Source organism: Streptomyces sp. NPDC046866, assembly GCF_040704625.1.
Taxonomy (GTDB): Bacteria; Actinomycetota; Actinomycetes; order Streptomycetales; family Streptomycetaceae; genus Streptomyces.
The window spans coordinates 1-57,671 of record NZ_JBEYXN010000013.1 but is presented as its reverse complement, the minus strand read 5'-3'; the positions used below and the strand labels follow the sequence as shown (position 1 = coordinate 57,671).

41 protein-coding genes, 1 tRNA gene and 4 pseudogenes (1 of these 46 running past the window's edge) are annotated in these 57,671 nt (G+C 74.0%); 18 read left to right on the top strand and 28 right to left on the bottom strand.

Going from position 1 to position 57,671, the window contains the following annotated elements:
• Both AB0953_RS20090 and AB0953_RS20085 read left to right on the top strand, forming a co-directional pair.
• Positions 1 to 842, top strand: the 3' portion of a protein-coding gene (locus AB0953_RS20090) for an arginase family protein (RefSeq protein ID WP_366860847.1). Its footprint begins 58 nt before the window's first position; only the last 842 of its 900 coding nucleotides appear in the window; its start codon lies beyond the left edge, outside the window; it ends in the stop codon at positions 840 to 842.
• A gap of 113 nt (positions 843 to 955) precedes the next feature.
• On the top strand, positions 956 to 2,935 hold the full coding sequence (locus tag AB0953_RS20085) for a DUF5107 domain-containing protein (RefSeq protein WP_366860846.1): 1,980 nt from the start codon (positions 956 to 958) through the stop codon (positions 2,933 to 2,935).
• Between the two features lie 324 nt (positions 2,936 to 3,259).
• On the opposite strand, the gene AB0953_RS20080 is transcribed toward AB0953_RS20085, so the two are convergent.
• From AB0953_RS20080 to AB0953_RS20065, 4 genes are all read right to left on the bottom strand, one after another.
• Positions 3,260 to 4,090 (bottom strand): alpha/beta hydrolase, encoded by an 831-nt coding sequence (locus AB0953_RS20080; RefSeq protein WP_366860845.1) that lies wholly within the window; start codon positions 4,088 to 4,090, stop codon positions 3,260 to 3,262.
• A 385-nt stretch (positions 4,091 to 4,475) separates the two neighbouring features.
• Positions 4,476 to 4,952 carry a hypothetical protein gene (locus AB0953_RS20075; protein WP_366860844.1) on the bottom strand — a complete coding sequence of 159 codons (477 nt, stop codon included), beginning with the start codon at positions 4,950 to 4,952 and terminating at the stop codon, positions 4,476 to 4,478.
• Between the two features lie 444 nt (positions 4,953 to 5,396).
• Positions 5,397 to 6,014: a VOC family protein gene (locus AB0953_RS20070; RefSeq protein ID WP_366860843.1), complete on the bottom strand. Its 618-nt coding sequence runs from the start codon at positions 6,012 to 6,014 to the stop codon at positions 5,397 to 5,399.
• 305 nt (positions 6,015 to 6,319) lie between these two features.
• Positions 6,320 to 6,868, bottom strand: coding sequence for a hypothetical protein (locus AB0953_RS20065; RefSeq protein ID WP_366860842.1), 549 nt, complete (start codon positions 6,866 to 6,868; stop codon positions 6,320 to 6,322).
• A gap of 470 nt (positions 6,869 to 7,338) precedes the next feature.
• On the opposite strand from AB0953_RS20065, the gene AB0953_RS20060 reads away from it, so the two are divergent.
• Positions 7,339 to 8,145, top strand: coding sequence for a hypothetical protein (locus AB0953_RS20060; protein WP_366860841.1), 807 nt, complete (start codon positions 7,339 to 7,341; stop codon positions 8,143 to 8,145).
• Between the two features lie 105 nt (positions 8,146 to 8,250).
• Here AB0953_RS20060 and AB0953_RS20055 read toward each other — a convergent pair whose 3' ends face one another.
• Positions 8,251 to 9,273 carry an alcohol dehydrogenase gene (locus AB0953_RS20055; RefSeq protein WP_366860954.1) on the bottom strand — a complete coding sequence of 341 codons (1,023 nt, stop codon included), beginning with the start codon at positions 9,271 to 9,273 and terminating at the stop codon, positions 8,251 to 8,253.
• A 637-nt stretch (positions 9,274 to 9,910) separates the two neighbouring features.
• Entirely contained in the window at positions 9,911 to 10,729 is an 819-nt protein-coding gene (locus AB0953_RS20050; RefSeq protein WP_366860840.1) for a methyltransferase domain-containing protein, read from the bottom strand.
• Between the two features lie 197 nt (positions 10,730 to 10,926).
• On the opposite strand from AB0953_RS20050, the gene AB0953_RS20045 reads away from it, so the two are divergent.
• The 3 genes from AB0953_RS20045 (at position 10,927) to AB0953_RS20035 (ending at position 14,271) form a co-directional block, all read left to right on the top strand.
• Complete coding sequence (locus AB0953_RS20045) at positions 10,927 to 11,499, top strand: TIGR03086 family metal-binding protein (protein WP_366860839.1); 573 nt, start codon at positions 10,927 to 10,929, stop codon at positions 11,497 to 11,499.
• 166 nt (positions 11,500 to 11,665) lie between these two features.
• Positions 11,666 to 12,883, top strand: coding sequence for an aminotransferase class I/II-fold pyridoxal phosphate-dependent enzyme (locus tag AB0953_RS20040; protein ID WP_366860838.1), 1,218 nt, complete (start codon positions 11,666 to 11,668; stop codon positions 12,881 to 12,883).
• A gap of 47 nt (positions 12,884 to 12,930) precedes the next feature.
• Positions 12,931 to 14,271 carry an MBL fold metallo-hydrolase gene (locus AB0953_RS20035; RefSeq protein ID WP_366860837.1) on the top strand — a complete coding sequence of 447 codons (1,341 nt, stop codon included), beginning with the start codon at positions 12,931 to 12,933 and terminating at the stop codon, positions 14,269 to 14,271.
• A 28-nt stretch (positions 14,272 to 14,299) separates the two neighbouring features.
• On the opposite strand, the gene AB0953_RS20030 is transcribed toward AB0953_RS20035, so the two are convergent.
• Positions 14,300 to 14,977: a VTT domain-containing protein gene (locus AB0953_RS20030; protein ID WP_366860836.1), complete on the bottom strand. Its 678-nt coding sequence runs from the start codon at positions 14,975 to 14,977 to the stop codon at positions 14,300 to 14,302.
• Positions 14,977 to 15,747 carry an MBL fold metallo-hydrolase gene (locus AB0953_RS20025; protein WP_366860835.1) on the bottom strand — a complete coding sequence of 257 codons (771 nt, stop codon included), beginning with the start codon at positions 15,745 to 15,747 and terminating at the stop codon, positions 14,977 to 14,979. The genes AB0953_RS20030 and AB0953_RS20025 overlap by 1 nt, the downstream gene beginning before the upstream one ends.
• Positions 15,748 to 15,923: 176 nt before the next feature.
• Between AB0953_RS20025 and AB0953_RS20020 the strand changes: the two genes are divergently transcribed.
• The 3 genes from AB0953_RS20020 (at position 15,924) to AB0953_RS20010 (ending at position 20,217) form a co-directional block, all read left to right on the top strand.
• Positions 15,924 to 16,328 carry a hypothetical protein gene (locus AB0953_RS20020; protein ID WP_366860834.1) on the top strand — a complete coding sequence of 135 codons (405 nt, stop codon included), beginning with the start codon at positions 15,924 to 15,926 and terminating at the stop codon, positions 16,326 to 16,328.
• 216 nt (positions 16,329 to 16,544) lie between these two features.
• The gene (locus AB0953_RS20015) at positions 16,545 to 18,713 is read left to right on the top strand and encodes a phage holin family protein (protein WP_366860833.1); all 2,169 of its coding nucleotides are present in this window, start codon (positions 16,545 to 16,547) and stop codon (positions 18,711 to 18,713) included.
• A gap of 211 nt (positions 18,714 to 18,924) precedes the next feature.
• Complete coding sequence (locus tag AB0953_RS20010; protein WP_366860953.1) at positions 18,925 to 20,217, top strand: amino acid permease; 1,293 nt, start codon at positions 18,925 to 18,927, stop codon at positions 20,215 to 20,217.
• Between the two features lie 121 nt (positions 20,218 to 20,338).
• Here the strand turns inward: AB0953_RS20010 and AB0953_RS20005 are convergent, their stop codons facing one another.
• On the bottom strand, positions 20,339 to 21,955 hold the full coding sequence (locus AB0953_RS20005) for an RNA polymerase sigma factor (RefSeq protein WP_366860832.1): 1,617 nt from the start codon (positions 21,953 to 21,955) through the stop codon (positions 20,339 to 20,341).
• A gap of 220 nt (positions 21,956 to 22,175) precedes the next feature.
• A pseudogene (locus AB0953_RS20000) lies at positions 22,176 to 22,343 on the bottom strand (SAM-dependent methyltransferase); the annotation flags it as partial.
• A 216-nt stretch (positions 22,344 to 22,559) separates the two neighbouring features.
• On the opposite strand from AB0953_RS20000, the gene AB0953_RS19995 reads away from it, so the two are divergent.
• Together AB0953_RS19995 and AB0953_RS19990 are read left to right on the top strand one after the other, a co-directional pair.
• Complete coding sequence (locus tag AB0953_RS19995) at positions 22,560 to 23,456, top strand: bifunctional 5,10-methylenetetrahydrofolate dehydrogenase/5,10-methenyltetrahydrofolate cyclohydrolase (protein ID WP_366860831.1); 897 nt, start codon at positions 22,560 to 22,562, stop codon at positions 23,454 to 23,456.
• A gap of 227 nt (positions 23,457 to 23,683) precedes the next feature.
• Positions 23,684 to 24,937, top strand: a complete 1,254-nt coding sequence (locus AB0953_RS19990) for an NADH:flavin oxidoreductase/NADH oxidase family protein (RefSeq protein WP_366860830.1) — start codon at positions 23,684 to 23,686, stop codon at positions 24,935 to 24,937.
• 36 nt (positions 24,938 to 24,973) lie between these two features.
• Here the strand turns inward: AB0953_RS19990 and AB0953_RS19985 are convergent, their stop codons facing one another.
• The 3 genes from AB0953_RS19985 to AB0953_RS19975 all read right to left on the bottom strand — a co-directional run bounded on the left by AB0953_RS19985 (position 24,974) and on the right by AB0953_RS19975 (position 28,328).
• The gene (locus AB0953_RS19985) at positions 24,974 to 26,167 is read right to left on the bottom strand and encodes an MAB_1171c family putative transporter (protein WP_366860829.1); all 1,194 of its coding nucleotides are present in this window, start codon (positions 26,165 to 26,167) and stop codon (positions 24,974 to 24,976) included.
• Entirely contained in the window at positions 26,164 to 27,633 is a 1,470-nt protein-coding gene (locus tag AB0953_RS19980) for a pyridine nucleotide-disulfide oxidoreductase (protein WP_366860828.1), read from the bottom strand. Before AB0953_RS19980 ends, AB0953_RS19985 begins: the two co-directional genes overlap by 4 nt.
• Positions 27,634 to 27,764: 131 nt before the next feature.
• A complete protein-coding gene (locus tag AB0953_RS19975; RefSeq protein ID WP_366860827.1) occupies positions 27,765 to 28,328 on the bottom strand; it encodes a toxin-antitoxin system, toxin component in 564 nt (187 codons plus the stop codon).
• A 423-nt stretch (positions 28,329 to 28,751) separates the two neighbouring features.
• On the opposite strand from AB0953_RS19975, the gene AB0953_RS19970 reads away from it, so the two are divergent.
• Positions 28,752 to 29,174: a hypothetical protein gene (locus AB0953_RS19970; RefSeq protein ID WP_366860826.1), complete on the top strand. Its 423-nt coding sequence runs from the start codon at positions 28,752 to 28,754 to the stop codon at positions 29,172 to 29,174.
• Here AB0953_RS19970 and AB0953_RS19965 read toward each other — a convergent pair.
• Positions 29,160 to 29,972, bottom strand: coding sequence for a helix-turn-helix transcriptional regulator (locus AB0953_RS19965; RefSeq protein WP_366860825.1), 813 nt, complete (start codon positions 29,970 to 29,972; stop codon positions 29,160 to 29,162). The two genes, AB0953_RS19970 and AB0953_RS19965, sit on opposite strands and share 15 nt — an antisense overlap.
• A 169-nt stretch (positions 29,973 to 30,141) precedes the next feature.
• On the opposite strand from AB0953_RS19965, the gene AB0953_RS19960 reads away from it, so the two are divergent.
• Positions 30,142 to 30,447, top strand: a complete 306-nt coding sequence (locus AB0953_RS19960; protein ID WP_366860824.1) for a 4a-hydroxytetrahydrobiopterin dehydratase — start codon at positions 30,142 to 30,144, stop codon at positions 30,445 to 30,447.
• A gap of 85 nt (positions 30,448 to 30,532) precedes the next feature.
• Here the strand turns inward: AB0953_RS19960 and AB0953_RS19955 are convergent.
• The 9 genes and pseudogenes from AB0953_RS19955 to AB0953_RS19915 all read right to left on the bottom strand — a co-directional run bounded on the left by AB0953_RS19955 (position 30,533) and on the right by AB0953_RS19915 (position 44,362).
• A pseudogene (locus tag AB0953_RS19955) lies at positions 30,533 to 31,380 on the bottom strand (aldo/keto reductase).
• Positions 31,381 to 31,532: 152 nt separating this feature from the next.
• The gene (locus AB0953_RS19950) at positions 31,533 to 33,353 is read right to left on the bottom strand and encodes an AMP-dependent synthetase/ligase (RefSeq protein WP_366860823.1); all 1,821 of its coding nucleotides are present in this window, start codon (positions 33,351 to 33,353) and stop codon (positions 31,533 to 31,535) included.
• A 162-nt stretch (positions 33,354 to 33,515) separates the two neighbouring features.
• Positions 33,516 to 34,523, bottom strand: a complete 1,008-nt coding sequence (gene sbnA, locus AB0953_RS19945; protein ID WP_366860822.1) for a 2,3-diaminopropionate biosynthesis protein SbnA — start codon at positions 34,521 to 34,523, stop codon at positions 33,516 to 33,518.
• Positions 34,524 to 34,637: 114 nt separating this feature from the next.
• Complete coding sequence (sbnB, locus tag AB0953_RS19940) at positions 34,638 to 35,711, bottom strand: 2,3-diaminopropionate biosynthesis protein SbnB (protein ID WP_366860821.1); 1,074 nt, start codon at positions 35,709 to 35,711, stop codon at positions 34,638 to 34,640.
• Positions 35,708 to 36,712 carry a TauD/TfdA family dioxygenase gene (locus AB0953_RS19935; RefSeq protein WP_366860820.1) on the bottom strand — a complete coding sequence of 335 codons (1,005 nt, stop codon included), beginning with the start codon at positions 36,710 to 36,712 and terminating at the stop codon, positions 35,708 to 35,710. Before AB0953_RS19935 ends, sbnB begins: the two co-directional genes overlap by 4 nt.
• 44 nt (positions 36,713 to 36,756) lie before the next feature.
• Positions 36,757 to 40,125 carry an amino acid adenylation domain-containing protein gene (locus AB0953_RS19930; RefSeq protein WP_366860819.1) on the bottom strand — a complete coding sequence of 1,123 codons (3,369 nt, stop codon included), beginning with the start codon at positions 40,123 to 40,125 and terminating at the stop codon, positions 36,757 to 36,759.
• Positions 40,126 to 40,136: 11 nt separating this feature from the next.
• Positions 40,137 to 42,677, bottom strand: a complete 2,541-nt coding sequence (locus AB0953_RS19925) for a Pls/PosA family non-ribosomal peptide synthetase (protein WP_366860818.1) — start codon at positions 42,675 to 42,677, stop codon at positions 40,137 to 40,139.
• Between the two features lie 484 nt (positions 42,678 to 43,161).
• Positions 43,162 to 43,246, bottom strand: a tRNA-Leu gene (locus tag AB0953_RS19920).
• Between the two features lie 171 nt (positions 43,247 to 43,417).
• The gene (locus tag AB0953_RS19915) at positions 43,418 to 44,362 is read right to left on the bottom strand and encodes a beta-ketoacyl-ACP synthase III (protein WP_366860817.1); all 945 of its coding nucleotides are present in this window, start codon (positions 44,360 to 44,362) and stop codon (positions 43,418 to 43,420) included.
• 205 nt (positions 44,363 to 44,567) lie between these two features.
• Between AB0953_RS19915 and fdhD the strand changes: the two genes are divergently transcribed.
• On the top strand, positions 44,568 to 45,410 hold the full coding sequence (fdhD, locus tag AB0953_RS19910) for a formate dehydrogenase accessory sulfurtransferase FdhD (protein WP_366860816.1): 843 nt from the start codon (positions 44,568 to 44,570) through the stop codon (positions 45,408 to 45,410).
• A gap of 62 nt (positions 45,411 to 45,472) precedes the next feature.
• Here fdhD and AB0953_RS19905 read toward each other — a convergent pair whose 3' ends face one another.
• Together AB0953_RS19905 and AB0953_RS19900 are read right to left on the bottom strand one after the other, a co-directional pair.
• Positions 45,473 to 45,937: a (2Fe-2S) ferredoxin domain-containing protein gene (locus tag AB0953_RS19905; protein ID WP_366860815.1), complete on the bottom strand. Its 465-nt coding sequence runs from the start codon at positions 45,935 to 45,937 to the stop codon at positions 45,473 to 45,475.
• A 10-nt stretch (positions 45,938 to 45,947) separates the two neighbouring features.
• A complete protein-coding gene (locus AB0953_RS19900) occupies positions 45,948 to 47,000 on the bottom strand; it encodes a bile acid:sodium symporter family protein (protein ID WP_366860952.1) in 1,053 nt (350 codons plus the stop codon).
• Between the two features lie 235 nt (positions 47,001 to 47,235).
• Here AB0953_RS19900 and AB0953_RS19895 point away from each other — a divergent pair, with 235 nt between their 5' ends.
• Positions 47,236 to 48,087, top strand: coding sequence for a LysR substrate-binding domain-containing protein (locus AB0953_RS19895; protein ID WP_366860814.1), 852 nt, complete (start codon positions 47,236 to 47,238; stop codon positions 48,085 to 48,087).
• A gap of 450 nt (positions 48,088 to 48,537) precedes the next feature.
• On the opposite strand, the pseudogene AB0953_RS19890 reads toward AB0953_RS19895, so the two are convergent.
• Together AB0953_RS19890 and AB0953_RS19885 are read right to left on the bottom strand one after the other, a co-directional pair.
• Positions 48,538 to 49,257: pseudogene (locus AB0953_RS19890) on the bottom strand (IclR family transcriptional regulator C-terminal domain-containing protein); the annotation flags it as partial.
• A gap of 881 nt (positions 49,258 to 50,138) precedes the next feature.
• Entirely contained in the window at positions 50,139 to 50,660 is a 522-nt protein-coding gene (locus tag AB0953_RS19885; RefSeq protein WP_366860813.1) for a sigma-70 family RNA polymerase sigma factor, read from the bottom strand.
• 585 nt (positions 50,661 to 51,245) lie between these two features.
• On the opposite strand from AB0953_RS19885, the gene metG reads away from it, so the two are divergent.
• Positions 51,246 to 52,961 carry a methionine--tRNA ligase gene (gene metG, locus AB0953_RS19880; protein ID WP_366860812.1) on the top strand — a complete coding sequence of 572 codons (1,716 nt, stop codon included), beginning with the start codon at positions 51,246 to 51,248 and terminating at the stop codon, positions 52,959 to 52,961.
• 238 nt (positions 52,962 to 53,199) lie between these two features.
• Here the strand turns inward: metG and AB0953_RS19875 are convergent.
• A pseudogene (locus tag AB0953_RS19875) lies at positions 53,200 to 54,570 on the bottom strand (M20/M25/M40 family metallo-hydrolase); the annotation flags it as partial.
• A gap of 532 nt (positions 54,571 to 55,102) precedes the next feature.
• On the opposite strand from AB0953_RS19875, the gene AB0953_RS19870 reads away from it, so the two are divergent.
• Together AB0953_RS19870 and AB0953_RS19865 are read left to right on the top strand one after the other, a co-directional pair.
• Positions 55,103 to 55,759: a hypothetical protein gene (locus AB0953_RS19870; protein WP_366860811.1), complete on the top strand. Its 657-nt coding sequence runs from the start codon at positions 55,103 to 55,105 to the stop codon at positions 55,757 to 55,759.
• 44 nt (positions 55,760 to 55,803) lie between these two features.
• Positions 55,804 to 56,580 (top strand): hypothetical protein, encoded by a 777-nt coding sequence (locus AB0953_RS19865; protein ID WP_366860810.1) that lies wholly within the window; start codon positions 55,804 to 55,806, stop codon positions 56,578 to 56,580.
• Positions 56,581 to 57,671: the final 1,091 nt, after the last annotated feature.

Genomic DNA, 57,671 nt, shown 5'->3' with positions numbered 1-57,671 from the left:
CCGGCACCGTGCCCGGCGTGTACAAACTGGCGGGCGCCCTGCGCGAACAGGGCCTGCTGAGCCGGCTCGGCGCCCGTGAGGGCGGGGTCGTCGTACCGCCGCGCTACGACCGCGGCGACTGGAAGGAGGGCGACGGCGTCTTCCACGCCGGGCCGCTCGCCGCGTACACCGTGGCCCTCGCCGACCGGATCGAGAAACACCTGCGGGCCGGGGAGTTCCCCGTGGTGCTCGGCGGGGACTGCTCCATCCAGCTCGGCGCCTCCCTGGCCCTGCGCCGCCTCGGCCGCTACGGACTCGCCGCGATCGACGGCTCCGCCGATTTCCGCCACCCCGGCAACGAGGCCGTCAACGGGCCCGTCGGCGCTGCCGGTGGCGAGGAGCTCGCCCTCGCCACCGGCCGCGGCCAGGCCGACCTCGCCGACCTGGAGGGGCTCGGCCCGTACCTGCGCGACGAGGACGTCCGCCTCTTCGGCCTGCGCGACGACAGCCCCGAGCTGGCCGAACTGCGCGCCGTGGGGATCGCGGCCGCCACCGTCGGCGCCATCCGCGAACGCGGCGCCGAGGCGGTCGCGCGGGCGGCCCTCGACGGGCTGCACCCGCCGGTCACCGCCGGGTTCTGGGTGCACCTGGACGCCGACGTGCTCGATCCGTCCGTGATGCCGGCCGTGGACAGCCCCGACCCCGGCGGCCTCTTCCCCGCCGAACTGGCCGGCCTGCTCGCCGTGCTGGTGGGCTCCCCGCGGTGCGTCGGCCTCAACGTCACGATCTACGACCCGGACCTCGACCCCGACGCACGGGCCGGCGCCCTCCTCGCCGACCTCGTGGCGGGTGCCTTCGCCTGACGCCGCCGCCACGGCACCCGTAACGGCCAAGGCCACGGCTTTGCGTAATCCTGACCGGTGGTGATCCGCGGAACCCCTGTGCACCGGCCGCCGTGGCGTGTTCCATTTCCTGCATGGCCGCCACCACCGTCCACCGTGCCGTACTGACCCTGCCCGCCGCCCCGTTGGGGCCCGAGAACCCGCTGCCCGCACTGCGCCCGCCCGGCGACCTCCACGTACTGGACGAGCGGGCGCGCGACGGCCTGCCCCGCGACATGGCCCGGCAGATCGGCTACGGGCCGCTGCGCTCCCTGCTGCCCGTCCGGATCCTCGACGGCTACGAACGCCGGCGGCAGGAGCGGCGGTTCGACGCCGTCGTCCTGGAGAACGGGCACCTGCGGGCCACCGTCCTGCCCGGTCTCGGCGGCCGCGTCCACTCCCTCGTCCACGTGCCCACCGGCCGGGAACTCCTCTACCGCAACCCCGTGTTCCAGCCCGCCAACTTCGCGCTCAACGGCGCCTGGTTCTCCGGCGGCATCGAATGGAACATCGGCGCCACCGGCCACACCACCCTCTCCTGCGCCCCCCTGCACGCCGGGCTCGTACCGGCGCCGGACGGCGGGGTGATGCTGCGGCTCTGGGAGTGGGAACGGCTGCGCGACCTGCCCTTCCAGGTCGACCTGTGGCTGCCGCAGGACTCGGAGTTCCTGTACGTCGGCGTCCGCGTCCGCAACCCGCACGAGCGGCCCGTCCCCCTGTACTGGTGGTCCAACACCGCCGTCCCCGAGGACCGCGGCACCCGGATCCTCGCCCCCGCCGACGAGGCCTGGCACTTCGGCTACGAGCGCACGCTGCGCCGCGTCCCGGTCCCGCACTGGCAGGGGGCGGACCGCACGTACCCGCTGCACCACGAGTACCCGGCGGACTACTTCTACGAGCTCGCCCCCGACGCCGGACCCCGGCCGTGGATCGCCGCCCTCGACGCGGAGGGCCGGGGCCTGGTGCAGACCTCCACGGCCCGGCTGCGCGGCCGCAAGCTCTTCGTGTGGGGCGCCGGCGAGGGCGGCCGGCGCTGGCAGGACTGGCTGACCGAGCCCGGCACCGGCGGCTACGCCGAGATCCAGGCCGGCCTCGCCCGCACCCAGCTGGAGCACGTACGCCTCGAGGGCGGGACCGAGCTGAGCTGGCTGGAGGCGTACGGGCCGCTGGCCGCCGACCCCGCGGCGGTGCACGGCCCCGACTGGGCGGCGGCCCGGGCGGCGGCCGGACGGGCCCTCGACACCGCCCTGCCGGCAGGCCGAGTCGACGCGGCGTACGCCGCCTGGCGCAGCGCCGCGGCCGATGCCGAACCGGCGGAGCGGCTCGCCTCCGGCTCCGGCTGGGGCGCCCTCGAAGTCCTGTGCGGCGGCCACAAGCTCCCCGGGACCCCGTTCGCCGAATCCGACCTGGGCGAGCCCCAGCAGCCCTGGCTGGAGCTGTGGCGCACCGGCGTCTTTCCCGCCCCGCGCCGGGTGGCGCCGCCCGGCCCCAGCCTGGTGGCCCCGCACTGGCGGGACATGCTGGAGACGGCCCCCGCGGACCCGCTGACCGAGTACCACCTGGGCGTGGCCCAGTGGCATGCGGGCGATGTGGCCCAGGCGGTGCGCAGCTGGGAGCGCGGCCTGCCGCTGGCCCCCTCGCGCTGGCCGCTGCTGCGCTGCCTGGCGGCGGCCGACGCCCTGATCGGCGACCCGGACCGGGCGGCCCGGCGCTACGCCGAGGCCTTCGAGGACCTGGCCGCCGAGAGCCGCGGCGGCGACGCCTGGACGGCCGCCGAGTCCGCCCTCGGCCGCGAGGCGATGACCGCCCTGCTGGAGGCCGGCCGCCCCGCCGAGGCCCGGGCCGTGTGGAACCGGCTGCGCCCTGCCCTGCGCGAGCAGCCCCGCTTCCGCCTGCTGGCGGCGATGCTCCTGGCGGCGGAGGGCCACGCCGCCGCGGCCCGCCGCGTCTTCGAGGACGGCTTCGAACTCCCCGACCTCCGCGAGGGCGACGACATCCTGTCCCAGGTCTGGTCCCGCATCACGGACCGCCCCCTCCCCGCGGCCTACAACTTCCGCATGCGGCCCCCGGGGTGAGGCGGCTGCCGGCGCCACCGGGCCCGCGCCACGGCCCCTCCAGGACGCGCCCCTCGCCGCGGGGCGCTCCTGCCGTGTGGGGGACGGCCACGCCCACCCGGCCACCGTCCCGCCGTGCGCCAGCACCCGGGCCACCGAGCGGGGAAGTTCCGCCGGGGCGGGGCCGGTCGTCGTCACCGGGGATCACTCACAAGTGGAGGGTTGGTTGCACTTGCGCAGGTACTGCCACAGCTTCGGCGCAGAACTGCGGCCTCCCCGGAATGAGTCGAGCCCCAGGGGTCGATGACATAGGCAGGCTTTCGCTGTGAGGCCAGCCCGCCGGGGTCAGGAACGGATGAACGCGAGGATGTCCGGGTTGAGGACCTCCGGGTGCGTCGACAGCATCCCGTGCGGATAGCCCTCGTAGGACTTGAGGGTCCCGTTCTTCAGAAGCTTGACCGTCAGGGGTGCCGAGTCGTCGTACGGGACGACCTGGTCGTCGGTTCCGTGCGCGACGAGGACGGGCACCTCGATCTGCTGCAAGTCCTCGGTGAAGTCCGTCTCGGAGAACGCCGCAACGCACTCATAGTGCGCGATCGCCGCGCCCATCATGCCCTGGCGCCACCAGTTGTCGATCAAGCCTTGCGACACCTGCGCTCCGGGACGGTTGAAGCCGTAGAACGGCCCCGAGGGAATGTCAATGAACGACTGAGCCCGGTTGCCGGCAACGCCCTCACGGAAGCCGTCGAAGACCTCCATCGGCAAGCCGCCCGGGTTGGCCTCCGTCTTCAGCATCAGCGGTGGCACCGCGCCCACCAGGACCGCCTTTGAGACACGGCCGGGCTTGGCGCGGGCGACGTAGCGGGCGACCTCGCCGCCGCCGGTGGAGTGACCGATATGCACGGCGCCCCTCAGGTCGAGTGCGTCGGTCAGGGCGGTCACGTCCGCGGCGTAGGTGTCCATGTCGTGGCCGGTCGCGGTCTGGGTGGAGCGTCCGTGGCCACGGCGGTCGTGGGCGATGACCCGGTAGCCCTGCGCCAGGAAGAACAACATCTGATTGTCCCAGTCGTCGGCGCTCAGCGGCCAGCCGTGGTGGAAGACGATCGGCTCCCCATCCCGAGGACCCCAGTCCTTGTAGAAGATCGTGGTGCCGTCGTCGGTCGTGACTGTACCCATCGCAGATCCTCCGCTCGTCCAGGCGCACCCCAGCCACGGACCATGAGTGCGGGGCACCTGTGACTTCACGCCCAGCGGGCGCGGTCCGGATATATGGCCCACGTTACGCCGTGCCCCTGCGGGCCACATCCGCAGCTTGTCGACGTCCGCCAAGTCTCAGAGATCGTCTCAAGGACGGCCCCGTGCGACACGCATCTCAAGGTCGGCAGGTGTGGCCAACTGTGACGCTCCGAATGGCCATGTAGGACAGGGTGAGACTCGATGTCGACGAGGACGGTGCCGCAGGTCCGACCCTTGCGGAAGGCGAACCCGTCGATGCCGAGTATCCGTGGGGCCCGTGCCGGCACATGGGACCAGGGTGCCTGCGTCTTCAGCGACCACGCGACTACGTCGTGTGCAGAGGTTTCCTGAAGGACCTTCGGAACACAGGCCCGGCGAAGGGGATGATCGCGGACATCACCTTGGCCTTCAACGAGGTGGGGTGCCGCTCGAGTCTGACGTCGACGCGGGTGCCGTTGTCCGTGGGAGTCATCTGAAACTGCCAGCCCCCCGAGCCGAAGGGCACCGAATCGCGAGTGGTGACGGTGACCCTGTTCGTCGAGGGGTCCCATTCGTAGCGTGCACGCTCCCATGACTTGTCGTTCCCCTCGGTCACCTCCGCCCAGGTGTCACCCCGCTCATGAACCTGGAAGTGCTCGGCATCGATGGAAGACCACTCCTCGACCCGGGATGGGCTGAAGTTCGTCAGCACCCCCATCACCTCGTCCGGGCTCATCGAGGAGTTCACGTGGAAGTGGACGGATGGCATGATCTGCTCCCTGGTTCGAGATGACCATTGCCTGCCGGCGTCGTCGGCGTTCATCTCTCGCGTGCCTGGCTCACTTCGCCACCGCCGGTCCGCAATGACCGGAATGACCGACTTCCAGAATGCACCTCTGCCCAGTACGGTGCACCAGCTGGTTCCTGGCCCGCGCCCGTGTGATCGCGTCCGGGGCCGGCATGGTCTCGCGGAGTGAGCAAGGTGGGCATTGCCGCAGGCGGACTGATCACCGCGACTGGCCGCGGAGCCCGCAGCGCGGCGTTGCGATGAAGCCGCACTCCGAACGTCGTTGTTGGATCGCCCCTCGGGCGCCAGTTCGGCGCCGGGCAGACTGGCCGGGAATCCTTCCTACAGGTTCAGCCGCTGGACGGCCGTCCTGCTGAGCGAGAACGCATGCAACAGGACTCCACATCGTTCGTCGTAGCGGGAGCCGATGAGCGTGATACCTGCACCCCTTCTCAACAGGTCTCCTGCAGGGTGATGCGGTCACGACGGCAGTTCGGTCCCTGCCTGCTCGCGCACCATGTACTGGGCATACCAGTCCGGCCAGTTCTCGTCCTCCGCACCGATGCGGCTCTCGTGCTCGCCGTGCGCGGCCGCGGCACGGCGCAGCGCGCTCGCCAGGTCCCCGGCCGAGCCGAACGTCGTGGTCGCGGGATCGAGGCGTCCCGGAAGCCGGCTGGTGACCTCCTGCAGAATCCAGCCGTTGCCGTCCGGGTCGCTGAAGGACAGAAACGAGCTGTAGCTGGTGCGCCGTGGATCCGGCCCTGGCACCCGGGCCTCCGTCCCGGCGTGGTGGAAAACGCCGCCGGCGTCGTGGAACACCGCGCTCGGCTCGGCTCCGAGCCGTTTCAGCTCAGCGTGTGCAGCATTGATGTCGTCCACGATCAGGTGCAAGCCCTGAGCTGAGCCCGGCGTCTGGGATGTGACCGAGGCGCCGAAGATGACCGATGCCGGTGAGCCCGGCGGCGTCACCTGCACGACCCGGAAGTTCTCGTCCGGGGCGACGTCCGCGTCCAGTCTCCAGCCCAATCGCGTGTAGAAGCTCTTGGCCCGGTCGATGTCGGACACCGGCACCACCACGACTTCAAGTTTCATGTCCATTCACTGACACCTCCGACTGAGACCTTCTGGGTGCGTACAAGATGCCGCCACGACGGGACTCGCACCGCCGGACGCGGGCGAGGCCGGGGCTCCGGGCGGCGGCGACGGGCGGCCCGGGCGGCGATGCGTGCCACGGCTCGGCTCCGGCCGGCATGTCCGACGCCTCCTGGGGCCTCCGCGGCCACCAGTCGTGAGCGTGGGCTGTTGATGTCCGGGCAGCGGAACCGAAGCGAACCGTGTCCTCATCAGCAGAAACCCGTGGTGGCACGGGCACGGGCACGGGCATGGCCGTGGCCGGCAGGCGGCTACGGTCTGTCTCTGACGGCGCCGGTGCCGAGTCGGGTGAGCAGCCAGAAGGTGATCGCGGTGCCGGTGCCGTATGCGACGTGCGCGCCGAAATCCCAGGCCAGGACCTTTGTGTCGTACTGCCAGATCGGCTTGTACAGCCCTGTGATCGGCAAGGTGACGTAGTCACCGGCGAACACGGCGGCACCCCATGGGACGCCGTAGACAGGGCAAGGCCTGGGTAGTGATCCGGCCACGATGCCATAGGCGGCGCCCGCCGCTGAGCCGTAGGCCCAGTGAGCGATGGTGCTGATGAGCCAGGCGGAACCACCGGGAAGCCGGCGCTGCGTGAAGCCCTCGATGACCCGCTTCGCCACCTGCCCCGGGGCGGGGGCCTTCTCCCAGCTTTCGACCGGCGCGAATTCCCAGGCGAGCGGGCTGTCCGTCCCGCCTGAGCGACGGTACTTCAGGTAATGGACGGCATCCAGACACGCCGTTCCCACCGCCCCGGCCAGCAGGCCGGCTGTGACCGCCGCGAGGGGAGTCAGCGGGTTTACTCGGGAGCGCATGACGCAATCTCCATATCGGTCAGGGCCGAAAGGATGACGCCCTTCCTCACTGGCCGCGGCGCGGAGGCATGCGGCCCGCATCGAGTATCCGGCGGCCGGCGAAGGTCCGCGAGCGCAGGCGGCAAAGGACCGTGGGTGCATGCGGGGCGAAGGACCGGGGCCCGCCGCTGCCCGGACAGCAACAGGCCCTGGGCGCGCAGGTGAGCCGGTCGGCACTGGTCGACGTCCTACGCCAGGGCGCCGCCTCCTTCCGCATGCGCCGCGCCATGCTCCAGGCGCATGCTGGAAAGGCAGCGACGAACCTACCTGCGGCGTACCCATCCGTGACACCGCCTGGGTACATCCGCTGCCTGTCGGAAGCTACTTGGTGGCCCAAGGGCGCCGGCGCCGAGCGCGCCCGCACGACCTCGCGCCCGAGTATTCCCCGAAGCCCAGGCTCGCCTTGATCGTGACTACGAGGAGGGCGTGTGATGTCGGATCAGTTGAACGCTGCACTTTCGGGACAGGCCCCCACAGCGCTTGCCGAAGACGTCTCTCTCGCGACTCCACTGGCTGCGCCCCGCATCACCGGTCGTGACGCTGCTTCGGCAGCTCTCGGTACGTACCAGCAGGCGCTCGGCGCGCCCGAAGCTACTGTCCGACTCAGGGGAGATGACGTGGAGGGGGTCGTCTACAGCGCGAGCACCGGCGGACGAGAGACAGAGATCGTCGCGCTGGCCCGTCGCAACGCTGCGGGCCTGATCGACACGATCGACGTCTACGGTCGGCCGTGGCCGTTCATGGCCGTTCTGCGCGAGGTGATCGCGCAGACAGACCCCGCTCTCGCAGACCCGACCCTGGGATCTGGACCGTATGCCCCGGAAGGGCCGACACCGGTTTGGGTAGACCATCCAGCCGTTCCGCCGCTGGCGCAGGACGTCACCCTGTACTCCCCTATCCTGCGCGAAGAGCCGACAGGGAAAGCTGTCGTCGGGTCCATCCTCCAAGCGGCGGCGCAAAGTTTCAGCGACCTCAAGGTACGTGCCGTTCTCGACATTGAGGGCCAGACGGGATTCGCGGTGGTGATCGACGAAAACGTGGACGGCGGTCACGTTCAGCAACTGGTCGAGATCTTCACGTTCAACGATGCGGGCGAGGTCGCAGGGATCCGAATCTTCACCCGGCCGTGGCTTGTGACCGCCCAGTTCCGTAAGAGCATGTACGCCCTGCTGAAAGACACTCTCGGCCCCGAATTCTGGGAGGGGCCCGACGCGGAAGAACCCTTGCGCACTCCCTGACACGAAACCCCGGCCGTGACTCATGGACCGTCTCTTGGCGCATCCCAAGACCACTGCGCCGGCGCACGCGGAAGGCCGGGCAGGGCGGATGCCTTCGCCGTGGCTTCAGCCGGTGGTGAGCACCATCCGGAAGCGGGCGGCGCCGGACAGCATCCTCTTGTACGCCTCATCCGCTTGGTCCAGCGGCACGGTCTCGATCATCGGGCGGATCCCGTGCAGGGCGCTGAACGCCATGGTGTCCTGCACGTCCTGAGCGGTGCCGGACGGGTGGCCGCGGATGACTTTGCCGCTCAGTATGAGCTGGTTCGGGCTGATTCCCAGCGGCTCGGGGTCGGCGCCGATGACCACAAGCTCGCCGCGGGGGCTGAGCCCTTCCACAGTCGCCGTGATGGCCGCGGAGTTGGCGGCAGTGGCGAGAACCACTCTGGCGCCACCGAGTGACCGCAGCGCGTCCGCGACCGTGGTGTCCGCCGTGCTGTCGACGTAATGGTGGGCACCGAGCTGCTTGGCGAAGTCGGCCTTGTCCGGCCCGCGGGCGATGGCAACGGTCTCGAACCCCATCGCGGCCGCATACCTCGTTCCCAGGTGGCCAAGGCCGCCGATGCCGAGTACGGCGACCAGATCGCCAGGCCGTGCGGAGCTGCGGCGCAGTCCGTTGTACACGGTCACCCCAGCACAGGCCAGGGGCGCCGCGTCGGTCGCCCCCAGGGCGTCGGGGATCCGTGCCAGGGCGTCGGCCGGTGCGATCACCGTGTCGGCGAACCCCCCGTCGTATGCCCATCCGGGTACCTTCAGGTTCTCGCACACGATGAAGTCGCCTTGTCTGCACGGCGTGCAGTGCCGGCAGCTGCCGCCGAACCAGCCCACCGCCACACGGTCGCCCACCCGCCAGCCGCCGTATGTTCCCTCGCCGACCTCTTCGATTCGCCCGGCGATCTCGTGCCCGGGGACCAGGGGGAACCGGACGCCAGGCAGGAGGGCATTCACGAATGCGGCGTCGCTGTGGCAGATACCGCACGCCTCGACAGCGATCCTCACGTGTCCGGGGCCGGGCTGCGGGACCTCACGCTCGACGATCTCCAAGGGGCCGCCGACCGCGGCGACCTGCGCCACTCGATGGACACTCATCTGGATCTCTCCGTGGTAGGCGCGTATGGGCACCCCTACGTCCAGCAGACCAGCTCTGAGCCCATCACGCACACTGGACCCATGCAGGTGAACATCCGGACAGCTGACTTGCTCGCCCGGCCGGCAGTGAGGGGCTGCCGCAGCGGGCCAATCGGCACCCGTCACGCAAGGCGATGCGCTCACGCCACTTCTGGAGCGGATCGACGCACGTGAACGCGAGCTCGCCGGCGAGACACAGCGCAGATCCGCGCGCAGATGGACGAGTTCGCCGCGCGTCTGCGTGAACTCGACGAGGAGATCGAGAGCCTGGCGGTGACCCGTAACCTCCGTTCCAGGCCACCTGTCCGTCACGGCTGCCACAACGCAATCGCCAGTGACCCGTCATGCGGAGCCACTGCATCGTTGCGACGAGTTCTTCGCCGAAGTCCTCGCAGAGCGCGAGCAACTCGCGGACGTGGACGAGTCGAGCAGCCCTGCGGAATCGGGGAGAACCCCGAGAGCGCCGTGGCAGGCGGTCTCGACAGCGACGTGGCGCGACGCGAAAGAGCCCTCGCTCGCCCGATCCGCCAGGTCGGCGAGGTACTGGCGGTGGGCTTCCTCCGCGGGTGGGCCGTTCGGTGAACGGCCGTGCCGCGGGTCAGGCGCGGCAGAGGATCTCGCCGTTCAGGACCGCGAACCAGGCGTCGGGGGAGGCGGCCCAGCGGTGCCAGGCCCCGGCGATCGCCGACAGGTCCCGCTCGCCGGCGTGGCCGCCGGCGGTGGCGCGGGCCGCGTAGGACGAGGCCGTCGTACGGTCCGCCCACAGGGACGACCACCAGGCCGTCTCCTCGGCGGAGGCGTAGCACCAGGCCGTCGCCGAGGCGCGGACGTCGGTGAAGCCGGCGGCCCTCGCCCACGCCGACAGGCGGCGTCCGGCGTCCGGTTCGCCGCCGTTGGCGCGGGCCACCCGCCGGTACAGGTCCAGCCATGCGTCCAGGCCGGGCTCGGCCGGGTACCAGGTCATCGCCGCGTAGTCGGCGTCCCGGGCGGCCACGATGCCGCCCGGCCGGCACACCCGGCGCATCTCGCGCAGCGCCCGCACCGGGTCGCCGACGTGCTGGAGGACCTGGTGGGCGTGGACCACGTCGAAGGAGTCGTCCGGGAAGTCCAGCGCCTCGACGTCCGCCGCCGCGAAGGTGATCGCCTGCTCCAGGCCGCGTTCCTCCGCGTACGCCGCCGCCTGCTCCAGTACGTCCGGCGCCGCGTCCACGGCCGTGACCCGGCCGCCGGGGGCGACGAGCTCCGCCAGGTCCGCGGTGATGGTGCCCGGGCCGCAGCCCACGTCCAGGACGGACAGGCCCGGGCGCAGTTCGCCGAGCAGGTACGCCGCCGAGTTCGCGGCGGTCCGCCAGCGGTGCGAGCGCAGTACGGACTCGTGGTGCCCGTGCGTGTAGACGGACGGCTCCCTGGTGCCCATGTCCCGACTTCCTCTCGTCGCCGAAGTGGTGTGATCACCGTAGGGGATCGGACCGGGATATGAGATATGCGTTTTGCCATGTGGACAGCACCCTTGCCGTGCAGGGGCCTGCGGCCGGTGGGTGGCAGGGTGTTGCCGGGGCGAGGACAGTGGGCAGCAAGGCAGGCGCCCAGCCCGCCCGGGAGGCGGTGAGACCCATGCCGGAGACGCTGCTCGAACAGCACGCCGCGGCGCTGCGGCTCTTCGGTGAGCGCGTGCGCGCCGTCGCGGCCGACCAGTGGGGCGCCCCGACCCCGTGCACCGAGTGGAGCGTGCGCGACCTGGTCAACCACGTCACCGGCGAGCAGCTGTGGGTCCCGCCGCTGGTCAGCGACGGCAGCACCGTCGAGGAGGTCGGCGCCCGGTTCGCCGGCGACGTGCTCGGCGCGGACCCGCTCGCCGCATGGGAGCGGGCCGCGCAGGCCGCACACGACGCCTTCGCCGCGCCCGGCGCCCTGGAGCGCACCGTGCAGCTGTCGTACGGGCCCACGAAGGCGGCGGCGTACTGCTCGGAGCTGACCGCCGACTGCGTGGTGCACGCCTGGGACCTCTCCCGCGGCATCGGCGCCGACGACCGGCTGCCGGACGGGCTGGTGGAGTTCTCCATCAAGGAGGTCATGCCGTACGCCGACGGGCTCGCGACCAGCGGGATGTACGCCGAGCCCCTGGAGGTCCCGCCCGGTGCGGACGCCCAGACCCGGCTGCTGGCCCTGCTGGGGCGCAAGGGCTGAGCCGGCTGCGCGGCGGCCGGCCCCGGGGGCGCACACAACAGGCGCAGGGCGGCGAACAACCGTATAAAGGGCATCGTCATCAAGGGCACCGCCCCTCGCGGAAAGGGAGCAGGGCAGCGGACGGGGCGGGCGGACGCAACGGGGAAGGCGGAGCGAGGTGGAGGGGATGCAGCGCACGGCGCAGGGCCGCGGCCCGGTCCGGTACGGGCCGCCCGCGCCGCCGCCGGGCCTGCCCGTGCTGCCCGAGCTCACCGCCGTGATCGCCGCGGCCGCCGAGCGGTCCGCCCCCGAACCGCCGGGCGGCTCGGCACCCGTACGCGAGGCCGCCTGCCGGCACTGGGAGCGGCGCGGGCTCGCCACCGGGCCGGAGGACGTCGCCGCCGGGCCCGGCGCACCCCCGCTGCTGCTCGCGCTGCTCGGCGCGTACGGGGGCGACGTGCTGCTGCCCCGGCCCTGTCCCGCCTGGTGGACCCCCGGGATCCGGCTGCTGGGACGGCGGGCGTACCACGTGCCGACCCCGGCCGAGTGCGGCGGCGTACCGGATCCGTACGCCCTGCTGGAGACCGTACGGCGGGTACGGGCCGAGGGCGGCGACCCGCGCGTGCTGCTGCTGTCGGTCGCCGACGACCCGACCGCGACCGTCCCGCCGCCCGAACTGCTGCTGGAGGCCTGCGAGGCCGCCGCCACCGCCGGCCTCTTCGTCGTCAGCGACGAGAGCTGGCGCGACACCGTGCACCGGCCGCACGACACCCTCGTCCTGAGCCCCGCCGAGATGCTCCCGGACCGGACCGCCGTGCTCCTGGACCTGTCCGGGGCGCTGCTGCCCGCCGGGTGGCCCGCGGCCGTGGTCCGCTTCCCCGGCACCCCGCACGGCGCGGGGCTGCGGGCCGGCACGCTCGACATCCTCGCCGCCACCGGCTCCCTCGTCGCCGGTCCCGTCGCGGGGGCCGCCGCGCACGTCCTCGGCGAGCCGGGCACCGTCGCCGAGCGGGTCCGGGCGGCCGCCGCCCTGCACGGCGCGGTCGCCTCCGCCGTGCACGCCCGGCTGCTGGCCGCGGGCGCGCTCGCCCTGCCCCCGCAGGCCGGGCGCCACGTGTACGCGGACCTCGCCCCGCTGCGGCCGGGGCTGGCCCGCCAGGGCGTCCGCGACGCGATGGAGCTGGAGGACTGGCTGGGCGCCCGGCTGGGCACCCCGGCCCCCGGCGGCCAGCGGTTCGCCGACGAACTGGGCGCCCTGCGGGTGCGGCTGTCCACCGGCCCGCTGCTCGGCGCCACCGCGGAGGAGCAGCTCGCCGCGCTCACCGCCCGCGACCCCCTCGGCCTTCCGCACCTGCGGGACTCCCTGGACCTCCTCGGCTCGGTCCTCGCCGGGCTGACCCCCTGACCGCACCACGCGCCGACCGCCACCACCCGGTGAACGGAGACTCCCAGATGAGGGACCACCCGACCTGCGACAACGCCACCCCCGAACCCACGCCGCCGCCCGCCGCGGGCGCGTACCGGGCGTCCGGCAGCGAGGAAGGCGGGGGCGGCGGGGGCGGCGGCGCCCCCGCCGGTGCAGCGGCCGCGGGCGGACCCGGGGCGGCCGCGGCGCCGCAGGCCGGTGCGGCATCTTCCACGGCGGCTTCCGCGGCGCCGGCCCGGCCGGCCGGCCCGGGGAGCGGGGCGCGGGCTGCGGCTCCCGGGACCGCGACCGCGTCGGCCACGGCAGCCGCGGCCGACGCCGCGGCCCGGAAGGCGGGATCCCCGGCGGCCGCGCCCGAGCCGGCCGGGGGCCCGGCCGCCGGGTCCGCCGCAGCGGCGGGCGGCGGGCTGCGACGGCTCGGGGAGCACCGGAGCTGGCCGCGGTCGTTCGCCGACCGGCTGACCACGCCGCTGCCCGGACTGCGCGCCTACGCCAAGCTGGCCCGCGGAGGCGCCTTCCGGCCCGGGCCCGACGGGCTGCGCGGGATCCCCGACCTGCCGTACGAGCCGGCCCCGCTGCCGGACGTCGCCCCCGGCACGGCCTGTGTCACCTGGGCCGGCCACGCCAGCTGGGTCGTGCGCACCGGCGGGCTGACCGTGCTCACCGACCCCGTCTGGTCGCGCCGCATCATCGCAACCCCGGCCCGGATGACCCCCGTCGGGGTCCGCTGGGAGGAACTCCCGCCGGTGGACGCGGTGGTGATCAGCCACAACCACTACGACCACCTCGACGCCCCCACCCTGCGCCGGCTGCCCCGCCACACCCCGCTCTTCGTCCCGGCCGGCCTCGCCCGCTGGTGCCGCCGCCGCGGCTTCACCCGCGTCACCGAGCTCGACTGGTGGGAGTCCGCGGAACTGGGCGGGGTGCGCTTCGACTTCGTCCCGGCCCACCACTGGTCCAAGCGGACGCTGATCGACACCTGCCGCAGCCTGTGGGGCGGTTGGATCCTCACCGACACGCAGTCCGCCGAGCCGCGCAGGACGTACTTCGCCGGGGACACCGGCTACGGCCACTGGTTCGCCGAGATCGGCCGCCGCCACCCCGGGATCGACCTCGCCCTGATGCCCATCGGGGCCTACGCGCCCCGCTGGTGGCTCGGCGACGTCCACACCGACCCCGAGGAGGCCGTGCAGGCCTGCCTCGACGTCGGCGCCCGCCGGATGGCCCCCATGCACTGGGCCACCTTCGTGCTGTCCGCCGAGCCGGTGACCGAGCCGCTCCACCGGGTCCGCGCCGCCTGGGCCCGCGCCGGCCTCGCCCGCGCGGACCTGTGGGACCTGCCGATCGGCGCCTCCCGCAGCTGGTGAGCCCCCCGCCGCCGCGGCCCCCGCGGCGTCAGCCCGCCGGGCGCCGCCGCAGCCGCGGCCGCAGCCGCCGCCACACCGCCGGACCGGCACTGATCAGCAGCGTCACGGCCACCGCCGCCACCACGCCCTTCCACGGCTCCGAGAACAGCGATCCGCCCAGGATCCCGATCAGCCCGTACGTCGCCGCCCACGCCGCGCACGCCGGGGCGTCGCCCCGCGCGAAGCGGTGCAGCGGCACCTGCCCCAGCAGGCAGGCCAGCATCACCGGGATCCGGCCCGCCGGGACCAGCCGGGACAGCACGAGCACCAGCACCCCGTGCTCGTCCAGCTGCGCCCGCGCCTGCGCCAGCCGCTCCGGCGCGGCCCGAGCCCGCAGCCGCTCCAGCCGGCGCGAACCGCCCGGCGAGCGCACCCCCCGCTGCCCCAGCCAGTACAGCGCGAGGTCCCCGGCGAACGCCGCCGCCGCAGCCACCGCGCACACCGCCACCACCCCCAACGGCAGGGGCAGCGAGCGCTGGTGGAACGCCACCACCGCCGCCGAACTCACCAGCGCCCCCGTCGGCACCACCGGCACCAGCGCACCCAGCGCCACCAGCACGAACAGCGCCGGGTACCCGACCGCCTGCTGCGCCGTCTCCGGCGGCACCCGCCCCGCCGCCACGGCGAGCGCATGGCCGAGCCCGGACCCGGGCCCCGCCCCCCGCATCACGGCAGCCTCACCCGCTCCCCGTGCCCCGGCACCCGCACCGCCGCCTTCGGCGCCAGCCGCCCCGCGAGCCGCGCGAACTCCTCGCCCGGGGCATGGAATTCGTGCGGCCGCACCGCATCCATCCCGACGGGCCAGTACGTCCCGTAGTGCACCGGCACCGCCGCGGCCGCCGCCAGCGCCGCCAGCGCCTGCGCCGCCCGCCCCGCGTCCAGGTGCCCCGGCCCCAGGTACGGCCCCCAGCCGCCCACCGGCAGCAGCGCCACGTCCACGGGCCCCACCTCCTCGGCCATCGCCGCGAACAGCCCGGTGTCACCGGCGAAGTACGTCCGCCCCGCGCCCTGCACCACGTACCCCAGCGCCGGGGACAGGTGCGGCCCGAACGGCAGCCGCCGGCCGTCGTGCCGCGCACGGACCGCCCGTACGCTCACCCCGTCCCGTACGCCGACCTCGTCACCCGCACCCACCTCCGCCACCGCCAGCGACCGCAGCCGGGCCAGCCGCGCCAGCCCCGGCACCGCCCGGCGCGCCCCGCGCGGCACGACCAGCCGCGTCCCCGGCGCGAGCCGGGCCAGCGACGGCAGGTGCAGGTGGTCGGCGTGCAGGTGCGAGACCAGCACCACGTCCGCCACGGCCGCCTCGGCCGGGGGCAGCGCCCCGCGCCGCCGCCGCAGGTGCGCCAGCCGCGCGGCGAACAGCGGATCCGTCAGCACCCGCACCCCGGAGTCCACGACGGTGCAGGTGGCGTGCCCCCACCAGGTGATGTCCACCGGTCCCGGCCTCCCCGTCCTCGCGCGGCCCCGCACCGTCCGAGCCTAGGCTGCCCCCTCCCGGCGCCCGCAACCGGAACCGGCCCGGCGCCGCAACCGGAACCGTCCCGGCGCCCGCAACCGAAACCGGCCGCCCCCCTCCTCGCGGGCCGCGGATCGGAGTAGGGTCGGGCGGCATGGATGAGCTGCGCGTGGCCGCGATTGCCAGCCTGGCCCCGCTCGAGGATCTGGACACCGACCCGTTCGCCGTGGACACCCGGAGCCAGCACGCCATGTGCGACCGCTGGGCCGCCGACCAGGGCTACGTCGTCACCAAGGAGCTGCTCGTCTACGGGCTGCGCGCCGACCACCGCGGGCTGTGGTGCGACGTGGACGCCGGGCAGGTCGACCTGTTCGTCGCCCCCAACCACCGCGTCCTGGCCCGCGCCCTGCGCTCCGTCGAGGAGTTCGCCGCCGAATGCCGGCGGCGCGGCGTACGGCTGGAGACCGCCGGGCTCGACGAGCCGCAGTACACCTCCGCGATGAAAGCCGAGGTGCACCGCCGCCTGTCGATGCCGACCGCGGGCTACGACGGCACGTAGGCCGCGGCGCCCGGCGGACGCGTGCGCCCCGCCGCCGCGCGGGCCGGGTCGGCCGGGTCGCGCCCGCACGCCGCCGGCCGGACGTGCGTACGCCCGTGCGCCGTCCGCGTGACCCGCCGTCCCCGCTCCCGCTGTGCGACGCTGGACGGGGCGGCGGGGTCCGCGGGCGGGGCGAACTCCCGGGGTCTGCCGGGGGAGACGCGAGGCGGGTGCGGCGTGCAGCGAGGACGGTGGCGGAGTGCGGGCGGCGCCCTGATGCGGATCGCCGTCGTCTGGGCGGTGTCCACGCTGACGATGCTCGCCCTGGCCGGCCTCCTGCCCGACTTCCGGCTCCAGTCCGAGGACGGCGACAGCGTCACCCGGGTCGGGCTGACCGCGGCCTGGGGCGCCGGCGCGTTCGGCCTGCTGAGCGCGCTGGTGTGGCCGGTGGTCGTCCGGGCCCTGCTCCTCGTCCCGGCCCTGGTGCTGGGCCTGCTCGTCTTCTTCCTCAACGGCTCGCTCCTGCTGATGGCGCTCAGCCTCATCCCGTCCGACCGGGCCGAAGCGGCCCCCGAGACCGCGGTGGTGGTGGCCGCGGTGATGTCCGCCGTCGCCTCCGCGACCTCCACCGCGCTCGCGGTCCGCGACGACGAGGCCTACCGCCGCCGCCTCTACCGGCTCGCCGACCGGCGCCGCCGGCGCCGGCGCGGCCCGGGCGCCCCGGGCTCCGCCGAGCCCCCGCCCGGGCTGCTCTTCCTCCAGCTCGACGGCGTCGGCCACGCGGTGCTGCGCGACGTCGTCGCGCGCGGCCTGATGCCGACGGTGGCCGACTGGCTGGAGCGCAGCCACCGCATCACCCCCTGGCGCACCGACTGGTCCAGCCAGACCGGCGCCAGCCAGCTCGGCATCCTGCACGGCTCCACCTTCGACGTGCCCGCCTTCCGCTGGTACGAGAAGGACACCGGCGAGGTGGTGGTCTGCAACCGGCCCACCAGCGCCGCCGAGCTCCAGCGGCGCGCCGTCGCACGGACCGGCGACGGCGGACTGCTCACCCTGGACGGGGCCAGCCGCGGCAACCTGTTCAGCGGCGGCGCCGACCAACTGGCCCTGGTGCTCTCGGTCTCGGCCCGGCGCGGGCGGGCGAACCGCTCCCGGGCCGGCTACTTCGCGTACTTCTCCGACCCCGCGAACGCGGTGCGCACCGCGCTCTCCTTCACCGCCGAGGCCGGCCGCGAGATCGGGCAGGCGGTGCGGGCCAGGCTGCGCGGCGCGGCGCCGCGCGTCTCCCGCGGCGGCCTGTACCCGCTGATCCGGGCCTTCGCCACGGTCGTCGAGCGGGACGTCGTCGTCGCGGCGGTCATCGGCGACCTCCTCGCGGGGCGCGCCGCGATCTACGCCGACCTGGTCGCGTACGACGAGGTCGCCCACCACTCGGGCCCGCGCGGCCGGGACACCGACCAGGTGCTGGCCCGGCTCGACCGGAGCCTGGCGCTGCTCGCCCGCGTCGCCGAGCACGCGCCGCGCACGTACCGGATCGTGCTGCTGTCGGACCACGGCCAGAGCCCGGGGGAGAGCTTCCTCGGCCGGTACGGGCTGACGCTGAAGGACCTGGTCCGGGCGGGCTGCGGGCTGCCGGTCTCCCGTCGGGCCGGCCGCACCCGCAGCGGCGCGGAGGCCCGCGCGGCGGTGCTCGCGGCCCTGCACCGGCCGGTGGAGGCGGGGGAGGAGGCGCGTCCGCGGCCGGGCCCGGACCCGGTGGTGCTCGCGTCGGGCAACCTCGCGGTGATCTCCTTCCCGGACCTCCCCGGCCGGGCGACGCGGGAGCGGATCGAGCGGGCGCACCCGGCGCTGCTGCCGACGCTGGCCGACCATCCCGGCGTCGGCTTCCTGCTGGTGGACGGGGAGGTGCTGGGCCGGGGCGGGGCGGCGGCCCGGCTGTCCGAACCGGGGGCGGCCGAGGCGCTGCTGGCCCCCTTCGGTCCGGGCGCGGCCGAGGCCGTCCGGCGCACCGACTCCTTCCCGCACGTCCCGGACATCATGGTGAACTCGGCGTACGACCCGGGGACCGGGGCCGTGCACGCCTTCGAGGAGCAGATCGGCTCGCACGGCGGCCTGGGCGGCGAGCAGGGGCGCCCGTTCCTGATGTGGCCGACGGAGCTGTCGGAGCCCGACCCGGAGCTGGTGGGCGCGGAGGCGGTGCACCGCGTGCTGCGGCGCTGGCTCCGCGAGGCGGACGGGCCGCAGGTGCCGCTGGGGACGGCCGGAGTACAGGGGACGAAGGGGGCAGACAGTGCCGAGGGTGCGGAGGGGACATCCCGGACGCCGGTGAAGGATCACCGGCCACAGCCCCCGCCAGGCGGAACCTTTCCTTCCGCAGGGGTGTCCGTGCAGGACGAAACCCGCTGATTTGGCGGCGCCCGCACCGTACCGGAGCATGTGTCGACCTGTCCGGCATGTGAAACACCCGAGGCGCGACCCCTTGAGCACCACCCCTGCCCTGGCCCCGGCCCACGAGGCCCCCGCCGCTCCCGGAGCCCCGGCCCACCAGGCCCCCGAAGGCTCCGCCCCCCACGGCCCCGCCCCCGAGGGCTCCGGCCCGCACGCCCGCCGCTTCGGCCTGCCCATCGCGACCTGCCTGGTCATGGGCAACATCATCGGCGGCGGCATCTTCCTGCTGCCGGCCTCCGTGGCGCCCTTCGGCACGATCAGCCTGCTCGCCTTCGGCGTGCTCACGCTCGGCGCGATCGCCCTCGCCCTGGTCTTCGGCCGGCTCGCCGAGCGCCTGCCGCAGACCGGCGGCCCCTACGTCTACGCCCGCGCCGCCTTCGGCGACTTCGCCGGCTTCCTCGCGGCCTGGACCTACTGGATCACCTCCTGGGTGTCGAACGCCGCCCTCGCCGTCGCGGCCGTCGGCTACCTCACGGTCCTCTTCCCGGCCGTCGGCGCGCACCGGTGGTCCATGTGCCTGGCCGCCCTCACCGTGCAGTGGCTGCCGGCGCTCGCCAACCTGGCCGGCACCCGCTGGGTGGGCGCCGTCCAACTGGTCGCCACCGTTCTGAAGTTCGCCCCGCTGATGCTCGTCGCGATCGGCGGCCTGTTCTTCTTCGACCCCGCCAACCTCGGCCCGTTCCAGGCGACCGGCCAGAGCCCGGCCGGCGCCCTGTCCGCCTCCGCCGCGATGCTGCTGTTCAGCTACCTCGGCGTGGAGTCGGCCGCGGTCAGCGCCGGCGAGGTCCGCGATCCCGCCCGCAACGTCGGCCGGGCCACCGTCCTGGGCACCCTCGGCGCCGCCGCCGTCTACCTCCTGGGCACCCTCTCCGTCTTCGGCCTCGTCGCCCACGACAAGCTGGTCGCCTCCCAGGCCCCCTTCACCGACGCCGTCAACGCCATGTTCGGCGGCACCTGGGGCGGCACCGTGGTCGCCTGCGCGGCCGTCGTCTCGATGCTCGGCGCCCTCAACGGCTGGACCCTGCTCAGCGCGCAGACCCCGTACGCCGCCGCCAAGGACGGACTCTTCCCGAGGCCCTTCGAGACCAAGCGGCGCGGCGTCCCCGTCACCGGTGTCGTCGTCACCGTCCTGCTGGCCTCCGCCCTGACCGTCTACAACTACACCGCCGGCTCCCAGGGCGTCTTCGAGAGCCTCGTCCTGATCACCACCTTCACGGCGACCGTGCCCTACCTGCTGTCCACCGCCGCGCAGATCCAGCTGCTGCTCTCGGGCCGCTCCGAGCAGGTCCACCGCGGCCGGCTCGTCCGCGACGCCGCCCTCGCCGTCCTGGCCTTCGGGTTCTCGATGTGGCTCGTCGCCGGCTCCGGCTACGCGGCCGTCTACCAGGGCGTCCTGTTCCTCTTCGCAGGTGTCCCCGTGTACGCCGTGATGGCCGCCCGCAAGGCGCGCGCCACCGCCTGAACCGCGCCGGGGGCGCGGCGGGAGATCCGCGTACGCAAGAAGGCCCGCGCCGTACGGCGCGGGCCTTCTGCCGTTCCCTCCTCCCCCCGCCCTCGCGGGGGTAGGAGGGGCGGAGGGCCGATCAGTCCAGGTAGTCGCGCAGCACCTGCGAGCGCGACGGGTGGCGCAGCTTCGACATGGTCTTCGACTCGATCTGGCGGATGCGCTCACGGGTGACCCCGTACACGCGGCCGATCTCGTCGAGGGTCTTCGGCTGGCCGTCGTTCAGGCCGTAGCGCATGGACACCACGCCCGCCTCGCGCTCGGAGAGCGTGCCCAGGATCGACTGCAGCTGCTCCTGGAGGAAGGTGAAGGAGACCGCGTCGGCCGGGACGACCGCCTCGGAGTCCTCGATCAGGTCGCCGAACTCGCTGTCGCCCTCCTCACCCAGCGGGGTGTGCAGGGAGATCGGCTCACGGCCGTACTTCTGGACCTCGATGACCTTCTCGGGGGTCATGTCGAGCTCCTTGCCCAGCTCCTCCGGCGTGGGCTCGCGGCCGAGGTCCTGGAGCATCTGGCGCTGCACGCGGGCGAGCTTGTTGATGATCTCGACCATGTGCACCGGGATGCGGATGGTGCGCGACTGGTCGGCCATGGCGCGCGTGATCGCCTGCCGGATCCACCAGGTCGCGTACGTGGAGAACTTGAAGCCCTTGGTGTAGTCGAACTTCTCGACCGCACGGATCAGACCGACGTTGCCCTCCTGGATCAGGTCCAGGAAGAGCATGCCGCGGCCGGTGTAGCGCTTGGCCAGCGAGACCACGAGGCGGAGGTTGGCCTCCAGCAGGTGGTTCTTCGCGCGGCGGCCGTCCTCGACCAGGATCTCCAGCTCGCGCCGGTAGGAGGGCTTGTGGTCCTCCTCCTCTTCGAGCTTGTACTCGGAGAACAGGCCGGCCTCGATCCGCTTGGCGAGCTCGACCTCCTGCTCGGCGTTGAGCAGCGGCACCTTGCCGATGAGCTTCAGGTAGTCCTTGACCGGGTCCGCGGTGGCGCCGGCCACCATGACCGTCTGCGCCGGGGCGTCGTCCTCGTCCTCGTCGGACAGCACGAAGCCCTGGCCGCTCGCGGGGGCCTCCTCCTCGACCTCGTCGACGAGGTCCTCGGTCTGCCAGTCCTCGCCCTCGAGGGCCGGGTTCTCGGCGTCGTCGGCGTCCTTCGCGGTGGTCTTCTTCGCCGCGGCGGTCTTCTTGACGGCCGTCTTCTTCGCGGCGGCCTTCTTGACCGTCCGCTTCTTCGGCTCGGCGGCGGCCTCGGCCGCGACGGCCTCCGGCGCGGCGGCCGACGGTGCGGATATCGCCGCAGCGGGGGCCGCGGCAGCGGTGGTGGCCGTGGTGGCCGCGGCGGCAGCCGCCGCGGCGGTCGCGGCCCGGCTGCGCGCGCCGATCGGGCGCGGGGCGGCCGCGGCCTTCTTGGTCACGGTGCGGGCCGGGGCGGCGGCAGCCTTGCGCGGCTTCTTGGCGGCAGCCTTCGTGGCGGGGGCCGCGCTGACGTGGAGGGCGACACCCTCCTCGTCCAGGACCTGGTTCAGACTGCGCAGGACCCGCTTCCACTGGTCCACCGGGATGCGGCCGGCCTCGAAGGCCTGACGCACGTCATCACCGTTGATGTGACCCTGCTCGCGGCCGCGCTCGACGAGCGCGACCAGGGCCTCCGATTCGGCGATCTCCGGAGGGAACGTACGGGACGGGCTGAGCGACACAAGGAGCCTCTCGTTGCGAACAGACAGGAAGTGGGCGGGACATCATCGCGCGGACTCGGGAAACAGGCCCGAGGGGGGTCTGTATTCCGGGGCCGCGCGAGGACACCTGTCGGTTCATCGCATGCCCGAGTCGATTCGTTACGCGCTGAATTGAGTGACCTGCGCCACGCTGTGGCCGCGCAACCGATCGGCCGCGGATCCGTCCGCCCCCGCCGCGGCGTCAGCCCGCCTTGCGGGCCGCGGTCGGGAACCGGGCGGTGTGCGCCACGAAGGGGCCCTCCCGCTCGATCCGTTCGTGGAGCCCGGCCGGCCGGTCGGGGTACTGCTCGACCGTGAAGCCGGGCACCCTCCAGGCCGCCTTCCGCAGGAAGGAGACCACGGACGGAACGCCGGTGATGCACTGAATTGCCCCGGTCCGCGCCGCGCGGCCCCTCGTACGCCTGTGCGCGTCGACTACAGTGGGTGCGGGCCGTGACTGGCGTTCGGGTGGATCACCACCGGGGAGCGGCCCGGCGTACCCCCGGTACGCCCGGCGTACCGCGCGTACGCCGACTGCCGCGCGCCTGGGCGAACCGCGATCCCGCAGCGACGCTCAGGAGACCCCATGACGACTGCCCAGACCGTTCCCGCCGAGCAGCCCCGCACCGCCGCGCTCATGGACGGCACCGCCCTCGCCCGCCGCATCTCGGAGCAGACCGCCGCGTACGCGGCGAAGATCACCGAGCGCACCGGTACCGCGCCCTGCCTGGCCACCGTCCTCGTCGGCGAGGACCCCGCGTCCGTCACCTACGTCCGGATGAAGCAGAACCGCTGCGCCAAGGCCGGGATCACCTCCCGCCACGTGGCCCTGCCCGCCGAGACCACCACCGAGGAGCTCGTCGCCACCATCACGGCGCTCTCCGAGGACCCGGAGATCAGCGGCATCCTGCTCCAGCACCCGGTCCCGCACCACATCGACGAGCGCGCCGCCTTCGAGGCCATCGCCCCCGGCAAGGACGTCGACGGCGTCACCATGCACTCCTTCGCCGCCATGGGCTTCGGCCTGCCCGGCTTCGTCTCCTGCACCCCGGGCGGCATCATGCGCCTGCTCGCCGAGTACGAGGTGGACCTCACCGGCAAGCACGCCGTCGTCGTCGGCCGCAGCGCCATCCTCGGCAAGCCCGCCGGCATGCTCCTGCTGGAGCAGAACGCCACCGTCACCTACTGCCACTCCCGCACCCGGGACCTGTCCTCGATCGTCCGCCAGGCCGACGTCCTGGTCGCCGCCGTCGGCAAGGCCGAGTTCATCCGCGGCGAGGACATCAAGCCCGGCGCCGTCGTCCTGGACGCGGGCTACAACGAGGGCAACGTCGGCGACGTCCACTTCGAGTCCGCCGCCGCCCGCGCCTCCCTGATCACGCCGGTCCCCGGCGGGGTCGGCCCCATGACCATCGCCGTGCTGCTGGAGCAGACCGTCCAGGCCGCCGCCGCCCAGGCCGGCCTGTCCCTCGCGGAGCTCTGACCCGCCTCCTCCCCCCCCGCACCACCGGGGACCGCGCCCCGGGTCCCTCGCAGACCCGGGGCGTTCCGCCGTGCCCACCGTCCCTCGGCCCCCTCCCGGCGCACCCGGCCCGCCCGCCCCACCTGGTCCTCCTCGCGCCTGCACGGCCCTGCCGCCTGGCCGGCGCGCGGCGTATCTTGGCGCCCGCGCGCAGGCCGCCTGCCGCACACCACCCGGGGGGAGCACCGATGGACCTGTTCGCACCGCTCGACCTGCCGAACGGCACGACCCTGCCGAACCGGCTCGCCAAGGCGGCGATGGAAGAGGGCCTCGCCGGCCCCGGACAGCTCCCCGACGAGCGCCTCGAACGCCTCTACCGCCGGTGGGCGCAGGGCGGCGCAGGGCTGCTGATCACCGGGAACGTCATGGTGGACCGCCGCGCCCTGACCGCCCCCGGCACCGTCGTCCTCGACGCGCACGCCCCGCTGGAGCCGTTCCGGCGCTGGGCCCGCGCCGCCGCGTCCGGCGGCGGCCGCGTCTGGATGCAGATCAACCACCCGGGCCGCCAGGTCGGCTCCGAGATGCCCGGCACCGCCTGGGCGCCCTCCGCCGTCGGCGTGAGCCTCGGCAGGCACACCAAGCGCTTCGCCCGCCCCACCGCCATGACCGCGGCCGACATCGAGGCCACCGTCGCCCGGTTCGCGGCCACCGCCCGGCGCGCCCGTGACGCCGGCTTCGACGGCGTCCAGATCCACGCCGCCCACGGCTACCTGCTCAGCCAGTTCCTCTCCCCGCTGGTCAACCGCCGCACCGACCGCTGGGGCGGCAGCCCGGCCAACCGGGTCCGGCTGCTCGCCGAGGTCGTCCGGGCCGTCCGCGAACGGGCCGGCGACGGCTTCGCGGTCGCGGTCAAACTGAACACCGCCGACTTCCAGCGCGGTGGCTTCGACGTCGAGGACGCGGCGCACGTCCTCGCCCTCCTCGGGGACCTCGGCGTCGACCTGGTCGAACTGTCGGGCGGCAGCGTCGAGAGCCCCGCCACCCTCGGCCGCACCGCCGACCGGCGCACCCTGGAGCGGGAGGCGTACTTCCTCTCCTTCGCCGAGCGGTTCCTCGGGACGACCGCGATGCCCCTGATGCTGACCGGCGGCATAGCCGGACCGCAGACCGCCCGCCGGGTACTGGAACGCGGCGTGGACGTCGTGGGCCTCGCCTCGGCCCTGGCGTTCCGCCCCGACCTGCCCGCCCGCTGGCGCGCCGGCGAGGACGTGGCGGTGACCGTGGAACGGCTCGACTGGAAGGACCGGGACGTGGCCGGCGCCGGGCTGCTCGCCTTCGTACGCCACCAGCTGCACCGCCTCGCCCGGGGCCTGGAGCCGCGGCCGCAGGCCTCACCGCGGGCCGCGTTCGCCCTCGACCGGCTGCGGCACTGGCGCCGGGTCCGCGCGTACGGGACGTGGCTGGCCCGCAATCCCGAACCGCAGGACGCTCTCGCCGCCTGACCCCGCCCCGCCCCCGCCCGCCGCCCGCGGCGCCGGCTACCCCTCGGGCGGATCGCGGCGCACGGCGGCCACGATGGGCGAGGAGTGGAAGGCGTGCGCCAGCTCCGCGAGGGGCCCCGAATCCAGCCGCCAGGGATCGGGCGGGCCCTGGTCGCCGCGCTCCTTGTGCTCCCCGAGGAGCCCCGCCAGCTCGGCGCTCCGGCGGCGCCGGACCGCCGCCGCGAGCATGGCCGCGTCCGCCACCAGCGAGGCCTGCGGATCGCGCAGCCCCTCGGCGCGCGCGGCCTCGTACGCGGCGCACCGTACCCCGGGGTCGAACCAGCAGCCCAGCGCGAGGATCCCGTCGTCGATCACCGACTCGCGGTGGATCAGCCGGATCCCGATCGGCGACCACCAGGTCAGCGGCACGGTCATCACGCTCGGCGAGGCGAACCCGCGCAGCGCCTTCCACAGCGGGCGCAGCCTGCGGTAGCGGCGGTAGTCCCGCCAGGCCGCCGACCCGCCGACCAGCGGCACGATGAACCCCGAGCCCACCATCAGGGCGGAGGCCGAGGCCAGCGGCGGGGCCACGTACGTCGACAGGGCGTCCCAGTCCCGCCCGGCCCAGCGGGCGCCGACCGCGGCCCACTTCGCGACGAGGTAGCCGAGGTCCAGCACCCCGCCCAGCACGATCAGCGCCAGCCCCGTGCGCAGCGGACGCAGCGAGGGAGCCACCCGCAGCAGCCACTTCCAGCACAGCCCGGTCAGCGCCGAGCTGCCCGCGGTGTGCGCCAGCAGGTAGCAGACGATCATCTCGCGGATCCACGGCGTGTTCGCGTAGTACGTGTCCAGGTCCCGCAGCCGCTCCACCGGCGCGTCGCCGATCACGAAGAAGGCCACGATGAGCAGGGTCACGGCGCCGAACACGGCCGCGGTGAGCCGGGTGGCCCGGCGCACGGCCGCCGGCGGCCCGGCGCTCCAGTGCAGGACCAGGACGATGCACGAGCCGGAGAACGCGGTCAGCGCCCCGTACACCAGCGGCGCCGAGACATTGGTGATGCCGACGAGCCGGTTGACCGCGGAGATCGTCGGCGGCGCCGCCAGGAACATCACCAGGCAGCCGACGCACAGCAGCGTGCACACGGCCCGCATCAGCGGCTGGTCCCAGCCCCGGCGCAGGGTCGGCGCCTTGATCAGCAGCGCCAGGATCAGCACCGACCCCGGGACGTACAGGATGAGCCCGTCCGTCATCGCGCCCGGCCGACGGGATCGACGGGACCGACGGGGCCCGAGGGCCCCGCCGGACCGGTGGTGTCCGCCGGCCGGTCCAGCCCCGCCACGGCCCGCTCGGCCGCCGTCAGCGGCGGCGCCTTCAGCGCCCCCCGGTCCGAGGCGCGCAGCACGTTCCACACCACCGGGGGCCGCAGCCAGTACGTGGGCGGGCTGCTCATCGTGATCACCTGGAGGAAGGCCGCCGTCAGCGCCTCCCGCGTCGTCGCCCCCGTCATCAGCCGGTTGACGTACGCGTTGAGCAGCCCGGCACCGGTCCGCGGCCGCATCCCGGTCGCGCCCGGGTAGAGGATGTCCTGTGAGGTCGCCAGCTCCCAGGCGGTGGCCACCTGCGGGGCGAGCGCGCGCTGCGCCGCGCGGCCGACGGCCGGGTGGGCCAGGCCCTTGGACCGCAGCAGGGCCCGCACGGCCAGCAGGCCCCGGGCGGCGACGGTCATGCCCTGCCCGTACAGCGGGTTGAAGGTGGCCACCGAGTCCCCGACGGCGAAGAACCCGTCGGGCAGGTCCGCCTTCTCGAAGTACACCCTGCGGTTGGCGGTGCCCTGGGTGACGGCGACGTCCGTGAGCGGCGTGCGGCCCTCCAGGAGCTCGCCGACGATCGGGTCCCGCACCGACTTGGCGAACGGGATGAACCGGTCGGGGTCGCCGGTGGGCTGGCCGCCGCGGGTCCCGGATAACGTGGCCTGCCACTGCCCGTTCTCGATGGGAACGATGGTCGCCGTCCGCCCCGGAACCGCGACCCGCGGGTCCGACTGCACGTTGACGATGGGGAAGCCCATCTCGTGCGCCCCCGGCGGGGCCCGGAAGATCCGCGTCGCGTACACCAGTCCGGAGTCGACCTCGGCCTGCCGGATGCCGCCCACACCGAGCTGCTGCAGCCAGGCGCGGGCCCGCGAGCCGCGCCCGCTCGCGTCCACCACGAGGTCCGCGGTGATCAGCTTCCCCCGCTCGCCGGGGGTGTCGACGCGCACGCCGGTGACGCGGGCCGCCGAGCCCTCCAGGGCGCGCACCCGGCTCTGCTGCAGCGTGGAGACGCCGCTCAGGCCGGTCACGCGGGCCCGCACCACGGAGTCGAGGAGGTCGCGGCTGCAGGAGATGTTGAACTGCTTCTCCCCGCAGCGCGGGATCCAGCCCTGCGCCGTCTTGGTGACCAGGTCGTCGGGCAGGCTGCGGCGCAGCGCGCCCGCCGCCGTCCACTGCGCGGTGATGCCCGGCAGGATCCGCTCGATGGCGCGGGCCCCGCCCGACCACATGACGTGGACGTGCCGGGCCTGCGGGAGCCCGCGGCGCGGCTCCGGGCCGGGGGGCAGCACGTCGGCGTCGATGATCGTGACCGTGGCGTGCTCGGCGAGCACGGCAGCCGCGAGCAGGCCGGCCATGCTGCCGCCGATGACGACGGCGTGGCGGGGCGGGGTGGACTGGGTCATCGTGTGCGGTGCTCTCTGTCGGGGCCGGGCGGGGGCCGCGGCGCGTCAGGCCGGGGGGCTGGCGGGGTGCGTGGGCAGGGGGACGGCGACCGCCGCGGCTGCGGGGCCGCGCCGCAGGCCCGCTCCCGGGATCAACGGCCCCATCCGAGCGAGGACTTGATGCGCTCGATCGGCTCGGGGAAGTGCTCCTCGCAGGGCGCCTGCAGGAACGTCTTCAAGATCTTGCCCAGGTGCAGGCCGAAGGTCTCCGCCCGGATCTCCGCCGGATCCTCCCGGTCGGCGCGCGCCGCGGCCTGCCGTACCACGCTGCCCAGCCCGCCGTCCGGGCGCAGCAGCTGCGCCAGGTCGCCGCCCGGACCGGCCAGCCGCGCGGCCACCGCCATGCCCGGCCCGTGGCTGTCGCAGGTCCCCTCCTCCAGGTGCCACAACTCGTGGCAGGCGATGACCAGTTGGTGGGCCGGCCGGGTGCGCTCCTCGATCACGAGCAGGTCCCGGTCGGGCAGCTCCAGCCACAGCCCGCTGGCGGTGTCCGGCGGGAAGCCGGCGAAGCGGAAGTCCACCGGCCGGCCGCCGCGGCGGCGCCCGTACGCGGCGCACAGGCTGCCGACGATCCCGGCGGCGTCGCCCGGGGCCGCCCGGCGCACCTCCGCCAGCAGATCCGCGCCCAGCTTCCGCATGCTCCGTGTGGTCCTCATGGCGCTCCCCCCTCCGCCGGCGCCCCGACGCGGGCCCGCGCCGCCTCGGGGTCGGGTCGGGCGGGGGCTGACACCGTGTGGTTCTCCGTATGTCGACAGGACGTTCGAGGTCTTCGGCTGCCAGCAGCCTAGCCCGCCGCCCCCCGCCGGGGCAGGAGATCCCCGGCCTTTCTCGCGGCGGGCGCCGGCGCGGCGCCGGGCGCCGGGGGAGCGGCGCAGACCGGCGGCCGGGGCCCGCGGGCCGCCCGCAGCGGCTGCGGCCCGGCCATGACGTCCGAGGTAATCGACCCGCCCCGCACCGCAGCGGCACAGTGGAGCCACCGGGCCGGGGAACACCCCGCAAGACCCCCCCCGAGGGTCGCCCTTCACCGCCCCGGCCCTTCCACCCGCGCCATCCGACCCCTCGATGGAGGCTGATCCGTCATGTCCGCAACCCTGATCGGCAGCGTCGCCCGCACCACCGCCCCGCAGACCGCCCTGCGCCGCTTCCTCGCCCTCGACGCCGTCGTCACCGGCGGCAACGGCCTGGCCTACGCGGCCTTCAGCGGCCCCCTCGGCCGGCTGCTCGGCGTCGGCGGGACCACCCTGCTCGGGCTCGGGGCCTTCCTCGCCCTCTACGGCGCCGGCGTCGGCTGGCTGGCCGCGCGCCGCCGCCCGCCGGTCCTGCCCGTCAAGCTCGTCGTCGAGGCCAACTACGCCTGGGCGGCCGCCAGCCTGGCCTCGCTGCTGCTCTGGCAGGCCCCCACCGCCGCCGCACTGGTGTGGATCCCGGCGCAGGCCGCCGTCGTCGCCGCCTTCGCCGCACTCCAGCAGAGGGCGCTCCGCGCCGCCTCAGGGCCCCAGTGAGCGCAGGTACTTCACCGTCGCCGGGTCGGCCGGCAGCATCGTCTCGATGGCCAGCTCGGCGACGGTCACGTCCATCGGGGTGTTGAACGTCGCGATGGACGACACGAAGGACAGCAGCTGCCCGTCGTGCTCGATGACGAGCGGCAGCGCGACGTACGGGACCGGCTCGGCCGGTGCGGCATCGCCCGGGCGGTCGGGCACCGGGTAGGCCGCCACCTCCTCGTACAGGGCGCGCAGCGGCGCGGAGCGGGCGAGCGCGATCTGCCGCTCCATCTGCGCCAGCAGGTGGCCGCGCCACTCCCTGAGGTTGTGGATCCGCGGCGCCAGGCCCTGCGGGTGCAGGGTGATCCGCATCGCGTTCAGCGGCGGGGCCAGCAGGTCCTCGGGCAGCCCCTCCAGCAGCATCATGATGCCGCGGTTGGCGGCGACCACGTCGTACGTCGCGTCCACCACCAGCGCCGGGTACGGCTCGTAGCCGGTCAGCAGCCGCTCCAGGCCCTCGCGCAGCGTCCCCATCGCCGGGTCGTCCAGCGGCGTCTGCGCGTAGCGCGGCGCGTACCCGGCGGCCAGCAGCAGCGCGTTGCGCTCGCGGACGGGGACGTCCAGGCGGTCCGCCAGGCGCAGCACCATCTCCTGGCTCGGCTTGGACCGGCCGGTCTCGATGAAGCTGATGTGGCGCGAGGAGGAGTCCGCACGCCCCGCCAGCTCCAGCTGGCTCATGCCGCGCCGCTCGCGCCAGGCGCGCAGCAGGGCCCCGACGGATCCGCTCTCCGCGTGTGTCGTAGTCGCCATGCGCATGACGCTACCTCAGACGGGTCGCCGCAGGTGGAGGGCGTTTCGCCGGTCGGGACGCCGACGGCGCCGAAGCAGCCGCCCGCGCCGCGGCGCGCACCCTTCCCTCCGGCGTGCGGTGTGGGAACCTTGACCCCACGTCAGGAGTTCGGCCCCGAACGGGAGGAGCATGCCCATGGCAGGCGAGCCGCTTTCGCAGAAGGAGATCGAGGACCGGTTGCGGGAACTGCCCGGGTGGGCCTTCGAGGACGACCGGATCATCCGCACCTACCGGCTGGGAACCCACGTCGCGGCGAGCGCCCTGGTCGCCCACATCGCCGCCGTGCAGGACGAGCTGAACCACCACTCCGACCTCACCCTCGGCTACAACACCGTCCGGCTGTCGATGAACACCCACAGCGCAGGCGACGCGGTCACCGAGACCGACTTCGCCCTCGCCGAACGCGTCGAGGCCATCGCCCCCGCCCACGGAGCGAGCTGACCCCGCCCCGGGGCCCGGCCCGCGCCCCGCGCCGGCCGGCGGGCCCCCCGGCCCGCCCCGCCGGCCCCGGCCCGGGCCAGCCGGCTCAGTAGTCGAACGAGGCCGGGTCAGGACCGATCCGCCGCCCCGCCGGCCCGCTGCCCAGCGCCTCCAGCGCCGCCACGTCGGCCTCGTCCAGCTCGAAGCCGAAGACGTCCAGGTTCTCCCGGATCCGCGACGGCGTCGACGACTTCGGGATCGCCACGTTGCCCAGCTGCAGGTGCCAGCGCAGCACCACCTGCGCCGGGGTGCGCCCGTACCGCTCGGCGATCCCCGCGACCACCGGCAGGCTCAGCAGCCCCTGGCCCTGGCCCAGCGGCGACCACGCCTCGGTGGTGATCCCGAGCCGGGAGTGCAGCGCCCGCAGCCCGCCCTGCGGCAGCAGCGGATGCAGCTCGATCTGGTTCACGGCCGGCACGAGGGAGCTGCGCCCGGCGAGCCGCTCCAGGTCCTGCGCGCGGAAGTTCGACACGCCGACGGCCCGCGCCCGGCCGCTCTCCGCGAGCTCCTCGAACGCCTCCCAGATGTACAGGAAGTCGTCCCGCATCGGGCGCGGCCAGTGGATCAGGTACAGGTCCACGTAGTCCAGGCCCAGCCGGCCCAGGGACTCCTCGAACGCCTCCAACACCTGCGGACGGCGCCAGGTCCGGTCCCGCCCGTTCCACAGCTTGGTGGTGACGAACACCTCCTCGCGCGGCAGCCCGCAGGAGGCGACGGCCCTGCCGGTGCCCCCCTCGTTGCCGTACACGGCAGCCGTGTCGATGCTGCGGTAGCCGCCTCCAGCGCCGTCCCGACCGCACGCTCGGCCTCGGCGTCGGGGATCTGCCAGACGCCGTAGCCGAGCCGGGGCATGGACGTGCCGTTGTTGAGCAGGATGGCGGGGACCTGGTTCACCTGGTGCCGTTCCTCGGGGTCGTCGGGCGAGCGTACGCGGGGCGGCAACCGGCCGTCCCACCCCCCTATTCCCGCCGGGGCGGCCGATCCCCCGATCGCCCGCCAGGTCGCACCCGGACGGCGCCTCGGGCCGGGCCCGGCGGCACCCGCCCTCAGCCACCGTAGAGCGCGGCCACCTCCCGCGCGTAGGCCTTCTCGATCGCGCGCCGCTTCAGCTTCAGCGACGGCGTCAGCAGCCCCCGCTCCTCCGTGAACTGCTCCGCCAGCACCCTGAACGTACGGATCGACTCCGCCTGCGAGACCAGCGTGTTCGCCGCCACCACCGCCCGGCGCACCTCCGCCGTCAGATCCGGGTCCTGCACCAGCTGCGCCGCCGGCAGCTGCGGCCGGCTGCGCATCGACAGCCAGTGCGCCACCCCCTCCGGATCCAGCGTGATCAGGGCGGCGACGTACGGCCGGTCGTTGCCCACCAGCACGCACTGCGCGACCAGCGGGTGCGAGCGCACCCGCTCCTCCAGCGCGGCCGGCGCGACGCTCTTGCCGTTGGAGGTCACCAGGATCTCCTTCTTCCGCCCGGTGATCGTCAGGTACCCGTCCCCGTCCAGCCGCCCCAGGTCCCCGGTCGCCAGCCAGCCGCCGCGCAGCACCGCCTCCGTGGCCCGCGGATCGTTGAGGTACCCCGAGAAGACGTGCCCGCCGTGCAGCCACACCTCCCCGTCCTCGGCGATGTGCACCGTACCGCCGGGGATCGGCCGCCCCACCGTCCCGTACTTGATCGCACCCGGCGGGTTCGCCGTGGCCGCCGCGCAGGACTCCGTCAGCCCGTACCCCTCGTACACGGTGATCCCGGCCCCCTCGAAGAACAGCCCGAGCCGCCGCGACATCGCCGAACCCCCCGACATCGCGTACCGCACCCGCCCGCCCATCGCCTCGCGCACCTTGGCGTACACCAGCCTCTCGAACAGCTGGTGCTCCATGCGCAGCGTGGCCGACGGCCCCGGACCCGCGCCGAACGCCTTCTGCTCGCGCGCCTCCGCGTACCGCACGGCCGTCTCCACCGCCCGGTCGAAGGGGCCCGTGCGCCCCTCCGCCTCCGCTTTGCGGCGGGCCGCCGCGAACACCTTCTCGAAGACGTACGGCACCCCCAGCACGAAGCTCGGCCGGAACGCCGCGAGGTCCGGCAGCAGCTCCGCCGCCGCCAGCACCGGCTGGTGCCCCAGCTTCACCCGGGCCCGGACGGCCGCCACCTCCACCATCCGCCCGAAGACGTGCGCGAGCGGCAGGAACAGCAGCGTCGACGCCTCCCCGGGCCCCGCCCGGAACACCGGCTCCCACCGGGCCACCAGCGTGTCCGCCTCGTACATGAAGTTGCCGTGGGTCAGCACGCACCCCTTGGGGCGCCCCGTGGTCCCCGAGGTGTAGATCACCGTCGCGACGGCGTCGGGCGTGACCGCGGCGCGGTGCCGGTGCACCGTCCCCTCGTCGACGGAGCGGCCGTCGGCGACGAGCGCCTCGACCGCCCCGGCGTCCAGCTGCCACAGCCGCCGCAGCCCCGGCAGCCCCTCGACCACCGACCCCACCGTCATCGCCTGGTCCTCGTCCTCCACCACGCAGGCACTGCACCCGGAGTCGCTCAGGATCCAGTGCACCTGCTCCGCCGAGGACGTGGGGTAGACGGGCACCGGCTGCGCGCCGATCGCCCACAGCGCGAAGTCGAACAGCGTCCACTCGTACCGGGTACGGGACATCACGGCGACCCGCTCCCCGAACCGCACCCCCTGCGCCAGCAGCCCCCGCGCCAGCGCCAGCACCTCGCCGGCGAGCTCCCCGGAGGTCACGTCCCGCCACACCCCGCCGACCTTGCGCCCCATCACCACCCGGCCGGGATCCTCCCCGGCGTGCCGGAACACGGCATCGGCGAGCCCGCCGACGGGTGCCTCCGTGACGACCGGTGGGACCGTGACCTCGCGCATGCCCCGCTCCTCTCCCCGCAGCGCGGCGACGCTACCCCACGCCTCCCCACGGTTGATCACCGCGCGGAGACCTCCACAAGACCTCCCCACCTACCCGCGCCCCGAACCCGGAAGACCCCTGCAACGGCAGGGGTCTTCCGGGTTCCGTGCCGGGCGGCTCCCTCAGGAGCCCACGGCCAGACCCTGCGTAAGCCCGTCGGCGGCCGGCGTCCCCGCGTCCTCGAGCACGTCCTCCCCGTACTGGGCGTGCAGCCAGCTGGGCTGGTAGACGGTGTTCAGATAGCGCTCGCCCAGATCCGGGGCCAGGGCCACGGCGGTGAGGTCGTGCGCGTCGTGCTCGGCGAGCCACCTCGTGGCGCCGCTGACCACCGTGCCGGTCGAACCGCCGAAGAGGAAGCCCTTGCGGGCCATGAGGTGACAGGCCCGGACGGTGTCCGCCTCCTCCACCCTGACCACCTCGTCCACGAAGGACTCGTCCAGCAGCGGGGGACGGATGCTCATGCCGAGCCCCGGGATCATCCGCCGGCCCGGCCGGCCGCCGAAGGACACCGACCCCACGGCGTCCAGGGCGACGATGCGCACCGGCCGGTGCCACTCCCGGAAGAACCGGGCGCAGCCCATCAGGGTGCCGGTGGTGCCGGCCCCCACGAACAGGACGTCCAGCGCGGGGAACCGGCGCGCCACCGCCGGCGCGGTGCGCCGGTAGTGGGCCCGCCAGTTGCCCGGATTGGTGTACTGGCTCAGCCACACGTACCGGTCGTCGGAGGCGCACAGCGCCCGGACGTACTCCAGCCGGGCGCCGAGCGGGCCTTGCGGGTGGCCCTCCTGGGAGATGGCGCGGACCTCGCTGCCCAGCGCCTCCATCATCAGCCGGGTGGTCAGGTTGCAGCGTGAGTCGGTCACGCACAGGAACCGGTAGCCCTTGCTCGCCGCGATCATGCTGAGGGCGACTCCGAGGTTTCCCGACGAGGACTCGACGATGACCGAGTCCTCGGTCAGGAGGCCCTCCTGCTCAGCGGATTGCACCATCTCGACGGCGGCCTTCAGTTTGATCGAGCCGGCGAAGTTGAATCCCTCGCACTTCAGGAAGAGCGGCTGCCCGAACATCGGCCGGAGGTCGACGTAGAGCTGCTCCTCGTGGAAGTCGTAGGGGGTGGATATGACGGGCACGGTTGCCCTCCTGATCCTCGGCAGGGTCCCCGTCCCCTGAGCTCATCTCCTGAGCGGGGACCCCGTGTCAGCGGACGTGCGGTCCTGTGGGTACCGGCTGCGTCCCGTTGCGGTTCATCCGTACCGGCGCAGGCCGTGGAAGAAGTCCTTGCTGAAGTGCAGTTCTCCTGAGCGCTCCAGCTCGTCGTAGACGAACTTGCCGACCGCGAGGTCGAGCACCCCGAGCCCGAACGGGGAGAAGACGACCGGCCGGTCGCGGGGCACCCCCACCTGCCCGGTCATCACGTCGGTCAGCGTGCCGTGCAGGAAGTCCCGGCTCCCGGTGAGCTGCTCGGCCAGATGGGGCGAGGTGTCCGCCTTCAGGCAGTGCTCGACGTCGTCGACGATGTTGGTCGAGCCGAGCAGGATCTCCGGTGCGAGGTCGCGCAGCGACACGTGGAGCACCACGGGGTTGTGCGAGAACCACGACGGGTCGTGGACGTGCGGAGTGCCGGCGACGGTGGCGAAGACCACCACGTCGCTGTAGCGGATCAGGTCCTCCGGGCTGTCGTGCACCGTGATCCGCCCGGGCGTGTCCGACTGCTCCAGGTAGCAGCGGAAGCCGGCGGCGCTGTCCGTCGACAGGTCGTGGATCCCGATCTCGTCGAAGGACCAGCCGGTGGCCGTCAGGAAGGTGTGGATGTAGCGGGCGATGAGGCCGGCGCCGAAGAAGCCCACCCGGGTGGGGCGGGGCCGGCCCCGGCACAGCCAGCCGGTGGCCAGCGCCGCCGAGGCGGCGGTCCGGGTGGCGCTGATGAGGGACGCCTCCAGGCAGGCGAACGGGTAGCCGGTGGTGTGGTCGTTGAGGATCAGCACCGCCGACGCGCGGGGGATCCCGGCCGCCACGTTCTCCGGGAAACTGGAGATCCACTTCAGCCCGTCCACCTGCACGGACCCTCCCAGGGAGGCAGGCAGGGCGATGATGCGGGAGGAGGGGCGGTCGGGGAACCGCAGGAAGTACGAGGCCGGGTTCACCGACTGGCCTGCGCTGTGCAGCAGGTAGGTGGCCTCGACGAGCTCGACGAGCTGCTTCTCCCGGCCCTTGAGCACCTGCTCCACCTGGATGCCGGGGACCACGGCGAAGGGCGGCACCACCCGGCCGGCCTCGGCCGGCGCCGGCGCAGCGGGGCGGGACGACGTACCGGTCATCGTGCGCTCACCTCCACGGTGGGGGAGCAGTCGGCCAGGTGCACCGGGTCGGCCAGGCCGACGAGCACCTCGCGCGGACCCTCGTAGGGCTCCCTGCTGTGCGCCGTGCGGATGTTGTCCACCATCAGCAGGTCGCCGGAGCGCCACGGCTCACGCACCGTGGCCTGCTCGTAGATCTTGTTCAGGAGCTGCACCACGTCCTCGCCGATCGGGTCGCCGTTCCCGTAGCGCGTGTTGAACGGCAGGCCGTCGGGGCCGTACACGTCCACCAGGTAGTCGCGTACTTCCGGGGCGAGCGTCCACTCGTTGAGGAAGGCGATCTGGTTGAACCAGCAGCGGCGGCCGCTGCCCGGGTGGCGCACCACGGCGCTGCGCCGCTGCCTGGCCCGCAGCCCGCCGTCGGGCTGCCACTCGAACTCGATGGCGTTGGCCCGGCAGTACGCCTCCACGGCGGCCCGGTCGTCGGTGCCGAAGGACTCGGCCACCGAGGCCCCGATCTCGTCGTTGTAGCTGCGGGTGAGCAGCCAGCCCTGGCGCTCGAACCGCTCGGCCAGCTCGGCCGGCAGGGCCTCGAGCACGGTCGGCCCGTCCGCCACAGCGGTGGCCCCGCCCGTCGCGGGCGCCGTCGGGCAGGCGAAGAGCATCAGGCCCGGGAACTCCACCCGGTAGCTGAGCTCGTGATGCATGCACATCGGCTGGTTCGGCGGCCACTGCGTGGGGGAGTGCACCCCGCCGCCGCGCTCCTCGCGGGGCGCGAACGCCTCACGTTCGACCATCAGCTCCGCGGCCAGGGCGCGGAACACCGCGCCGATCACGTCCGGTTCGCGCAGTCCGAGGCCGCGGACCAGCAGCGCGCCGTGCTCGGCGACGGCGGCGCGCAACGCGTCCCGGTGCCGTGCCGCCCACTGCGGGGCCCCGTCCTCGATCTCCACCTGCACCACCGGCGGTCGGCCGGGTCGCAGCTCTGGATCGGGAAGTGACGTCGGGGATGAGGACGCCATCTGACTCTCCTTTCGGTGGCGGCTCGGTAAGCCGGCCAGCCGGTTCATTGCGTGGCGTGGAGAACGGCCTTCGCGGTCTCCATCGGACGGGTCCGGGGAAAGTGGTGGCCGCCGTCGGGGAGTTCGTACAGGTCCACCTGCCGGGCCAGCAGACCCCAGTCGCGGTGCCGCAGCGCGGCCCCGGCCGTGTACGGGTCGTCAGCCGCGACGACCACCGTCACCGGAGTGGCCAGCCTCGCGGCCGGCGGGGACTGGACCAGGTCGGCGAAGTAGTGGTGGGCGCCCACGCAGTCGTGCCGGTAGGCGGCGGCCACCCGTTCGGCCTGCCGGGCGCCCAGCGCGGGCGCGTCGCCGTCGTCGCCCGCGGCGAGCCGTGCGGCAATGCCTGCGTCGCTCAGCTGCTCCAACTCGGCGGCGGCGGAGCGCCGCTCCGCTGCGCTTCCGAGCAACTGGGCGCCGACGAAGAGGTGCCGGGCGGGCGCGTCGGCCTCCTCCAGCAGCCGGGCCACCGCCACGGCCAGCGCCGCGCCGGACGAGTGGCCCCACAGCAGCACCCCCGACAGCCCGAGCCGGAGGATCTCGTCGGCCACCTCTGCTGCGACCGCGGAGAGCGGCACGAAGGGCTCCGCCCCGGTCGCCGCCGGATCGTGCCCCGGCAGCTCCACGGCGTGCACCACCGGCCCGCCGTCCGGCAGCGCCCGGGCCAGCGGAAGGAAGTTGACCGCGTTCCCGCCCGCGTGCGGCATGCACACCAGGGCGCCGGTCCGGCCGTCCGCCGCGGGCGACAGCCTCTGGAGCAGCCCGCCGCCCGCCCTCCCGGCGGCCCGCGGCCCGAGCGGCCGCCCTTCGCCGGGCGGGGAGCCCGCCCCGGCGGGCGTCCGCCCGGAGCGCTCGTCCACCAGCGCGGCGAGGTCGGCGAGCACCGGGCTGCGGGTGACGTCCTTCAGGGACACCGCCCGGTCCAGGGCGATCGCCAGCCGCACTGCGGCCAGCGACGTGCCGCCGCGGTCGAAGAAGTGGTCCAGCCGGCCCACCCGGTCCCGCGGCACTCCCAGCACCTCGGCCCAGGCGGCGGCCAGCCGGTGCTCGGTGGGCGTGGCCGGCGCGGCGTGCCCCTCCCCGGTCCCGCCGGCACCGGCGAGGTCGGCGAGCTCCGCGGCCAGGGCCGTCAGCGCCTTGCGGTCGATCTTGCCGTTGGCCGTCAGCGGCAGGCGCTCGCGCCAGTGGAAGGCCGGGGGCACCATGTAGCCGGGAAGCGAGGCACCCAGCCGCTCCCGCAGCTGCTCCGGGTCGAGCTCCTGCGGGCCGCTGTAGAAGGCCACCAGGTGCTTGCCCCGCTCACCCCGGTCGGTGACCACCACCGCGCCGTCCCGTACACCGGGTACCCGCAGCAGGGTGTTCTCGATCTCGCCGATCTCGATCCGGAAGCCACGGATCTTCACCTGGGTGTCCCGGCGGCCCAGGAACTCCAGTTTCCCGTCCGGCAGCCAGCGGCCGTGGTCGCCGCTGCGGTACAGCCGCCGGCCCGGCCGGTGCGGATCGTCCAGGAAGGCCAGCGCCGTCCGCTCCGGATCGTTGACGTAGCCGCGCCCCACGCACACCCCCGAGAACACGATCTCGCCGGGAGCGCCCAGGGGGACGGGGCAGAGGTGCTCGTCCACGACGTACACGTGCACGTTGGCGATCGGCCGGCCGAGCGGCACCCGCTCCTGCTCCGGCACCCCGTGCATCACCTCGTGGTTGGTGTCGTCCGAGGTCTCCGTCAGCCCGTAGGCGTTGACCAGCGGGATCCCCGGCTGGGCGGCGAACCAGCGCTCGGTGAGCTCCTTCTTCAACGGCTCGCCGGTGACCGACACGCAGCGCAGGTCGGGCAGGGCCCGCGGCCGCCGCTCCAGGCACGTCAGCACCACCTCCAGGTAGGAGGGCACCACCTGGAGCACCGAGACCCGGCCCTCGACGACCCGGTCGACGAAGCGTTCGGCGTCCAGGACGACGTCCTGCTCCACCAGGAGCGTCCGGCCGCCCACCAGCAGCGCCGAGACCAGTTGCCACAGGGAGATGTCGAAGCACTGCGGCGCGATCTGCGCCACCACCGCCGACTCGGTCACTCCCAGGTCCTCGATCTTCGCCCGCAGGTGGTTGAGCATGCCGGCGTGCTCGCACATGGCGCCCTTGGGCGCGCCCGTGGAACCGGAGGTGAAGTAGATGTACGCCAACTGGTCGGCGGCCACGGCCACGCCCAGGTCGCGGCCGTCCGCCTGCTCGGCCAGCGCCGTGTCCACGTGCAGCACCGTGGTCCGGGGGAGCGTGGCCAGCGCCGGCTCCAGGGTGGCCGTGCTGTCCGCCGCGGCCAGTACCAGCCGGCACCGCGCGCGCTCCAGCACGGCCGCGATGCGTTCGGCCGGGAAGTGCGGCTCGATCGGCAGGTACACCCCGCCGGCCTTGAACACCGCCAGCACCGCGGCCAGCCACTCCGGGGTGCGCTCCGTCACGACCGCCACCGGGTCCTCCCTGCGCAGCCCGCGGGCGAGCAGGGCCCGACCCAGCCGGTTGGCCCGCTCGTTGACCTCCCCGTACGTCCAGCTGCGCGCGCCGTGCACCACCGCCACCGCCTGCGGATGCATCCGGACCCGCTCCTCGAACAGCTCGTGCGCCCGGCGGTCCGGCAGGTCATGCCGGGGCCCGGCCAGCTCCTCCAGCTGGAAGTGCAGCTCCTGCGCCGAGAGCAGGCTCTGCAGATGGTGCGCGGCGTCCGGGTCGGCGGCCAGTGCGGCGAGCGCGGTGCGGTGGTAGCCGGCGATCCTGCGGGCGGATGCGGCGTCCAGCGCCTCGGTGCGGTAGCACAGCCGCAAGGCGAGCCGGTCCGGGGCGTGCACGGCGCCGACCACCAGCACCGCCCGCTCCACGGACAGCGGCCCGGGGCCGGACCGGGGGGCGGCCGGTGCCGCCTCGACGCCGTCCGCGCCACCGAGGTCGAACACCGTCTCGTACGAGGGTCCGGGCAGGCCGGTCTCGCGGCGCAGCGCCTCCAGCGGGTAGCCCCGGTGCGCCCTCAGCGCGGACTCCACGGCGTGGACCTCCGCCACCAACTCCCGCCACGACCCCGACTCGGTGTTCATCCGGCAGGGCAGCACCGCATCACCGGGCCCCGCCCTGTACCCCGCCGTGACCTCGCGTTCACCGCAGAGCGCGGCCAACACCCGGGCGTGCGCAGCCAGCAGGAGCGTCGTGAGCGGCACCGCCAGCTCCGCCGCGCGGCGGCGCAGACCGGCGGCGACCTCCTCGGGCACCGGCTCCTCGTGGGTGGCGGCCCCCGCCCCCGGACCGTGCCTCCACCGCGGCAGCGCCGTGGAGCCGCCGGACAGGAGTACGCGGTGCCAGAAGTCCCGGCCGTTCTCCAGGTGCACTGCCATGATGCCTCCGCTCACCTCTGCCGCGCCGCGGCGCTGCAGGCTTCGGGCCGGTGGGGGTTCTCCCGTGTCTCGGTGGCGGGGTTGCCGCCCCACCGGGCGCCGGCCGGGACGTCCTCGCCCTTCATCAGGAAGGAGTCGGCAGCGAGGAAGGAGCCCTCGCCCATGGTCACGCCGTAGTGCACGTGGGCGTTGACGCCCAGCGTGCAGCCGGCGCCCAACGTGCTGCGGTCGGACTTGAAGGTGCCGTCCTCCTGCGAATGGCACTGCATCCTGCTGCCGAAGTTGAGGGTGCAGTCGTCGCCGACGGAGCCCAGCGTCCGCTCCGTCACCGAAAACCCGTCGTCGAAGACCCGACGTCCGATCCGGACCCCCAGCAGCCGCCAGACCAGGGGCTTGAACGGGGTGCCGTTGTAGACCACCAGGTGCCGGTCGGGCATCTTCCACAGCCGCTCGTAGCGCCAGAAGGCGGGGTCGTAGATGGAGCACAGTTGCGGCCGCAGGGGACGCCAGGCAGTGAACGACCGCTCCACCAGCACGTAGTACACGGTGGTCACGAGCAGGCCGAGCGGCAGCATGGCGGCGACCGCGAGCGTGCCGAACTCCGCGTACAGGTCCACCGTGAGCAGGCCGATCAGTGTGAACAGGAACAGGTGCAGCCACCGCACGCCCAGGAACAGGGCCATGCTGTGCCGGTTGAAGCGGTTCTTCGCACGCAGGTTCCGCTCCAGCTCCCGGTCGCTGCGCAGGTGGTCGAAGCGGGTGTCGCGCTCCACCGTGCGCGGGATCTCGAAGCACGGCGAGCCGAGCAGGCCCACCCCCTCGCGGATCTCGCCGTCGAGCGGGACCATCACCTTGGTCGCCAGCAGGCAGTTCTCGCCGGTGCGCCCCCCTGCGGGGTAGGCGATGTGGTTGCCGAGGAAGTTCCGTGCGCCGACCTGCACCGGGGTGACCCGGAAGGACGAGCCGGAGAACTCCGCGTTGAGCAACGACAGGCCGTCGGCGACCATCGTGCCCCTGCCCACCTTCACCAGGAACGGCGTCTCGTGCTGCACCTCGGTGCCGAAGTTCGACCCGGTCTGCACCGGGTCGGACAGGTCGTAACCCAGGCCCTGCAGGTACGGGACGATGTACGAGCTGTCACCGCACAACCAGCGGAAGAAGCCGATGTTGGTCATCCGGGCGATCATCCGGTGGACCCCGTAGTGGAATCCGTACAGCGGGTACACCCGCTCCGGCACGATCAGCCGGTTCAGCAGCCGGGGCACCGTGAAGTGCACGACCACGCTGAGGACCACACCGCCGAGGAAGACCACCGTCGCGATCACGAACGCGTCCAGGTAGAGCGACGGGGAGAGCAGGCCCAGGGTGCCCGGGGCCAGCGCCCGGTCCAGCGCAGGCACCTCCTGCAGCACCATGTACAGCCCGCCGACGGTCAGCGGCACGTACAGCACCACCAGCCGGAGCAGGGCCCACAGCCCGTAGCAGGCGCGGCGCAGCGTGCTGCACCGGCGCGGCGGCACCCGGACGTGGTCCACGTCCGTGGGCTGGGCCGGGGTGCCGTGCCAGCGGGCTCCGGCCGGGACGGACTGCCCCGGCAGCAGCGTGGAGGTATGGCCCAGCTGGGACCCGTCGCCCATGGCGGTGTCGATGTCGAGGACGGTCTTCTCGCCGACGAACACGTCCCGGCCCAAGGTGACCCGGCCGGTCTGGATCCGGCCCGCGTACGCCCGGTAGCACAGGATCGTCGCATCCTTGCGGACCACCGTCCCGGCGCCGATCGTGAGCAGATCCGTGCACACCGGAAGCGTCCGGGTCAAGATCGTCACCCCCGGGCCGATCCGGGCGCCCAGGGCGCGCAGGTACAGCACGTGCAGGGGGTTGCCGACCAGCAGCGCCATCGGAGAGGCGTGGATCAGCACCCGTGCGGTCCACAGGCGGAGGTACGCCAGGCTCCAGATCGGGAACTCCCGGGGCTTCCACCGGCCGACGAGGATCCACTTCGCCGCGATGGGCAACGTGCACAGCGCGACGAACAGGGAGCCGCCGAAGACCAGCGAGCGCAGGTAGACGGAAGCCACCCCCCGCGCCCCGGAGACCCATTCGAAGCCGCGGGCCGTCAGCACGCCGGCTATCAGGCAGTAGCCGAGGAAGACCAGGCACTGCGCCACACCGCACATCACGTAGCGGGCCGTGGTGGTCCGGGTCGGCGCCTCGTGCGGGGACGGCGCCGGCAGCGCGGGGGCCGACACGGCGCCGGCCACCGAAGCGGCCAGGCCGCGGATCGTGGGCTCCCGGTAGATGTCCTTGATCGAGACCGGGGGCAGCTCCGGACGCTTCCTGACCCGGGCGCAGAACTGCGCCATGACGAGGGAGTTGGCCCCGAGGTCGTCGAAGAAGTGGCTGTCCGCCGCGACCCGGTCGACCCCGATGACCTCGGCCAGCACCTCGGCGAAAGCTCGTTCCACGTCCTGCGTCGGGTCGGCGGCAGCACGCTCCGTGAGGGCGGAGGGCTCCGGCCCGGGCGTCAGGACCTCGACCGATTCTTCTTCCAAAGCGGGCTCCTTGAGGAGATTCCTCCCGTGAGGAGGTGACAGCCCCCGGCCCCGTGCGGTCGCACCCGGTACGCGGGCGAAACCCGAGGTCAATCGGGCCGGGTCCGGTCCTCGTGCCCTCTGAGTCTTACCTCGGCCCGACCTCGTTGCCACTCGAAACGGATCACCCGCCACCGGCCGACGCGCATCCCGCGTCCCCCACGAGGGACGCACCCGGCGCCGCCGACCCGCCCGCCGGGCGCCGGGGCGGGCCTTCCCCGCGGCAGCAGAAGGCGTCCCGGGCGGAGCCGCCCCGAGCGTCCGACACCCGGCCGAGCCACTGCGGACCGCTGCTCCGAACGGGTAAGGGGGAAGACGTGAGCCGGCGAGCCCCGGCCCGCCGGGACCGCCCGTTCCCGCCGGTGGCGGCTCACGGGCCGGGAAAGCACGACGAAAAACAAGGGGAAAAAGCAAAAGACCCCAGATGAACTGGGGTCTTAGCCGGTGTCCGAGGGGGGACTTGAACCCCCACGCCCGATAAAGGGCACTAGCACCTCAAGCTAGCGCGTCTGCCATTCCGCCACCCGGACCAGGTGATCCGCCCCGGTCTCCCGCGGCGACATGGACAACAATAGCAGCAGTTCGGCGTGGTTCCGACCAGGTATTCGCCGGGGGCCGCTCGCTGACCTGCGGGCATGCCCGCGCGGGGCCCGGGGCCGGGCGGCGCCGCGGCCGCCCGGGACCCCGCGGACGGGCCGCCGTCAGGGGCAGCGGATCACCTGGCCGGCGTACGAGAGGTTCCCGCCGAAGCCGAACAGCAGGACCGGGGCGCCCGAGGCGACCTCCCCGCGCTCCACCAGCTTCGACAGTGCCATCGGAATGCTCGCCGCCGAGGTGTTTCCCGAGACGACGACGTCCCGCGCCACGACCGCGTTCACCGCGCCGATCCGCTGGGCCAGCGGCTCGATGATCCGCAGGTTCGCCTGGTGCAGCACCACCGCTGCCAGCTCCTCCGGGGCCACCCCGCCCTTCTCGCAGACCTGCCGCGCCAGCGCCGGCAGGCGGCTCGTGGTCCACCGGTACACCGACTGGCCCTCCTGCGCGAAGACCGGCGGCGAGCCCTCGATGCGCACCGCGTGCCCCATCTCCGGCACCGAACCCCACAGGACCGGCCCGATCCCCGGCTCCTCGCAGGCCTCCACGACGGCCGCGCCCGCCCCGTCGCCCGTCAGGACGCACGTCGTGCGGTCGGTCCAGTCCGTGATCTCGGTCATCTTGTCCGCGCCGATCACCAGCGCCCGGCTCGCCGAACCCGCCCGGATCGCGTGGTCGGCCGTGGCCAGGGCGTGCGTGAAGCCCGAGCAGACGACGTTGAGGTCCATCACCGCGGGCGCACCGCCCATCCCGAGCTTCGCGGCGACCCGCGCCGCCATGTTCGGGGAGCGGTCGATCGCCGTCGACGTGGCCACCAGCACCAGGTCGATGTCGTCCGGGCCCGCGCCGGCCGCCGCCAGCGCCTTGCCGGCCGCCTGGAAGGCCAGCTCGTCCACCGGCTCGTCGGCGCCCGCCATGTGCCGCGTCCGGATGCCCACCCGCGAGCGGATCCACTCGTCGCTGGTGTCCACCATGGCCGCCAGGTCCTCGTTGGTCAGCACCCTCGCGGGCTGGTAGTGCCCCAGCGCCACCACGCGTGAACCGGTTGTCATGGGCGCAATCCCCCTCGTACGGCAGTCAGGACCAACCAGCTTGACCTGCTACTGATGGGTACATACCGGTGGGACCCCACAGGATTACCGCCCGTGAATTTGGAGATTCCGCAGCATCCGCCCGATCCGGGAGAATGGGCCCGACAGGTGTACGGCGAGGTGCGCGAACACGCGCACGATGCGGACGAACGGGCGGGCTGATCACATGGGACGCGTCACCGAGCGCCGTCGCGTCGTACGGGTACGGGCCGGCGTCGCCGGCATCCGCCCCGACACCCTCGTCACCGAGGAGCCCCTCGAGATGCGCCTCAACGGCAAACCCCTCGCCATCACCATGCGCACCCCGGGTGACGACTTCGCCCTCGCCGTCGGCTTCCTCGTCAGCGAGGGCGTCCTCGGCTCCGCCGCCGACGTGCGGGCCGTCACCTACTGCGAGGGCGCGACCGAGGACGGCTCCAACACCTACAACGTCGTCAACGTCCAGCTCGCCCCCGGCGTCGAAGTCCCCGACATCACCCTCGAACGCAACGTCTACACCACCTCCTCCTGCGGCCTGTGCGGCAAGGCCAGCCTGGACGCCGTCCGCACGGCCACCCGCTTCCCGCAGCCCCCCGGCGCCGCCGCGGCCGCCGACGCCGTACGGATCCCGGCCGGCCTGCTGGGCGAGCTGCCCGACCGGCTGCGCGCCGCCCAGAAGGTCTTCGACCGCACCGGCGGCCTGCACGCCGCCGGGCTGTTCTCCGCGGACGGGGAGCTCCTCGACCTCCGCGAGGACGTCGGCCGGCACAACGCCGTGGACAAGATCATCGGCCGGGCGCTCCAAGCCGGCCTGCTGCCCCTCACCGACGCCGTGCTGCTCGTGTCGGGCCGGGCCTCCTTCGAGCTGGCACAGAAAGCGGTCATGGCGGGCATCCCGCTCCTGGCGGCCGTATCGGCGCCGTCCTCCCTGGCCGTGGACCTGGCCCTGGAATCGGGCCTGACCCTGGTCGGCTTCCTGCGCGGCGGGAACATGAACATCTACGCGGGCGAGGAGCGGATCCTCCTGTGACGCACCACTCCCCGCCTCTGCCGGCGCCGCGGGGCGCCCCCCGATGAGGTGAACCTCTCGGCCTAGCGGCCGCGCCGTCCCCGGCGGCCGCCGCTGCTCCCGCCCGTGCGCCGCCCGCCGCCCTCCGAGGCCTTCGCCTTCGGCTCCGGCGGGTCGATGCGGTGCAGGTCCAGCGTCGCCGGCACGGGGACCGTGCCCGGGCCGCCCGCCTGCGCCCAGGCGATGACCTCCTCCGTCGCGGTGTCGTCCAGGGCCCAGCCGAACCAGGCCGCCCGGGCACCGCGCCGCCGGGCCTCGCTCGTCGGCTGCACCACGATCACATTGGCCTGCGCACACGGCCCGAGGCAGTCGCTCGTCCGCACGGCCAGGCGCCCCCCGGAGGACGCGGCGGCCTCGCGAAGCCGGGCCAGCTGGCCCGCGTGGTCGGTACCGGGGTTCTTGCGGGGGTCCCCGCAGCAGCAGCCCCGGCACACCACCAGGGTGCAGGGGCGTTCGGCATGGGCGGCGAGCGGGCGTATCCAGGTCACCGCCGCAACGCTATCGGGCCCCGGACGCCGGGTGTTGGGGCGCGGGCGAGACCTCCGCCACACACCCGGCGGCCAGTTCGCCCTCCCCGGCGTCCTCCGGGTCCCGCGCCCGGCGCCGCGCCAGCACCGCACACACCATCAGCTGCATCTGGTGGAACAGCATCAGCGGCAGCACCGCCAGGCTCGCCTGCGCCCCGAACAGCACGCTGGCCATGGGCAGTCCGGCCGCCAGGCTCTTCTTCGACCCGGCGAACTGGATGGCGATCCGGTCCGCCCGCCCGAACCCGAGCCGCTTCGCCCCGTGCCAGGTCACCAGCAGCATGACGGCCAGCAGGACGGCCTCCACCGCCAGCAGCGACCCCAGCCGCGGGGCGCTGACCCGGTGCCAGATCCCCGCGGCCATGCCCGCGCTGAACGCCGTGTACACGACGAGCAGGATCGAGCCGCGGTCCACGTACCCCAGGGCCGGCCGGTGGCGCACCAGGAACCCGCCCACCTTCGGGCGCAGCACCTGCCCCAGCAGGAACGGCAGCAGGAGCTGGACCACGATCTTCACGAGGGAGTCCGCGGAGAACCCTCCCGCGCTGCCGCCGAGCAGGGCGGCCGCCAGCAGCGGCGTGAGCAGGATCCCGGCGAGGCTGGAGAAGGAGCCGGCGCAGACCGCGGCCGGGACGTTGCCCCGGGCGATCGAGGTGAAGGCGATCGAGGACTGGATGGTCGACGGCACCAGGCACAGGAACAGCAGCCCGCTGTACAGCGGCGGCGTCAGCACCGCCGGGACCAGCACGCGCGCCGCCGTCCCGAGGACCGGGAAGAGCACGAAGGTGCAGGCCAGCACGGTGAGGTGGAGGCGCCAGTGGCGCAGCCCGTCCAGCGCCTCCCGCGTGGACAGCCGGGCGCCGTACAGGAAGAACAGCAGGGCCACGGCCCCGGTCGCGAGCCCCTCGGCGACGGCGCCCGCCTGACCGCGCGCGGGCAGTACCGCCGCCAGGCCCACGGTTCCGAGGAGGGCCAGGACGTACGGGTCCACGGGCAGCGAGGAGGGCAGGCGCAGCCGGGTCAGCCGAGGCGGGCGGGTCGGCGGGGTCAGCCGCGGCGGCCGGGACAGGCGCGGCGGGCGGGAAAGGCGGGGCATGGCGTGCGGAGCTCTCTTGCCGTCGTGGAGGAGGCCGGCGGCGGCGGTGCGGCGGGCGGGCCGGGGCCTTCCCTCATCGTCCGCGCGGGACGGGTCATCGGGAAACCCGTACACCGCACTCACTGTGATCGCCGTACGTGATGACCGTGGCAGCATGGGGGCCATGTACGACCCCGTCCAGCTGCGCACCTTCCTCACGGTGGCCCAGACGCTCAGCTTCACCCAGGCCGCCGGGCGGCTCGGCGTACGCCAGTCCACGGTCAGCCAGCACGTGCGCCGACTGGAGGAGGCGACCGGCCGGCCCCTCTTCCTGCGGGACACCCACAGCGTGGAACTGACCGAGGACGGCGAGGCGCTCCTCGGCTTCGCCCGGACCATCCTGGAGGCGCACGAGCGGGCGGCGGCCTACTTCACCGGGACGCGGTTGCGGGGCCGGCTGCGCTTCGGGGCGTCGGAGGACTTCGTCCTGACCCGGCTGCCGGAGATCCTGGAGGGCTTCCGGCACGAGCACCCCGAGGTGGACCTGGAGCTGTCGGTCGAGCTCTCCGGGACGCTCCACGAGCGGCTCGACGCGGGCCGCCTGGACCTGGTCCTGGCCAAGCGCCGCGGGCCGGGCGACGAGCGGGGCCGACTGGTGTGGCGCGACCGGATGGTGTGGATCGGCGCGGAGGGGCTGCGGGTGGACCCGGACCGGCCCGTTCCGCTGATCGTGTTCCCGCCGCCGGGCATCACCCGCGCCCGGGCGCTGGACGTGCTGGAACGCGACGGCCGGGCCTGGCGGATCGCGTGCACGAGCGGCAGCCTGAGCGGCCTCGTCGCCGCCGCCCGCGCCGGGCTCGGCGTGATGGCGCACACCCGCGGGCTGATCCCGCCCGGCCTGGTACGGGTGCCGGGCCTGCCCGACCTGGGCGCGGTGGAGTTCGCCCTGCTCCGCGGCCCGCGGGTGTCGCCGGCTGCGGAGGCCCTGGCCGCGGCCGTCCTGTCGGGCGCCGACCGCCTGTCCCGCGCAGGCTGACCTCGGGGCGGGGGGCCACCGCCCCGCCCGCGCGGGACATGCGGGGGCCACCGCCCCGCCCGCGCGGGCCGGCGCTCAGGTGCCCAGCACCACCAGCCCCTCGTGGGCCCGCAGGCTGCCCGGGGTGAGCGGGGCGAAGGTCTGCGGCAGGGCCAGGCGGGGCGGCCCGCCGTCCGGAGGCGCGTCGAAGAAGTAGGCGGCCTCCGCCGCGGTGTCGCTGACCAGGTGCGGGCCCGACGCGGAGGCCGTGGCGCGGCCCAGCGGCGTACGGAACAGGCTGCGCAGGTGCCGCAGGGTCTCCGCGGTGACCCGGGTCGGCACCGGCCGCCCCGCATCGTCCGGGGCCTGCCCGCAGGAGCCGCCTGTGGCCGCCGACCCCTCGGGGCCGCCGCCGGCTGCGGCCCCTGTGCAGGCGGCCGGAGCGGTCACGTCCGGGGGGATCGCACCCGACAGCAGCAGCGCCAGGAGCACGGGCACGGCCTTGCGCCGCAGCGCCTCGGTGGCCCCGTGCAGCCGGTGGGCGTGCGCGACGGGCAGGGACAGCGCGAGGCTGCCGGCCGCGTCGCCGACGGCGATCGGGACTGCCGAGCACACCACGCCGGGGGAGTACTCCCGCAGGTCGAAGACCGGCGCGCCGGGCGCCAGCGAATCCAGCGCGGAGAACAGCGCCCGGCTGTCGGTGATCGTCTGCGGGGTGAGGCGGGCGGTGCGGTGCCGGGCCAGGTGGTCGCGGCGGCCGTCCTGGTCGAGCTGGGTCAGCAGGCACTTGCCCACCGCGCTGGCGTGCGCGGCCGCCTTGAAGTCCACCCACTCCTGCACGGGCGGGGTCCCCGGCCCGTCCGCCATCTGCGTGATCCGGACCTCGCCGTCGGCGTACCGGCTCAGGTAGACCGCGGCCCCCGCGCTGTCCCGGGCGAGCGCCAGCGTGCGCTGGAGCTGGAGGGGGAGCCCGGCGCCGCCGGGGGCGGCGAGCCGGTCGAGCGCCGGCCCGCGCGCGTACACGCCCGCCCCGGGCCGGTAGGCGTACTCCTCCTCGCACAGCATCACCAGCAGCGGGCGCAGCTCCGCCTCGGCCAGCGCGGACTCCCGCGCGAGCTGCCCGGCCCGCACGCCGAGCGGGTGCTTCTCCAGGACCCGTACGACGGCCAGCGCCCGGCGTGCCTCCGCCAGGGCCCCGCCGTCCCGGCCGTCCCGGCCGTCCCCGACCCGGCGGGCGGCGAGGGCCGGCGCCGGACGCCGCAGGGGCCCCGGCCCCGGCCGGTCGGGGCCGGGGCCGACGGCTCCCGCTCCGGCGGGCTGCGGCCCCCGGCGCCGCGGGCCCCCCGCCGCGGTCGGGGGCACCGCCCCGGCGGGCCGCAGCAGGGGCGGGGGAAGAGGGGGGCGGAAGGCGGTCAGGACCGACGGCAGGCCCGGCCTCGGCAGCGGCACCGGGCCCAGGTCCGCGTCGTCCAGCTGCTCCACGTACCGCAGGACGGCCGCCTGGGCGCACAGCCGCACCTCGCGCAGGTCCCGGCGGCCGCCCGGCCGGAAGCCGCGCCGGCCCAGCTCCCGAGCCCACACCTTGGCGTCGTGGTGCTCGCCGCGCCGGGAGTGGTCCAGGAACAGGCAGTACGCGGCCGGGGCGGTCCGGACGTGCCCGGACCCGGCGGCGAACTGCCACCAGAACCGGGCGCCCTCGCGCAGCCCCGCCAGGTGCAGCAGGCAGCCGAAGACGACCGCGCCCGCCAGGTCGGTGTGCGCGCTCGCGAGGAAGGCGCCGAGCTGCGCCTCCGCCCGGGGCGCGGACACGACGGCCAGGCACGCGGCCTTGAGGTCGCGCCGGGCCCGCTCGGAGTCCAGCGGGCACTCCCGCGCGGGATCGCTCCACCCGTAGGCCCGCCGCCGGGCGGGGGCGGCCGCGCCCCGGGCCCGGGTGGCGCGCAGCAGCCGGGCCTCGGCGGCACCGACGTCGTAGTGCGGATACCGGTCGCGCACGCTCGCCCGGGCCAGGAACTCGGCCAGGGAGCGGCGGGCGGCGCCGCCTCCGTGTTCCTCCTCGCCCTCGCGCCGCCTCATGATTCGGCGGAGGCGTCGAGCAGGCGGGCGAGCCGCCGGTGGGCCTGCCCCAGCTGCGAGCGGACGGTGGCCTCGTCGACGCCCATGACCGCGGCCGCCTCACCGGGGGTGCACTGCAGCCCGTAGCGCAGCAGCACCGCGTCGCGCTGGCGCTCGGCGAGGCGGGAGACGGCGGAGTAGAAGCGGATGGTGTCGGTCAGCACCTCGTACTGGTCGGCGTGCGCCTCCTTCAGGGCGGCCTCGAAGGCGCTGATGTCCATGGGTTCGGGCCAGGTGCTGCGCAGCCGCTGCCGGTCGACCAGCCGTTGCTTGAGGATGGTCCAGGCGTAGGCGTCGAGCCGGTCCATGTGAAGCATGCGTAACCACTCGTTCATGATCGAATCGAAGGTCGCGTCCACCGCGTCCTCGGCAGCCGCGTCGGAGCCCAGCTGCAGATACGCGAAGCGCATGTAGGAGGGCCTCCGGTTGGCGTGGAAGGCCCAGTACGACAGGCGTGCCGTCGGGTCCCACTGGCTCATGGGTGTCGGCCGTCGCCGTCGGCTGGGCAGTCCCACGGCCCCACCGGACTCCTCTGGTCCGCCATCGCTCACCGTTCCACCTCACCTCATCCCCTGTGCCCGGCAAGCCTGGCAGCGCGGGCGGCCGACGGTCGAGAGGAAGGAGGAAGCCGGTGGATTACGTTCGGTGATGATCGTCCCGTGACAGACTTCGACCGGACGCGGGCCCACCCGGTGCGTACGCATATGCCCCGGCCATGTGGGGTCGCACGACCCCCGGCACAACCTCCGCACGACCCCCGCACCGCCTCCGTCGACCGCCTCCCGGAGGGCCCCGGGAGGGGCCGCGGAACCGCTCCCGGCACGGCTCCGCCGCCGCGGCCCGTACCGCACCGCGGACACCGGTCCGGGAGCTTCCCGTACCGCTGTAGCATGACCCCATTGCGAGGGCCGTGACGCAGAGGTCACTTCCCTCGCTTTTGCGTTGCGCCCTGCCCGGCCCCGAGAAATGGGGGCGCCCCGCATTCGGGCGGTTCGATACGATGAACCGCATCACAATCCGTCACGGCCCGTTGCAACCGCATATATGAAATGGAGCATCCGAGGATGGCTCGACACCTGATCACCAGCGCGCTTCCCTACATCAACGGGATCAAGCACCTGGGCAACATGGTCGGGTCGATGCTTCCGGCGGATGTGTACTCCCGGTACCTCCGCCAGCGCGGCCACGACGTCCTCTACATCTGCGCCACCGACGAGCACGGCACCCCCGCCGAGCTCGCCGCGAAGGAGGCCGGCCTGTCGGTCGCCGACTTCTGCGCGCAGGCCCACGACGCCCAGAAGGCGGTCTACGACGGCTTCGAGCTGTCCTTCGACTACTTCGGCCGCAGCTCCTCCGCCCAGAACCGCGAGATCACCCAGCACTTCGCGCGCCAGCTCCACGAGAACGGCTTCATCGAGGAGCGCGCGATCCGGCAGGTGTACTCGCCGGTCGACGGCCGCTTCCTGCCGGACCGCTACGTCGAGGGCACCTGCCCGCACTGCGGCTACGACAAGGCCCGCGGCGACCAGTGCGAGAACTGCACCCGCGTCCTGGACCCGACGGACCTCATCGAGCCCCGCTCGGCGATCTCCGGCTCCACCGACCTCGAGGTCCGCGAGACCAAGCACCTCTTCCTGCTGCAGTCCAAGCTCCAGCACGAGGTCGAGGCCTGGGTCGCGCAGCACGAGGCCGAGTGGCCGCAGCTGGCCTCCTCCATCGCCCGCAAGTGGCTGACCGAGGGCCTGCACGACCGCGCGATCACCCGCGACCTCGACTGGGGCGTCCCCGTCCCGGCCGACACCTGGCCCGACCTGGCCGCCGAGGGCAAGGTCTTCTACGTGTGGTTCGACGCCCCCGTCGAGTACATCGGCGCCACCAAGGAGTGGTCCGACCTCGACCCGGCCGGCCGCGACTGGAAGTCCTGGTGGTTCGAGGCCGACGACGTCCGCTACACCCAGTTCATGGCGAAGGACAACGTCCCGTTCCACACGGTGATGTTCCCCGCCACCGAGCTCGGCGTGCGCGAGCCCTGGAAGAAGGTCGACTACGTCAAGGCCTTCAACTGGCTGACGTACTACGGCGGCAAGTTCTCCACCTCCCAGAAGCGCGGCGTCTTCACCGACCAGGCGCTGGAGATCCTCCCGGCCGACTACTGGCGCTACTTCCTCATCGCCAACGCCCCCGAGTCCGACGACTCGTCCTTCACGTGGGAGCACTTCACCGCCACGGTCAACAAGGACCTCGCCGACACCCTCGGCAACTTCGTCAACCGCGTGCTCTCCTTCTCCCGCAAGCGCTTCGGCGACGACGTCCCGGCCGGCAAGGACGCCGGCGAGGCCGAGACCCGGCTGGGCGAGCAGATCGCCGAGCTGCTCGCCGAGTACGAGGGCCACATGGACGCCCTCCAGTTCCGCAAGGCCGCGGCCGCGCTGCGCGCCCTGTGGTCGGCCGGCAACTCGTACCTGGAGGAGAAGGCCCCCTGGCTCGAGATCAAGACCGACCCGGAGGGCGCCGCGCTCACGCTGCGCACCGCCATGAACCTCATCCACCTCTACTCGGTGGTCTCCGAGCCGTTCATCCCGGCCTCGGCGCGCGCCATGCGCTCCGCGTTCGCGCTCGCCGACGACACGGCCGTCTGGGTCGGCCCGGAGCAGGCCAAGGCGCTGGACGCGGTCCCGGCGGGGACGCCGTTCACGGTGCCGCCGGTGCTGTTCGCCAAGATCACGGAAGAGGACCTCGAGTCCTACCGCGAGCGCTTCGGCGGCGTCGAGGCGGGCTGAGCCCGGCTGAGGCCCGCGGCCGAAGGCCGCGCGCACACATGAGGGGCGCGACCCGATCCGGGGCGCGCCCCTCACGCATTGATGCGGACGGGGGCGGACAGGGGCGGGCGGGGCGGGCCGACGGGCGGGCGGGCGGCGCATGCGGTCCCGTGCGGTCCGGCGTGGTCCGGCACTCTCGTGCACCCGGGCACCCTCCTGCACCCTGGCGCGCACCCTCCTGCACCGTCCTGCAAAGGCCTCACCCGGGGCTGCCTCCCGTCCGCCTGGGCGCCCCGGCCGCGGTACGGTGGCCCGCCGCGTACTCCCGTACGAACACGGCGAGCGCCACCACCGTGTTCCGCAGCTCCGACCACAGCACCCGCTCGTTGGGGGCGTGCAGGTTGCACATGCCGTCCTGCGCCCCGAACAGCAGCACCTCCGCCTGCGGCGCCGCCTCCGCCAGCCCGCGCACCAGCGGGACCGACGCACCCGACGCCACGATCGCCGGCGGCCCGCCCCACGCCTCCTGCAACGCCGTGAGCGCCGCCCGGTACGCGGGCCCGCCCCTGCGTGCCTCGAAGCCCGGGCCGGCGCCGCCCGGGACCACCGTGACGGGGATGCCGAAGGGCCGCCGGTCACACAGGTGCCGCACCACCGCCTCCTGCCCCTCGCGCGGATCCTGCCGCGGATGGAAACGCAGGTTCAGCCGGGCCCTGGCGTACGGGACGACGGCCGAGGCGGCCCCGTCCACCGCGGGCGCGTCGAGCCCGATGACGGTGATCGCGGGGCCGCTCCACAACCGCTCGCCGAGCGAGCCGGTACCCATGAGCGGCACTCCTTCCTGCACCGATGCCAGCTCGCGGAACTCCTGCTCCGGGAAGGCCGCGCCCTCCCACCGGTCGCGCCGCAGGCCCGCCACGGCGACATCGCCGTTCGCGTCATGCAGCGACGCCAGCGCGTGCAGCAGCACCAGCAGCGCGTCGGGCGCGGCGCCGCCGAACTCCCCGCTGTGCCGCGGCTCGTCGAGGGTCCGCACCTCGACCGTGAGCTCGGCTGCGCCGCGCAGGCCGGTGGTCAGCGTGGGCGTGCCGGGCCGCAGGCTGCCGCAGTCGGCGATGACCATGGCGTCGCAGGCGAAGCGCCCGGGATCGGTCGGCGGATAGGCGCCGAAGGAGCTGCCGTACTCCTCGTGGCCCTCGACCACCACCTTGATCCCGACCGGCGGCCTGCTCCCGTACAGCCGCAGCAGACCCAGCAGCGCGACCACGTTCGCCTTGTCGTCGGCGATGCCGCGGGCCCGCATCCCGCCGGGGACCGGGGTGGGCTCGAACGGGGGCGAGAGCCAGGGGGAGGGGTCGCCGGCGGGCTGGACGTCGTAGTGCGCGTAGAGCAGCACGGTGGGTGCGCCCGGATCCGGCGGAGGGACCTCGGCGTAGACCACCGGGGGAGTGGCGGGCAGGTCGAGCCGCTCCACGCGGGGGACGCCGGCCTCGCGCAGAAGGGAGGCGACGAGGTCGTGCGCGGCCAGGACGGGCCCGGGCGGGTAGCCGGGAAAGGCGACGGACGGAATCGCCGCCAGCCGCGCCAGATCGTCCCGGAGCCCGCCCATCAGCCCGTCCACGTGCGCACGGAGGGCCGGGGTGCTCGGGCTGCCCGCCGGGTTTTCGGGGCTTTTCGAGCCTTCCGAGTCTTCCTGGCTTTGGAGGCTTTCACGGCCTTCACGGCCTTCACGGCCTTCACGGCCTTCACGCCCTTCACGGCCTTCACGGCCTTCACGGCCTTCGGGGCCTTGCGATCCTCTTCGGCTGCTGTCCCGTTCCACGCCGTCCTTCCGTCCTTCCGTCCTGTCGCCCTGGCTCGATCATGGTCCGGGCCAGGGACGGACGGCCCGAGGTGCTGGGCCGGACGGGTGAGGCGCCGGCTGCCCCGGCGGGGCCCTGCCCCTTCTTCGCCTTGGCCTGGTCCGGCCTGGCCTCCTCCTCGTCCTCGCCGGTCACGAACGCGGCCCCGTCCGGGTGGCGTGCGCGGATCCGCGTTGACGTCGATGGCCTGAAGCCGCTGCTCCGTCAGGGATCTTGACCCGTCTGCCGCGTATCGAAGCAGTGTCGTGATCGTTTCTTCATCCGAAAGCCCACATCTGCTGCGGAACGGGAGGACGCGCGGTGACCGCTTGGCAGTACCTCGCCGGAGCGGGCCTGGTGGCGGCGCTGTACCCGCTACAGGGCCAGGTGGCCGTCGCGGACGACGGCGGCGGCCACGCCGCCGCCCGGCTCGACGTGTGCGTGCCGTCCGGGCAGCCCCGCCCGGCCGCAGCGCCGCCCGAGGCCGCGCCCCCGGCGGTGCGGCCTCCGGTACGCACCACCGAGCCCGGAGCCCGGCGGCCGACCGTGCACCACCCCGGGCACACGCCCCTCCCCGAGGCACCGGCCCCCGCCCCGGCGGATCCGCCGGGGCGGGCGGAACCGCCCGTACCGCCGGCCGCGCCCGCGCCTCGGCCGGTGGCCGTATCCCCGCCGGTGCCGGTGCCGGTGCCGGTGCCTGCGGCGAAGGCCGGGGCCGCGCAGCCGCAGCCACCGGCACCCGCACCGGATCCCGAGCCGCCTGCCGGGCCGCCCCCCGCCGGGACCCCCGCCCCGCTCCTGGCCGAAGCGGGGGGCCCGGTGCACGCGACGGCCTTCCACGTGCGCCCGTACCGCTCGAAAGCCCTGGCACGACGCGGGCCTGACGGCCTGTCCACCGTGATGCTCATGGCCGTCGTCACCACCCCGGCCGTGCTCGCCGCGGCCGTCCTGCGACCGCGCTCCAAGAACCGCACCTGAGGCCGGCTCCACCGGCCGGCCCCTCCACCAACGGGAGAACCCTCGTGTCCGAATGGCTGATCCTGGCCATCGCCATGGCGCTCGTCTGCGCCCTCGTCTTCGCCTTCACTGCGCTCCGGCACCGCCGGGTCGCACCCGACGAGGACACCAGCGAAACCCCCGACGTCATCGAGTACATGACGATGATGGTCGGCGTGGTCTACGCCATCGTGCTCGGCCTGGCCATCGCGGGCGTCTGGGAGGCGCGCGGCGCCGCCGAGGACAGCGTCCGGCGCGAGGCCCAGGCCCTCTACGAGGTCAGCCAGCGCGCCGACGTCTACCCGGCCGCCGTCCGGGACCGGATCCGCGGCGAGGTCGACGCGTACGTCGCCCACACCGTCGCCGTGGACTGGCCGCGGCTGACCGCGGGCGAGGGCGCTACGCCCGAGGGCGCGGACCTGCTGGCGAAGCTGCGCACCGACGTCACCCACCAGAGCCCCGCCACAGAACTCCAGGCCCAGGCGTACCAGCCGCTGCTGGACCAGATCGCGACCGCCGACGACGCCCGCCACTCGCGGGTGCAGAGCGACGAGTCCACGCTGCCGAGCGTGGTGTGGTTCGGGCTGCTGACCGGCGGTGTGGTCACCGTCGGCCTGATCTTCGCCCTGCAGATTCGCCGCTCGGGCCGTGAACTCCTGCTGGCGGGGCTCTTCAGCGCGCTGATCGTGTTCCTGCTGTTCATGGTGTGGAGCTTCGACGCCCCGTACGGCCGCGACGGAATCGATTCCGCGGCCCCGTTCCAGGACCTGTTCCCGAAGCTGGCCTTGGCGGCGGAGCGGTAGGGACTGGGGGAGCGATCCGGGGCGGGGCCGGTTCTGCCGGGCGGCGGCTGGGGGGCGGGTCACGGTGGACCGGGGTCGGGGGGTGTCCGGGGGCGTCCCGGCCGCCCATTGTCCTTCCGGTGCGGGCCGGCCCGTCAAGGGCGCTCCCTTCGGTCGCGTCGCTTCGCGATGTCGCTCCGCTCCACCCTTGACAGACCGACCCGCCCCGGAATGCCAAAGAGCTGCCGGGAAGCCCCCGAAGGATGGCCAGGGGGTCATGTCCAGCCTTCTCCCTCGTCAGAGACCTCCTTCTCCCGCCCCAGGTGCAGAATCCTTCCTCCCCGGATCCCATCCCGCCCCGGCACCGGGCATGCGGGCAGCCGAGCCCCCAGACCCGCAAAAGGGGCCATCGCGGGAGCCGAGGGGCTCCACCCGCACCAGACGTCAGTGAAATGACCATCGGGAGCGGGCAGCGCCCTCAGATCGCTACGCGCTCCTCTTTTCTCGGCGTCCGACGGCCGCCTGTGGCCGGTAGCGCAACAGATCGCTACGTGGCCCCGCACATCTCAGCGTCTGACGACCGTCCGTGGCTGAGAGGCGCAGCAGATCGCTACGTGGTCGCTCACGTCTCAGCGTCGGACGACCGTCCGTGGCCATCAGCCGCCCCGACGGCCCGTCAGCCGTCCCGACGGCCGTCAGCCGCTGAGATATGAGGGCTCGTGTAGCAACCTGTTGCGCTACCAGCCCCAGACGGTCGTCAGACGCTGAGATGCGACGGGCCACGTAGCGATCTGTTGCGCCTACCGGCCACAGACGGCCGTCGGACGCCGAAAAGAGAGGAGCGCGTAGCGATCTGGGGCGTCTCCCCGCTCCTGGCAGCCGCTTCATTGAAGTTTGTTGCGGGTTGGAGCCCTTCGGCTTTGGGCGTGGGCTCTTTTGCGGGGCTGGGGGTGTCCCTTCCCGGATGCCCGGGGGTGGGCAAGGTGGGTGGTGCCGGGAGGAAGGATTCTGCATATCGGGATCCGGGCCGCTCTCTCTGGCGAGTGCAGAGGCTGGATTTGACCCCCTGGCCATCCTTCGGGGGCTTCCCGGCAGCTCTTTGGCATTTCGGG

Coding starts and splice junctions, on each gene's coding strand:
- AB0953_RS20085 (WP_366860846.1), top strand. CDS start 956: ATGGCCGCCACCACCGTCCACCGTGCCGTACTGACCCTGCCCGCCGCC.
- AB0953_RS20080 (WP_366860845.1), bottom strand. CDS start 4,090: ATGGGTACAGTCACGACCGACGACGGCACCACGATCTTCTACAAGGAC.
- AB0953_RS20075 (WP_366860844.1), bottom strand. CDS start 4,952: ATGAACGCCGACGACGCCGGCAGGCAATGGTCATCTCGAACCAGGGAG.
- AB0953_RS20070 (WP_366860843.1), bottom strand. CDS start 6,014: ATGGACATGAAACTTGAAGTCGTGGTGGTGCCGGTGTCCGACATCGAC.
- AB0953_RS20065 (WP_366860842.1), bottom strand. CDS start 6,868: ATGCGCTCCCGAGTAAACCCGCTGACTCCCCTCGCGGCGGTCACAGCC.
- AB0953_RS20060 (WP_366860841.1), top strand. CDS start 7,339: ATGTCGGATCAGTTGAACGCTGCACTTTCGGGACAGGCCCCCACAGCG.
- AB0953_RS20055 (WP_366860954.1), bottom strand. CDS start 9,273: ATGAGTGTCCATCGAGTGGCGCAGGTCGCCGCGGTCGGCGGCCCCTTG.
- AB0953_RS20050 (WP_366860840.1), bottom strand. CDS start 10,729: ATGGGCACCAGGGAGCCGTCCGTCTACACGCACGGGCACCACGAGTCC.
- AB0953_RS20045 (WP_366860839.1), top strand. CDS start 10,927: ATGCCGGAGACGCTGCTCGAACAGCACGCCGCGGCGCTGCGGCTCTTC.
- AB0953_RS20040 (WP_366860838.1), top strand. CDS start 11,666: ATGCAGCGCACGGCGCAGGGCCGCGGCCCGGTCCGGTACGGGCCGCCC.
- AB0953_RS20035 (WP_366860837.1), top strand. CDS start 12,931: ATGAGGGACCACCCGACCTGCGACAACGCCACCCCCGAACCCACGCCG.
- AB0953_RS20030 (WP_366860836.1), bottom strand. CDS start 14,977: ATGCGGGGGGCGGGGCCCGGGTCCGGGCTCGGCCATGCGCTCGCCGTG.
- AB0953_RS20020 (WP_366860834.1), top strand. CDS start 15,924: ATGGATGAGCTGCGCGTGGCCGCGATTGCCAGCCTGGCCCCGCTCGAG.
- AB0953_RS19995 (WP_366860831.1), top strand. CDS start 22,560: ATGACGACTGCCCAGACCGTTCCCGCCGAGCAGCCCCGCACCGCCGCG.
- AB0953_RS19990 (WP_366860830.1), top strand. CDS start 23,684: ATGGACCTGTTCGCACCGCTCGACCTGCCGAACGGCACGACCCTGCCG.
- AB0953_RS19985 (WP_366860829.1), bottom strand. CDS start 26,167: ATGACGGACGGGCTCATCCTGTACGTCCCGGGGTCGGTGCTGATCCTG.
- AB0953_RS19980 (WP_366860828.1), bottom strand. CDS start 27,633: ATGACCCAGTCCACCCCGCCCCGCCACGCCGTCGTCATCGGCGGCAGC.
- AB0953_RS19975 (WP_366860827.1), bottom strand. CDS start 28,328: ATGAGGACCACACGGAGCATGCGGAAGCTGGGCGCGGATCTGCTGGCG.
- AB0953_RS19970 (WP_366860826.1), top strand. CDS start 28,752: ATGTCCGCAACCCTGATCGGCAGCGTCGCCCGCACCACCGCCCCGCAG.
- AB0953_RS19965 (WP_366860825.1), bottom strand. CDS start 29,972: ATGCGCATGGCGACTACGACACACGCGGAGAGCGGATCCGTCGGGGCC.
- AB0953_RS19960 (WP_366860824.1), top strand. CDS start 30,142: ATGGCAGGCGAGCCGCTTTCGCAGAAGGAGATCGAGGACCGGTTGCGG.
- AB0953_RS19950 (WP_366860823.1), bottom strand. CDS start 33,353: ATGCGCGAGGTCACGGTCCCACCGGTCGTCACGGAGGCACCCGTCGGC.
- sbnB (WP_366860821.1), bottom strand. CDS start 35,711: ATGACCGGTACGTCGTCCCGCCCCGCTGCGCCGGCGCCGGCCGAGGCC.
- AB0953_RS19935 (WP_366860820.1), bottom strand. CDS start 36,712: ATGGCGTCCTCATCCCCGACGTCACTTCCCGATCCAGAGCTGCGACCC.
- AB0953_RS19930 (WP_366860819.1), bottom strand. CDS start 40,125: ATGGCAGTGCACCTGGAGAACGGCCGGGACTTCTGGCACCGCGTACTC.
- AB0953_RS19915 (WP_366860817.1), bottom strand. CDS start 44,362: ATGACAACCGGTTCACGCGTGGTGGCGCTGGGGCACTACCAGCCCGCG.
- fdhD (WP_366860816.1), top strand. CDS start 44,568: ATGGGACGCGTCACCGAGCGCCGTCGCGTCGTACGGGTACGGGCCGGC.
- AB0953_RS19895 (WP_366860814.1), top strand. CDS start 47,236: ATGTACGACCCCGTCCAGCTGCGCACCTTCCTCACGGTGGCCCAGACG.
- AB0953_RS19885 (WP_366860813.1), bottom strand. CDS start 50,660: ATGAGCCAGTGGGACCCGACGGCACGCCTGTCGTACTGGGCCTTCCAC.
- metG (WP_366860812.1), top strand. CDS start 51,246: ATGGCTCGACACCTGATCACCAGCGCGCTTCCCTACATCAACGGGATC.